This window comes from Shewanella sp. 8A, assembly GCF_023475945.1.
Lineage (GTDB): Bacteria > Pseudomonadota > Gammaproteobacteria > Enterobacterales > Shewanellaceae > Shewanella > Shewanella xiamenensis.
The window spans coordinates 1-53047 of sequence record NZ_JAMDJP010000029.1 but is presented as its reverse complement, the minus strand read 5'-3'; the positions used below and the strand labels follow the sequence as shown (position 1 = coordinate 53047).

The following is a 53047-nucleotide window of genomic DNA, read 5'->3' as shown; positions in this document are numbered from 1 at the left end:
GACCTCAGTTATGAGGAAAAACATAAGTCCTTGTGTCCCCTTCGTCTAGAGGCCTAGGACACCGCCCTTTCACGGCGGTAACAGGGGTTCGAATCCCCTAGGGGATACCACCTTAACTAAGGTTAATCGCTAACGTTAGTTGAAGACAATAAACCATCGAAAGATGGTTTTTTTGTATCTATTATTTTATCGTGCCACAAGCCACAAGCCACAAGCCACAAGCCACAAGCCACAAGCCACAAGCCACAAGCCACAACGTTTATTGGTTCCTCTGTTTCTATTGGGTTTAGACTTGCTTGCTGCATATTGGGATAAAGTCTTGGAACGATGTCTCGCTGTTAGTATGTAAACCAATCACATTAAATATTTAATCAGTTCAGAGCCTCACAGGCATTTCAATCCAAGGCGCATTGACGCAGAAATGGTCATTCCCTTTTAAGTCAATACAACATCGGAGTGGGATGCCTGGGTGGCTCCCAAAGGGCGGCTGATGTTCACTGTATGGCAACGCGCTTTATACTGCGTTTAAGGCTTTCGACAGAGCACCACTATGCCTTCAAGCCTTCGCCTTGTCTAAAGCGCGTTGAATTCCCGCTGAATGAACAGATATTCAATACAATTGGTTTAAGGTGTCAACGCTATTAAGGACGGGGCAGAACAAAATAAAAAGGCGACTTAATGTCGCCTTTAAAATCAGTTCATTAAGTTACAACTCGACACTATTCAACCCCTAAAAATCCGCCAGTTTGGTGAGCCCATAACTGGGCATAGATACCGCCAGCAGCAATCAGCTCTTGATGGGTTCCTTGTTCAACAATCCGACCTTGATCGAGCACGATTAATCTATCCATTGCGGCAATAGTCGATAATCGATGGGCGATTGCAATTACGGTTTTGCCCTGCATCAATTCGTACAAGCTTTCTTGAATCGCAGCTTCAACTTCAGAGTCCAAGGCAGAAGTGGCCTCATCGAGCAGTAAAATAGGGGCATTTTTTAATAGCACCCTAGCAATCGCGATACGTTGTCTTTGTCCGCCAGAGAGTTTCACGCCGCGTTCACCGACTTGTGCATCTAAACCATGATTGCCATTAGGGTCGGTTAGTTCATTAATAAAATCATGGGCCTGAGCTTGTTTAATCGCATGTTCGAGTTGGATTTCGCTCGCCCCTGGATTGCCGTACAGAATATTTTCACGAATCGTGCGGTGCAGTAGGGATGTGTCTTGGGTGACCATACCAATCTGTGAACGTAGCGAATCCTGTTTGACGGACTTAATGTCTTGTCCATCGATACAAATTTGGCCTTTCTCAACATCGTAAAAGCGCATTAACAGATTGACTAAGGTAGACTTACCCGCGCCCGAGCGGCCAACTAGACCGACTTTTTCGCCCGCTTTGATCGTGAGGTTGAGTTTGTCGATTACGCCAGTATTTTCACCATAATGAAAGCTCACCTGATTAAAATCGATCCGACCTTGTTCCACTACTAAGGTGTTTGCATCTGGCGAGTCTTGAATGAGTGTCGTCTTGGAAAGGGTGTTCATCCCATCGGTGACTGTACCAATATTTTCAAATAATGAACTGATTTCCCACATGATCCACTGCGACATCCCATTGAGGCGCAGCGCTAAACTCACTGCAATTGCAATTGCACCCACCGAGATAGCATTGTCACTCCAGAGCGTGATTGATACGGCGGCAATGCTGAACGCGAGTAAGTAGTTAATGATTTGTACGCTGACGCTGATCCCCGTGACAAGGCGCATTTGGCGATAAACGGTATCGAGGAAACTGCGCATACTCGCTTTAGCGTAATCGGCTTCTTTATCCGTATGGGCAAACAGTTTTACCGTGGTGATATTGGTGTAACTGTCGACAATTCGGCCCGTCATTGTCGAGCGGGCATCGGCCTGTTCGGTTGAGACCGTTTTAAGCCGCGGCACAAAGTACCATTGCAGACCAATATAGAGCGCTAGCCAAATCAGCATCGGGACCACTAGGCGCACATCGGCACTGGCCACCATCACCAGCATGGAGGTGAAGTACACTAAAATGTATACCAGTACATCGAGCAACTTCATTACGGTTTCACGCACCGCAAGGGAGGTTTGCATCACCTTAGTGGCAATACGGCCAGCAAAGTCATTCTGATAGAAGGAGACGCTTTGTTTGAGCAGATAGCGGTGCGCAAGCCAGCGGATCGACATGGGATAATTGCCCAGCAAGGTTTGATGCATGATTAGTGCATGAAATAGCACTAACAATGGCATCACCACTAGGACCATTAAACCCATTAATATCAGCGTTGAACCTTCATCCTGATAGAGCGTCTCTGGGCTTTTTTTCACTAACCAATCGACTAATTGTCCCATAAAGCCAAAGAGTGAAACTTCGAGCATGGCGATGAAGGCTGTCAGCACTGACATTAATATCAGCGGTAATTCATAACCCTTAGTGTAGTGACGGCAAAACGCATACACCCCCGTGGGAGGCTTGGTTGGTTCGCCATCCGGTAGGGCTTCCACCCAAGATTCAAATCGTTTAAACATGAATTGACTCTATTTTATTGAGAAAAGTAAATGGGGAAAACGTCGAGGTGTCTAGCATATAGGATCTTGCACTTTAAAAGCACGCGATGATCCAGTTCCGTTTTCCGCGAGTGTGCTAGCATAGGGTGACGTACAGTAACCGACAAGTACAAAATTGTGAATAAGATTGTCGGATAGCCAAATGAAGCTGATAGCAGTGAGTCCAAAACCAACCACTAAACCACTAGTCGTGCCTGTAGTAAACGATTTGCAAGAGTGCTACTTATCCGCGACGATTTGCCGCGAGGCTCGCATCAGCCGTGATCCACGTTTTGACGGTAAGTTCTTTGTGGGCGTGTTAAGTACGGGCATTTACTGCCGAACGGTGTGCCCTGCCGTTGCACCTAAAGAAGAAAACGTACGTTATTTCGACTCGGCCATTAAAGCCGCACAGGCGGGGCTGAGGCCTTGCCTACGTTGCCGCCCAGACAGTGCACCAGGCTCTAATCCGTGGAAAGGTACAGGCACAACCCTAGACAGAGCTATAGGTTTGATTGAAGCTGGCGCCTTATCGGGTGAGCATGGATTAACGGTCGAGGCCTTGGCGGACAAACTGGGGATCAGCAGCCGTTATCTAAATAAGTTATTTACCTCTGGATTTGGCACTTCGCCTAAGCAATTTGCACTCTATCGTCAGTTAATGTTCGCAAAACAGTTGTTGCATCAGACGCAGCTGCCCATCACTCAGGTTGCGCTTGCCGCAGGCTTTAACAGTATTCGCCGTTTCAACGAGGCATTTCAACAGACTCTGCAATTAACGCCCACACAGTTAAGAAAATCCAGTCTGAAGTCGACTGCCAAGTTAGAGGAAGGGGAGAGAACTAATAAGGCTAGTCCGCAGCAGATGCCAGCGCACAGTTTGAGTTTATATCAGTATTACAGACCGCCGCTCGATTGGCCGGCGCAGTTAGCTTTTTATCGCCTGCGCGCCGTGGCGGGAATGGAGTGGTTTTGTGAGGGGGCAAATCATGACTCCAACGACATGATGCCCCAAGATACACTTGAGTATGGTCGCACCCTGCAACTTGAGGATATCCGCGCAGTGGTGCGTATCGCCCATGAGGCACATTTGCATCGCTTTAAAATCACGCTGACATTAACACCCGACTCGCCCTTGGCGGGCCTACAAAAACTCATCACCCAAGTGCGGCGCATTTTAGATCTCGATGCCGATATGCAGCTGATTGAGCACAACCTACAGCGTTTGACCGATCTTAAGTTAATCCCTAAATCAGGTCTTAGGATCCCGGGAGCAGGATCTTTATTTGAGGCGGGTTGCCGAGCCGTTTTAGGTCAGCAGGTGAGCGTAGTGCAGGCCACTAAGTTACTCAATTTATTGGTCGAAGCCTATGGCGAACGTTTTAGCTTAAACGGGCAAGAGTATCGCTTGTTCCCTACACCGCAGTTGATCCGTCATGCCTGCCTCGATGAGCTTAAAATGCCTGGTGCGCGCAAACTGGCGCTCAATGCGCTTGCGGCGTTTATCTGTGAGCACCCAGAAGCCACAGCCGATGAGTGGATTGGGGTAAAAGGCATTGGCCCCTGGACCATTGCCTATGCCAAATTACGTGGGCTTGGCGATCCAAATATCTTCCTGCACACGGATTTAATTGTGAAAAAGCAATTACTGGCGACGATGGGTGAGCAGACAGGGTTAGATAATGAAGCGCAAAAACAACTGGATTATTCAGCGATTGTTGAGCGGATCAGTGCGGATATCGCCCCTTGGGGGAGTTATTTGACCTTCCTGCTGTGGTCCAATGCATAGGGCATTTCAGGCCATGTAGTTATTGATTCAGTACCGAGGCTCTATATGAGAGCCACTATTTGAAACACAGTACTAAAACACTGTACTAAAGCCGTTGACGAGAACCACTATGAGCCCGAATTTATCGCAACTGATTAGCGCCCCAACGGCCAAAGATTATCAGCCCTGCGCTGTCGATATCTTAAGTACTCCTGTGGGCGTACTACAACTTGATGCCAATGCCTACGGATTGAGCCATTTAACTGTTGTGGGGTCGAGTCGAACCGAGCTCCCCCTAAAGGTCGCAAGTGATGACGAACTCGCGCGGGCTAAAAGTCATATTGATCAGGCAAAGGCGCAGCTTCTGGATTATTTTCGCGGTGAGCTAACCCAGTTCCACTTAAGCTTAGCGCCTAAGGGCACCGAATTTCAGCAGCAGGTGTGGCAGGCCTTGGTGCAGGTCGGTTATGGCCAGAGTTGCAGTTATGGCGAGATCGCCCAGCGTATCGACAGGCCAAAAGCTGTCAGGGCGGTCGGTGCGGCTAATGGTGCCAACCCCATCGCGATTATTGTCCCCTGTCACCGTATCATTGGTAAAAATGGCCAATTAACGGGTTATGCCTATGGACTTACGATGAAACAGCAACTGTTAATGCTGGAATCGACAAGCAAGGGCGCGCATTTTACGTTAGAATAGCGGTCATATTTGTTATTGATGAGCCATGTAATTTTTTATGACCCAAGCTTCTTCCGCCGTTGCCAGCTTTGCCGAACTTGGCATTATTGCCCCCTTATGTAATCGACTCTCTGAGCTGGGTTATGTTTTTCCCACTCCGATACAAGCGGCTACCATTCCTGCCGTACTCAGTGGACAGGACGTGTTAGCAGGGGCGAATACCGGTTCTGGAAAAACTGCTGCTTTTGCAGTGCCGTTATTGCAGCGATTGAGTGAAGCGAAAAGTGCTGATAAGTCGACAGGCCAAGTGCGGTGTTTGGTGCTCGTACCTACCCGCGAATTGGCGCAGCAAGTCGCCGACAGCTTTTTATCCTATGCATCCCATTTTAATGGTCAGCTTAAGATTGTCGCGGCCTTTGGTGGTGTGTCTGTCAATCTGCAAATGCAAAGCTTACGCGCTGGCGCCGATGTGTTGGTCGCAACTCCTGGGCGTTTACTGGATTTATTAGCCAGCAATGCGCTTAAGTTAAATCGCGTCTCGGCCTTAGTGCTGGATGAAGCGGACCGCATGTTAAGCCTTGGGTTTACTGATGAATTAAATCAAGTGCTTGAGGCGCTCCCTGCCAAAAAACAAACCTTACTGTTTTCGGCGACATTCCCCGAAGAAGTGCGCGCGCTAACGACCCAATTACTCCATCAACCGCTTGAGTTTCATCTGCAAAGTGAGCAAGAAAGCACCATTGTTCAGCGTGTGATAACCGTTAACCGCGCGCAAAAAACAGCGTTATTGGCCCATTTGATTAAACAGCATCAATGGTCACAGGCGTTAATTTTTGTCAGTGCTAAAAATACCTGTAACCACCTCGCGCAAAAGTTGTCAAAACGGGGAATTAGCGCCGAAGTCTTCCATGGCGATAAAGCTCAAGGTGCGCGGACTCGCGTCCTTGATGGGTTTAAAAATGGTGACATTAGTGTGCTAATTGCGACTGATATCGCAGCCCGTGGTATTGATATTGATAAACTCCCCGTCGTGATTAACTTTGATTTACCAAGAAGTCCAGCCGATTATATGCACCGTATTGGTCGTAGCGGTCGTGCGGGCGAGGCGGGCCTCGCGGTGACTTTAATTTCCCATGAGGAATATCACCACTTTGGTGTGATTGAAAAGAAAAACAAAATCAAACTGGTGCGTGAACAAATCCCCGGATTTGAAGCCAATGCTGAAATACCGCTGGATGTGTTAGCGCAGGAAAAACCTCAGGCCAAGCCCGAAGGCTCTGGCAAGAAAAAGCGTAAACAGTTACCCGTGGCGAATGTTGAGTTTTGGGGTAAAAAGTCTTAATTCCTCAGGTGTGAGTTATGCTTAGCATATCTTCAGGTTGTTTCGAATTGGTTTGGTAGAGGCAGTATGCAGCATTTATTTTGGTTAGTTGAAGGTAAAATCGCGGGCCGCAGTGGCCCTAATAAGGACCCTTGGGATTTAGCAGAGCTTAAAGCATCGGGGATCCGCGCCGTGTTATCCGTTAATGGCGGAGAAGGCTGCTAGCCCGGTAGTTTTCAGCACCATGGTTTGCGTTATGAATGTATCCCGTTTTCCAGAAACGTGCCGCCACAGGAAGGGGATATCGCCATTTGTGTCGCCCAATTACCTAGAGCGCTAGCCTTTATTCAACAATGTGAAGCCGATGATTTACCCGTGTTAATCCATTGCCGTTCGGGAAAAGATCGTACCGGGCTCATTATGGCTTATTACCTCATGGTTAATGGTGCTGCGCCGTTGCATGCCGTTAGCCAAGTGCGCAGCATTCGCGACATTGCTTTTAGCGCTGAGGGGTGGGATCAGTTTGCCTTCGATGTGCTCTATGCTTTGCAGGATTAGTCCTTGAGAAGGGAAGATTGTTCCAAAGATAAAGTAATTGGCTGATTTGATCACATTTGACCTTAGTCATCACTTTTAAGGCATGTTAAGGTTAATATACTGGCAGTTTAATTTGAGTGAGCGCTTAGTTTTATCATGAAAAGTAAGGCAAATCAGTCACAAGGGCTACTCCTTTTTCGGTTATCTCAACATCAGGTATTTGCCTTAGGCACGCTCAAAATTCGTGAATTAGTGCCTTACACGCCGCTGAGTAAGATCCCTAAATCTCATCCGACAATCATGGGTGCCGCGACCATTCGTGGTCATACCATCCCTGTGGTGGATATGGCGGCTGCCATTGGTTATCGGCCAATCAGTGATGAAGAACGTAAACATTGCTATATCATCATTACTGATTGCCAGCGCATGATTATCGGCTTTTTAGTGCGCGCCATTGATAAGATTATTGAGTGCAATTGGCGTGACATTGAAGCGCCATCGGCAAATTTAGGGAGAAATGCCTTTTTAACTGGGGTGACGCGCTACGATAATCAGTTAGTGCAGTTACTTGACGTGGAGCTGTTACTGTCGAAGGTGTTCCCCGATGCACCCGAGGCCAATCGAGCAATCCTAACGGATGTGCAGCGGGAGAAGTTAAAACCCATGCGGATTCTGTTGGTCGATGATTCTAAGGTGGCCCGTAAGCAACTTTCCGATGCGCTCGATAGTATTAATATTCCCTATTTCGTGACCCCTGATGGAAGAGAAGCGCTCTCTATTATGGAGCAGGCGGCTGCCGAGCGTCACCCGATTGATATTTTAGTTAGTGACATCGAAATGCCGGGGCTCGATGGCTATGAGCTGGCATTTGAAGTCCGAGATAATCCACTGTTGGCTAATGCTTATATTATTCTCCATACCTCGTTGTCGAGCGAAATCAGCGTCAGCCAAGCCCATCAAGTTGGGGCAAATGAGGCGCTGACTAAGTTTGATGCCCATGAGCTTGTGGAAGCTATGCTACGGGGGGCTGATTTAGCGGCTAAGCGGTGAAATTAGAGCGTGTTGGATTTTTGTAAGGGTTTTGCAGGGACTGGGTAATTTAATTCGCTTATTTCCCTGCAAAGCTAGACAAGTTCCATCACATCCTATAAAACCTTATTGGCCTCAATTTTGAAGGTGTGGGATGGGGAAACTCAGCCGAAATATAATAACGATAGGTTAAGTAATGAAACAAGAATCATCTTTTTTAGCCAAGTTGGCTAATAGCAGTTTGGTGCTGCAAATTCTCGTCGGGATTATCGCTGGTGTCGCTTTAGCCAGTTTTTCACATGAATGGGCCAAGCAAGTCGCTTTTTTAGGTAGTTTATTTGTTGGTGCATTAAAAGCGATAGCGCCTATTCTAGTCTTTATTCTCGTGGCATCCTCCATTGCGAATCAAAAGAAAAATACTCAAACGAATATGCGCCCAATCGTGGTGTTGTACTTATTGGGTACCTTTGCTGCGGCATTAACCGCAGTGATTTTAAGTATGATGTTCCCGACTAATCTGGTGTTAGTTGCGGGTGTTGAAGGCACCAGTCCGCCACAGGGAATTGGCGAGGTGATTAACACCCTGTTGTTTAAACTGGTTGATAATCCCGTGAATGCCCTGATGACGGGGAACTATATTGGTATTTTGGCTTGGGGCGTGGGTCTTGGCTTAGCCTTACATCATTCGAGTGATTCAACCAAACAAGTGTTTGCGGATGTGAGCCATGGTATTTCGCAAATGGTGCATTTTATCATTCGGTTAGCGCCTATTGGTATTTTCGGTCTAGTTGCTGCCACATTTGCTGAAACCGGTTTTGCGGCAATTGCGGGCTACGCTCAGTTATTAGCTGTATTGCTCGGTGCAATGGCTATTATCGCCTTAATTATTAACCCGCTGATTGTTTACGTTAAAATCAAACGTAATCCCTATCCACTTGTGATCCGCTGTCTGCGTGAGAGTGGTGTGACGGCATTTTTCACCCGCTCAAGTGCGGCCAATATTCCAGTGAATATGGCATTGTGTGAAAAGTTAAATCTGCACGAAGATACTTATTCAGTCTCTATTCCGTTAGGGGCAACCATCAATATGGGCGGCGCTGCGATTACGATTACCGTACTGACTTTAGCTGCGGCACATACTTTGGGGATTCAAGTTGATCTGCTGACTGCCTTGCTGCTTAGCGTGGTAGCTGCGATTTCTGCCTGTGGTGCATCTGGTGTGGCGGGTGGTTCGTTATTGCTTATTCCGCTTGCTTGTAGCTTGTTTGGCATTTCTAACGATGTGGCGATGCAAGTGGTTGCTGTTGGTTTTATTATCGGCGTGATCCAAGATGCAGCCGAAACGGCACTGAATAGCTCTACGGACGTGATTTTTACCGCTGCTGCTTGTGAAGCCGCTGAAAACAAAGCTAAACTTGGATAAAGTGTGCTGTTGTTAGTGTAGAAGAAAGTATCATAGGAGCAGTCACTTCGGTGGCTGCTTTTTTTATGGGAGTAGTTATGATTCTTTTCGATTTTAAAGAGTTAAATGCCGCAAAGTCTTGGTATGGCGTTAATGATACTGTGATGGGCGGTTTGTCACGCAGTAAGCTCACCATCTCTCCGTTAGGCTATGGGATGTTTAGCGGCCATGTGTCACTCGCCAATGGTGGCGGGTTTGCCTCGGTGCGCTGTGAGTTTGAACCCAAAAATGTGAGTGAATTCACTGGGATTTATCTCGAACTCGACCGTGATAGAAGTAAGCACTACAAAGTGAATCTCAAAGATGCCGACACGCCGCAGAGTACGGTTTATCAAGCACCGATGCCCGATGCTAAGCATCAGTCTTTTGGCGTTAATGGTGGCAGTATTATTCACTGGCAACGTATTGAAATCCCCTTTACGGCGTTTCATCCCCAGTGCCGTGGCAAGCCGATTGAGCGTGCTGAGATTGATTTGAGCCGTCTCACAAGTATTGGGCTAGTGATTGGTGCGCAGCAAAGTGGTGATTTTGCATTAAAAATTAAATCAATAGGCTGTTATTGAGTCATAAGGGGATAAGCTAATGCTTGTCCCCTTAATCTACTGCGAAATGTTCAACTCAGCGCGATTTAGGCTCCCACTATCCCTAGGGGCTTAGCATGTTCCCATGCGCCGCGGGTAAAGTCGGGGAAGTTTACTGAGTTACTGCGGTTATTGAGTGATTGCTCACTTAAAATATTGACCACAGACCAAGCCGCACCATCATAGACATCCTGATCGAGTGCCTCGCCGTTACGTAGGCAATAGATCATTCGCCAAAGCATCACAAAATCCATGCCGCCGTGACCGCCGTTGATTTCGGCTTCTTTACCAATACGTTGCCACAGTGGGTGATCGTATTTGTCATACCACTTTTGCATGTCCATATCCCACTCGTGGTAACTCTGACCAAAACCCCCATTTTCGATTGCGATACGATTAGGGAAGCCAGCAAACACACCGTTAGTGCCTTGAATTAGATTATGGCGACTGTAGGGTCTTGGGGTGGTGGTATCGTGTTGAACCATAATGGTTCTGCCTTTCACGGTTTTAATCAGGCTAGTGCTCATATCGCCATTAATGTATTTGAGCTGATTACGTTCATGATCGGCGGGAAATTCTCGCTTAGCATATAAAGCACGACCTAAAGCAGGCGAACTCATGGAGGTCAGGTAATCGAATCTGTCACCACGGTTGATATTCATATACTGGGAAATAGGCCCTAAACCGTGAGTGGGATATAAATTACCATTGCGTTTAGTATGCCAATAAGTGCGCCATGAGCCGGTTTTATGGTCAATTTCTTTCATTTGCCAGCGCAGTTCATGGATATAAGCGGCTTCGCCGTGGAGTAATTCGCCAAATAAGCCTTGGCGCACCATGTTAAGCACCATCAGTTCTTCACGGCCGTAATTGACGTTTTCCATCATCATGCAGTTTTTCTGGGTACGCTCGGCGGTATCGATGATTTGCCAGCACTCTTCGACTGTGAGGGCGAGTGGTACTTCAACAAAGGCGTGTTTACCACTTTCCATAGTGTCGATAGCCATTGGAGCATGCCATTCCCACGGAGTGGAAATAATCACAATATCAATGTCATCACGGTTTAATAGCTCGCGATAGCTCAGATCATTGCCGGTATAGATCGCAGGTTTTGGCCGTTTTTGTTTAACGATATGCTCAACCGCTCTATCAATAACCGCTTGGTGTGTATCGCAAATGGCTTTTAGCTCCACGCCGTCTAAGTGACAAAACTGTTCGACATGGCTAAATCCACGCTCTCCCACACCGATAAAACCAACTCTAACCACCTCCATTTTAGGGGCAATGAGTCCAATAACTGATTTCCCACGACTGGGTTTCGGGGCAACGTTACTGGCGGTAGCGTCGAGGGCAATATTGGCCGTAACAAGGCCGGCAGTGACGGCGCCTGCGGCTTTCAGAAAATGGCGGCGATGAATATTGTGCATAGGCTTCCTGCTTTATTGTTGTTTATTTGTAGGGCGATTTTAATCCATCTTGTTATATCAGAATCTCACTGTAAGTGGACATTAAAAGATGTAACAAGCTCAGTCATACGTAATTAAATAAACCGTATTACAACAGGTTATTTATCTTTACTTTAGCGATAGGTAAATAGTGATAAAGATCGCGTTTTTATTTTCTAATTAAGCTACACTGCCCATTAATTAATCAAGCTAAATTATCTTTTAGTTTTTAAATGTTTAGCAAATTAAATTTAACCAAAAAATTACATTTTTTGATGAGTTTGACGTAATTTGCGACTCGGGGGAGTAAAGCGGTAAATGGGTTCTATGCTTAATGTACTACCACAACTGACGTTCACTTTAGGTGATTGGGTATTGCATAAGGATATCAGGATGTCTGGGATTGAAAAACGCCGTCGCCTACATTGGCGGGAGACAGATATGCAAAATCGTGAAATTATTGGTCGTTGGTTAGATGAGCGTCCACTGCTAGGTGACAAAATTACCCTCTATAAAGAAGCAGATAAATATTATTTAGAAACTTGGTTCAGTGATGGCTGCCATAGCTTAGATGAAGTCAATTTAACTGATACGCCACAGGGCAAAAAAGTAGAAGATGTGGGCGGTAATTTCTTCGGTGAGTATTTTATGGTAACGCCTAATATGCAACTGCAATTTTGCAACGAACAGGGTAGTTATTTTCAAGTAGATAAATTAGTTGTGGATATTGATTTTAATCAGCGCGTTGCTTAAAACGGTTGTGATTTTTTAATGGCAACTGAGTTGGGCGAATAATATTCCCTCTCAAGCTTATCCCTGTGTAGCGGGATGGTCAGGTTTGGTTAAAACAGAGGTCGCTTAACGCGACCTCTTGTATTTTTGCCGATTATTCATTGAAAGAATGCTGACTGTAAAAATGCATCCTTTTACCCGAATACGGATGGGTAAAGCTCAAGCTTTGGGCATGGAGACACAGTCTCGGTCTGGCCTTGATCACCTCAGCATTACCATAAAATTCATCCCCTAAAATGGGATGCCCAAGGGCGAGCATATGTACCCTAAGCTGGTGGGTTCGGCCCGTTTCTGGGGTTAATTCCACTAAGGTGCTGTTTTCGCGTCTTTCGAGCACTCGGTAATGGGTAAGAGCACTTTTCGCGTCAGCCGTCCCCGCCACTTGCGTCTTTTGATAGGGTGGGTGCTCGGGATCGGGGGCGATAGCGAAATCAATCATACCTGCATCCAGCTCGACCAGTCCCATGACCTCGGCAATATACACTTTCTCACTTTGTCGATCTTGAAACTGGGTTTTTAAGTGGGATTCGGCTTTTTTATTGCGCGCAAAAACCATAATTCCTGAGGTGGCGCAGTCGAGTCTGTGCACCAGAATCGTTTCAGGATAAAGACGTTGCAGCCGAGTGAGGGCACAATCGAAGGTATGTGCGGCTCTGCCGGGGTTGGACAATAAGCCCGAAGGTTTATTAATAACGATCACATCTCTATCTTGATAGCGAAGATCTAACCAAGGGACTGAAGGGGGCTGGTAATCAAATATCTGCATCTTATCCTCATCTTTTGCGCGGCCATACTAGCAAAATATCAGTTACTAAGCAGTATATTCTCAACAATGTCATGGGGCATTAAAACTGCGCTAACCATAATCTAAACTTCATCCCCCAGGTAGACGTTACTCCTGAGGTAACGTAACGAATATTTCCTTGCGTATCGATAACATAAATGGCCGGAAATGCCATCGCGCCCCAGAGAGCACTTTGCGTTCCACTATCATCATTAAGTACCGGAAAGTGATATTGATGTTCATCCATAAAGGTTTGAATCTCGCTATCACTACCTGAAGCAACGGCGACTGAAATCACCCGATGATTTTGGCTGATGGTCTCAACCATCGGCGATGTTACGCGGCATACTGGGCACCAGGTTCCCCAGAAATAGACTAATGTTGGCTCAGTTTGGGCTGTATTAAGTGCAAACTTGCCGCCATCAATGGTAATACCGCTTAATACTGGCGCTTGGCCTGTGACCATATCCCGTTGTAAATAGAGGCTTACCCCATAGAGTAGTAGCGCCATAATGGCGACGTCCCTAAGTTGCTTTAGCCAAAATCTAGGGCTTTGCAGTTTTTGTTTCCATCCCTTTGGATGAGGTGATTGCTCCCTTGAGCTTGCTCTTATCACTGAGATGGTCTCCTCGGGATTATTCGGGTAAATAGTCACTCGGAGTTTTACGGCTCCAAATACGGGTATAGGCCATCAACTGGGGGTAGAAGGTGCGAAAGGCGGTTTCTGTCTCAATCTGCATTTGGGCTAAAATTTTATCCGCGCCGTTAAATAAGGCACTGTGGGGATGACCTTTGGCCCTTTGGGTTAATGCCTGTTGAATGCCCTTAGGTGTGGCGTAGCCGTTTAACCAATCTTGACGGCGCATATCGGCGATAATGTCTAGGCATGGCTGAGGGTGATACACATCGCTTTGCGCGGCAAATTCTGCCAATTCGCTATAGGCTTTTTGGCTAAAATCAGGCAGTGACAGATGATGATATTCTTCCCAATAGAAGGCTAAATAATAATCGAAACTGATGAACATCAAATCTGCTGCTATACTTGTTAACTTTTTAGGAAACAATGCGATGAGTTCTTGAGTCAACTCATGGGTCGCGCAGAGCTGATTGATTTCATGGTTTAACCACAGTCCTTGGCGTAGTGCTTGTGGGGCATGGTCTATCGACGCGGTAATAAAATTGCCTGCTAGATTGGCACCAAGGTGGGTTTTACTGATATCAGCCAGATGTAAGTGTGTAAGAATGTTCATTTTTTGTGCTTGGTTAATCGCGTTGGTTCACGTTATCATGGGCAGGCGCGCTGAGGAAAGTGCAAATAGGCAAAAATCGTGTGCTTTTGTAAGGTAGTGCTAGATTCAGCATTTCTAACAGGAGTGTAAATGCTGATGCTAAAGACAGAAAATGCGCTAATCAACTAACCTGTTAAGGATCATGGACGATGTGGAACTGGTTCATCAAAATGCTTGGTAAAGACGAGCGTCCCAAACGTAAAAAAATGCTGGTTGATATTCCCTATGAGCAACATAGTTTCAGCATCGATCATTTTGCCCGCACTCGGGCTAAATATGATGTAGATGACGCATTGAGCTCAAATACGCTCAATGAGCAGGATGCAGTGACCGATATGGATATCGTGAACAAGTAATCTTGATCTTATTGGCCTCTAACCATAGACTAGCCGCCGTTCTAAGCTATCTAGAGGCCTTTGCATGCGCGTAACAGACTTTTCTTTCGATCTTCCCGACGAACTTATCGCTCGTTATCCCATGGCGCAACGTACGGCGTCACGTCTGTTAACCTTAGATGGCAATACTGGCACGCTCGCCGATAAACAGTTTACCGATCTGCTGGAGATGATTAATCCCGGCGATTTAATGGTATTTAACAATACCCGGGTGATCCCTGCACGTTTATTTGGCCAAAAGGCCAGTGGTGGCAAACTCGAGATTTTAGTTGAGCGTATGCTCGATGATAAACGTATCCTCGCCCATGTGCGCAGCTCTAAATCCCCGAAAGTAGATAGCATTATTCATCTCGACGGCGGTTATGAGATGAAGATGGCTGCTCGCCATGACGCCTTATTTGAACTCGAACTCTTATCCGATCTCACAATTTTAGAAGTGCTCGAAGCAGTAGGGCATATGCCATTGCCACCTTATATTGACCGTCCCGATGAGGATGCCGATAAAGAGCGCTATCAAACCGTGTATAACCAGAACCCCGGTGCGGTTGCCGCGCCTACGGCGGGTCTACACTTTGATGATGTCATGCTTGAGGCATTAAAAGCCAAGGGCGTAAATATCGCCTTTGTGACTCTGCATGTCGGTGCCGGCACCTTCCAACCTGTGCGCGTCGATAATGTGCTCGAGCACAAAATGCATTCCGAGTGGGCCAATGTGCCGCAGGATGTGGTGGATTTAATTGCCCAAACGAAAGCGGCAGGCAAGCGTGTGGTTGCTGTGGGCACGACGTCTGTACGTTCACTGGAGAGTGCGGCCCGTGCAAGTGAAGGTGAGTTAACCGCTTTTAGCGGCGATACCGATATCTTTATCTACCCTGGGTATCAGTTCCAAATCGTCGATGCCATGATCACTAACTTTCACCTGCCGGAATCGACGCTCATCATGTTGGTTAGTGCCTTTGCCGGTTTTGATCATGTTATGGCGGCGTATCAACACGCAATCACGCAAAAATATCGCTTCTTTAGCTATGGCGATGCCATGTTTGTGACGAAAAAAGCTCACTAGACCAAGATTTTGTTTTAAAATAGCCGCCCACATTGAGTTTGGGCGGGTATTTTTTTCAGCCAAAGGTTGAACCTTTTTGAACTGTCCCTATCTCTATTGTTAATCAAAATGGCGCTTGCCATTAAAAATGTAGTCAGACTGTTTATCTGGCGAGGTGAATGATGAAATTTGAACTTGACACTACCGACGGCCGTGCGCGCCGTGGTCGCTTGATTTTTGAACGTGGTACAGTGGAAACCCCAGCATTTATGCCTGTAGGGACTTACGGTACGGTAAAAGGGATGACGCCAGAAGAAGTGCGTGCTACTGGCGCCGATATTCTGCTCGGTAACACTTTCCACCTGTGGTTACGCCCTGGCGAAGAAATCATGCGTAAGCATGGTGACCTTCACGATTTTATGAATTGGCAGCGTCCTATTCTGACCGATTCGGGCGGTTTCCAAGTGTTCAGTTTGGGTGACATTCGTAAGATTACTGAAGAAGGTGTGCATTTCCGCTCGCCAATTAACGGCGAGAAAATCTTCTTAGATCCTGAAAAGTCAATGCAAATTCAACATGCATTGGGCAGTGATGTGGTAATGATTTTTGACGAATGTACTCCGTATCCAGCAACCGAAGATGAAGCGCGCAAGTCAATGCAGATGTCACTGCGTTGGGCTAAGCGTTCACGCGACGAGTTTGACCGCCTGGAAAACCCCAATTCATTATTTGGGATTATCCAAGGCAGTGTTTATGAAGATTTACGCGACGAGAGCTTAAAAGGCTTAGTCGAAATTGGTTTCGACGGTTATGCCGTCGGTGGTTTGGCCGTAGGTGAGCCTAAGGAAGACATGCACCGCATTCTTGAGCATGTCTGTCCACAAATTCCTGCTGACAAGCCGCGCTATCTGATGGGGGTCGGTAAGCCAGAGGATTTAGTTGAAGGTGTGCGTCGTGGTATCGACATGTTTGACTGTGTGATGCCAACCCGTAACGCCCGCAACGGCCATCTGTTTACCAGTGAAGGTGTCATCAAGATCCGCAACGCGCGTCATCGTGATGACACTTCACCGCTCGATCCTAAGTGTGATTGTTATACCTGTAAAAACTATTCACGGGCATACCTTTACCATTTAGATCGTTGTAATGAGATTCTGGGTGCGCGTTTAAACACCATTCACAACTTGAGATACTATCAAATGTTAATGGAAGGTTTGCGCGGTGCGATTGAGACGGGTACATTAGACGCCTTTGTGAAGGACTTCTATACCAGTCAAGGTCGCGAAGTACCAGAGTTAGTCGATTGATTTTTTGCTAATAAGAAGAGAAAACTATGTTCATTTCAAATGCATATGCAAATGCTGCTGGCACTCCACAGAGTGGTGGCACTATGGAATTGATTTTCATGCTGGTGATTTTCGGCCTGATTTTCTATTTCATGATTTTCCGTCCGCAATCTAAGCGTGTTAAAGAGCACAAAAACCTGATGTCATCACTTGGAAAAGGTGATGAAGTGCTGACCAGCGGCGGCATTTTAGGCAAGATTGCAAAGATCAGCGATGACAATGACTACGTGTTACTGAGCTTGAACGACACGACTCAAATTACAATTAAAAAAGATTACATTGCAGCTGTATTGCCTAAGGGCTCTATCCAGTCGTTGTAAGCCAAGAGGGCTCAGGCGTGTTAAATAAATACCCAATGTGGAAGAACATTATGGTGGTGCTTATCATCGCCATAGGTTGTTTCTATGCCGTACCTAACCTGTTCGGTGAAGATCATGCGGTGCAAGTAGTGGCGACTCGAGGTGCTGAAGTCACGGCATCTACCCAAGCCAGAGTGAACGAGCTGTTAGCCAGTAAGGGCATTGCGGTAAAGCGTTCTGAGCTTGAAAAAGGCCAATTGTTGGTTCGCGTACAAAACGCGGATCAACAGTTGTTGACCAAGGAAACTATCGCCGAAGACTTAGGTGATAAGTTTACCGTAGCACTTAACCTTGCCCCTGCAACACCTAAATGGCTCGAGTCTATGGGTGGTAGCCCAATGAAACTCGGTTTGGACCTTCGTGGTGGTGTGCACTTCCTGATGGAAGTGGACATGGGCGAAGCCATTCGTAAGATGGAAGAAGCCAAAGTGGCTGATTTCCGTTCACAATTACGTGAAGAAAAAATCCGTTACGCGGGCATTCGCAATAATGCTCAAGGTATCGAGATTAAATTCCGTGATGCTGAAAGTTTAGCCAGTGCAGAACGTTTCCTAAAATCTCGTAGTAACGATATGGTGTTCACCGATGTGAGCAAGGGTGAAGATTTTGCCCTGCAAGCCGTGATGAGCGAAACCTATCTCAAGCAGATTAAAGAAGAAGCGTTGCAGCAAAACATTACCACTATCCGTAACCGTGTGAACGAGTTAGGGGTAGCTGAACCTGTGGTACAACGCCAAGGTGCTGAGCGTATTATCGTTGAGTTACCTGGTGTACAAGATACCGCTCGCGCCAAGGAAATTTTAGGTGCAACCGCATCGATTGAATTCCATATGGTGGACGATAAGGCTGACCCTAATGCGGCGCAATCTGGCCGTATACCCGCGGGTTCTGAGGTGTATCAACGCCGTGAAGGCGGTCAAGTGGTGCTGAAGAAGGAAGTGATGCTAACGGGTGATCATATCACTGGCGCACAACCCAGCTTTGACCAATATAGCCGTCCACAGGTAAGCATTAACCTCGACGCTAAAGGCGGTACCGTTTTTTCTAACGTGACTAAGGACAATATCGGTAAACCGATGGCGACCTTATTCATTGAATATAAAGACAGTGGTGAACGTAACGCCGATGGCAGCGTCAAAATGCTGAAAATCCAAGAAGTGATTTCAGTAGCGACGATTCAAGCACGTTTAGGCCGCAACTTTGTGATCACTGGGTTAAGCCACGGTGAAGCACAAAACCTCGCGTTATTGCTACGTGCGGGTGCTTTGATCGCGCCAGTATCGATTGTGGAAGAGCGTACCATTGGTCCAAGCCTAGGTGCGGAAAACATCGAAAGCGGTGTGCAAGCCATGATCTGGGGTATGGCAGTCGTGCTTATCTTCATGTTGGTTTACTACCGCAGTTTTGGCTTTATCGCCAACTTGGCCCTAACGGCCAACTTAGTGATGGTGGTTGGGGTGATGTCTATGATCCCTGGCGCCGTGTTAACCCTGCCAGGTATTGCGGGTATGGTGTTAACTGTGGGTATGGCGGTTGATGGTAACGTACTGATTTACGAGCGTATCCGTGAAGAGTTACGTGCTGGTCGCAGCGTGCAGCAGGCCATTCACGAAGGTTACGGCAACGCATTCTCTACTATCGCCGACGCTAACATTACTACCTTCTTAACAGCATTGATCCTGTTCGCCGTAGGTACGGGCGCGATCAAAGGCTTCGCAGTGACCCTGATGATCGGTATTGCGACATCAATGTTTACCGCTATCGTGGGAACCCGCGCAATCGTTAACGCGATTTGGGGCGGTAAGCGCGTGAAGACGCTGTCTATCTAAGGGGAAGCGATAATGTTAGAAATTTTATCTTTAAAACGTACGGTTAACTTCCTCCGTCATGCGCTGCCTATCAGTATTATGTCGGCCATTTTGGTATTGGGTTCGCTTGTTTCTCTGGCGACTAAGGGTATCAACTGGGGCTTAGACTTTACTGGCGGTACTGTGGTTGAGATGGAGTTCACTAAACCTGTTGATTTGAACGTGTTGCGTACAAAACTGTCATCGCCTGAATTAGATGGCGCGATTGTGCAAAACTTTGGTTCAAGTCGCGACGTGTTAGTTCGTCTGTCGGTGAAAGAAGGCGTGAGCAGTGATGCTCAGGTTAAATCTGTGATGACAGCTGCTCAGCAAGTGGATGCAGGCGTTCAACAAAAACGGGTTGAATTCGTCGGTCCTCAGGTGGGTAAAGAACTGGCTGAGCAGGGCGGTTTAGCCGTGTTAGTTGCACTAATCTGTATCATGATCTATGTGTCGTTTCGTTTCGAATGGCGTTTAGCTGCGGGTTCAGTCGCGGCATTGGCCCATGACGTGATTGTGACCTTAGGGGTGTTTTCAGTATTTCAACTGGAGTTTGACCTAACAGTATTAGCTGGTGTGTTAACCGTTGTGGGTTACTCACTGAATGATACCATCGTGGTATTTGACCGTATCCGTGAAAACTTCCTCAAGATGCGTAAGAGCGATCCTGAAGAAGTCGTGAACGTTTCAATTACCCAAACCATGAGCCGTACCATTATCACGACGGGTACGACGCTGGTGACAGTTGTTGCGCTGTTCCTTAAGGGCGGCACCATGATCCATGGCTTTGCGACCGCACTGTTACTGGGTATTTTCGTTGGTACTTACTCTTCTATCTATGTGGCGAGTTTCTTAGCGATCAAACTCGGCATTTGCCGTGAGCATATGATGCCAGTTGAGATAGAGAAAGAAGGTGCAGATCAACCACCGATGATGCCGTAAATTGGTCTCAAATTAATCTATTTTAGATACCAATATTGTTGATAAAAATGCCACTTTTAAAGTGGCATTTTTTTCGCCGTGATTACTCGCTTTCGATAATCTGCTATCAAACTCACAACTTTATAGTGACTAATGCTGTAAAACGTAAATGTTAAATTGATTAACAACTGGCGTAAAAAACAGCACTCGACAGGCTCAGTTATTTCACTGTAGCATGTCGGCTGCCGCTATTTTTAAAAGATAAATGCAGTAGGAAGTCGCATGGAAGAACGTAAAACATTAATTGCTGGTGGAAACCTATTACAGGCCCATACATGGAAGGGATTATTAGAAGCCTGTGGTATTCATGTGGAGTTACGTGGAGAGGCCTTGTTGGGTGGCGTCGGTGAGTTACCTGCCAATCTTCACAATGTTGAGCTTTGGGTTCGAGAGTCGCAGGTGGCTAACGCACAAGCGCAATTAAGCGGCTTGGATGTGGTTAGTCCCCAATGGCAATGTGTACAGTGCCATGAGATGAATGAGGGCAGCTTCGAATTGTGTTGGCATTGTAGTGCTGAGCGTAGCGAGAGCCATAATTAATTTACTCATCAATCCATCTATCGTCGGGATCCATATTCCCGACCATCATTGCATATTTTTATTTAGATAAAAATTTTCTAACTTATTCATATTATTAAGTATTTATTGTTGAGTATCGTGTTAATCTACGCTGACTTATCATTTAGTTAGTACGATAAGATATGCCTGCATTATTCTGTCAGATAATGCGCTTATTCATAATGTTGAGTTAACGCTGTTTATAATCAGAGCCTTGATTTTTATATAGACCAAAACAGATGTTAACCCTGTGCATGAAAATAATTGAAGTTTGTTTTTACTCAATATTTATTAGGCTTATACGATGCAATATTTCCCGTTATTTATTGATACCGTTAATCTGAATGTGCTGCTTGTTGGGGCAGGGGATGTAGCGAGTCGTAAACTTGCCTTGCTAACGCGTACCGAAGCGAATATCCATGTTATTGCGCCAGAGGTAAATTCTGAGGTGCAAGCCTATGCTGATAAGGGACGGATATTATTGTCACAACGATCAGTCGTGCAGGCTGATATTCAAAATTACGATCTTATTTATCTCGCAACGGCCAACGATAAACTCAATAGTGAATTAGCGACCTTAGCCACTGAGCGTGGCATTTGGGTTAATGCCGTGGACAATCCCGCTTTTTGCCGTTTTATTACGCCGTCCATCGTGGATAGAGGGCGCCTTGTTGTGGCGATCAGTACCGCAGGGGCCGCGCCTGTATTTGCCCGTACCATCCGAGCGAGATTAGAAACCAGTCTACCGCAATCCTTGAAACCGCTATTTGACTTTGTGGCCGACAAACGTCTCGAAGTACAACAACGCCTCACCAAAACCGCGACACGTCGATTATTTTGGGAACGTTTTTTCGATACCAATGGTGATAGGTTTGATGCACGTACGCTAGAGCATTATCAAAATGCCTTTAACCATATCGTCAGCCGCGGGGAAATCCTGCTATTGGACGAGGCCACGCCTGTCGAGTTATTGCCGCTGGCGGCCATGCCGTTACTGCAACGCCTTGACTGGATTTATAGCCAAGAGACCTTAACAGATGAATTATCAGAATTCGTTCGCCGTGATGCTAACCGCGGCGGATTACTCGCTCTGAGCGAAATAACTCACGAATATGAGCAGGGCACAAGAATGCTGATTGTTGCCGATACTCAGAAAATTAATCAGCTAAAGGCCCACTTTCCTGTCGCGAAGCATTTACGCCCCGGTGCGATTTAGTCTTCTTTATCGCAGTTTGTTTGAGCTGACGGCGAGTCTTAGGTAGACTCGCCGTTATTTTTTATCATTAAGCTTAGGATGTACTATGGCGCTTAAAGCGACCGTGTTTAAGGTCAATCTTCAGATCGCTGATATGGACCGGGGATATTATCAAGATCATCAACTGACGTTAGCTCAGCATCCTTCGGAAACCGATGGTCGCATGATGGTGCGTTTGCTGGCTTTTATCCTCAATGCTTCCGAGACCTTAAGCTTTACTAAGGGATTGTGTGTGGATGACGAACCCGAACTGTGGGATAAGAGTCTCTCAGGGGAAGTAAACCTGTGGATTGAGTTTGGCCAAGCCGATGAGAAGTGGCTGCGTAAGGCGAGCGGCCGCGCGAAAGCGGTGCAGCTGTTTACCTACGGCGGACGTAGTGTTCCTATTTGGTGGAAACAGAATCAAGCAGCATTAGAGCGCTATAAAAATTTAAAAGTATGGAATATTGCCGAAGAGTCAGTGACGGCGATGGAGGCGTTAGTGAGCCGCACTATGTCGCTGCAAGCGTCTATCAGTGAAGGGCAAGTCTGGCTATCTGACAATGAGCATAGTCTGCTTATCGAACCAGAGATGCTTAAGGATTATCAATAATAAAAGAGCCTGCGATTGCAGGCTCTTGTGTTAATTCGCTGTGATTATTGGAATTTCAATTCCCAGCTATCGATATAGCCTACGTCACCACGGCCGCTATCTACTGCTTTAAGTTTCCACACACCGCTTGACTCAACGCCAGTCATATCCACTGTGTAGCTCTTGTTGATATTGTCAGTGCCAGAACCTGTTCTATTGTGCAATGTTGAAGTTTGACCACTTGGGCTGATCAATTGCACTTTTAAGTCACCAATATAAGGGTGAACAATATTCACCACGGCAGTCACAGTGCCTGAGTTACCCGTGCGAGTAACTGTGATTGGGCTCGTGATACCAGTGGTCTTGTTATCAGGAATATTGTAGTTATCGGTGTTGGTGTAGCTTGCTGGCGTGGTAGGAGTACCACCATCGCTTTGGGCTGTGTAGCTTGCGGTTAACGATACACCGCTAAAGGCTGAATAGCCTTTTACCATCGCGTAGTAAGTACCAGATTGAACGTTGCTGATTGGGCAAGATTCACTGTTACCACCTTTGTATGGACGGCAATCGTAGTTTGAGGTCGTTGGCGCTGCGCCGTACTGTACGTACAGATCCGCATCACCCGTGCCACCGTTCATCACAAAGCCTAAGTTAGTTGCACCCTGTGGTACTTCAAAAGAGAAATGCAGTTCTTCACTGGCGGCGCCGCTTAGACCTGTTTTTGGCACACCGTTCACTAACACGCTGTCAGTTGGTGTAGGGTCAACCGGATCCGTAGGACCATTACAGGACGCATCTAAGAAGGTTTTCGCTGCAACGGCATTGACCAGACCATAACCATAGTAATCATCACGGCCAGCTGTGCCTAAGTCTTCAGCCGTTTGCTTGAGTGCATTACGCACCTGAGCAGCGCTACATTCTGGGTGATAGCTCCACACTAAGGTTGCCACGCCTGAAACATGTGGAGTCGCCATCGATGTACCGTTGTAGTACTCGTAGTCTTTATTACCTTGGTTGCTTACGGTAACGGTTGCGCCTAACTGGTTACGCAGTGCTAGACCGGTTGCACGGTCAACAGATACTGACACCATGTTGATTTCGCTGTTAGCATCGACCAAGAAGGGGTTTTGTAGTCCAGGTAAGGCGGTGTTACTGTACACGATAACAGCGCTAGCGCCCGCATTCTTACAGGCTTTTACCGCATTGATTTCTGGATAAGAAGTGCCTTGGTTACCCACACGCTCAACTAGACAGACTTTGTTGGTCATATTGCCGCAGTTGAAGGTTGAGCCGCTAACCGTACATTCGGCTAAGGTTGCGGTTGCCGTGCCATTGTATGGATTGGGCGCATAGTTAGTGCCTGATGGCGTAAAGCGATTGTGTGGCACAACGCCGGAGTTAAAGTATGACTGACCACCGATAGTAATATCGGCTAAACGTCCTTCACCGCGTGTAACGGTAGAGAGAATGGCTTCACCAGGACCCGAGATCTCGACTTGGTTGGTGTATTGCGAGAAGGCTGAGTGGTCTTTGTGATTATCAACAGACGCTACTGACATTACCGCATCGTACGAAGCGGGGTAGCTATGGGTATTGTTACCATCGTTACCCGCGGCTGCAATCAAGAGTACGCCGTTATTGTAGTGGGCGGCTAAGGCATTGCGCTCGGTTGTGCTTGAGCCTGCGCCACCTAAACTCATGGTGACCACATTGGCGCCATTATTAACACAGGTATCGACCGCGGATACGAGTGAAGATGAGTAACCCCAGCCAGCTTCATTAAATACTTTAATCACATGGATATTGGCATTTTGATTTGGCATCACGCCAATCACGCCGTCGTTGTTGGCGATCGCCGCGATAGTACCAGCAACGTGGGTACCATGGGCATTGTTATTGCCAGGTTCAAACCAATTACCTGTGCCGGAGTTATTGGTGCCTGTGACATTGTTACCGCTTAAGTCGCTGTGACCACGGTCATAACCTGAGTCGATAATACAGATGGTGCGGTTACCCGCTTGGCTATCGCTTAATTGGGTCGCACCCACAAAGGTTTGTCCCCAAGGCGTTGTTTCACTTAAAAAGCGGCGTGGCATGTCTTCTTCCACATATTCCACATCGGCGCGGGCTCTTAATGCCTTAATGCCATTGTTATCTAGCTTGACCGAGTAGCTGTTACTGCGGCCGATACGCTTCATTTCTTTGGCTTGCGCCTTGTTCAGCACACTGTGCTGGGCGCTAATTTCAGCCACTTGAGGCTGGTAGTTCATGGTGGTGGGTAATTGGTCGCTGACTTGAGCGCTATCGACAGACATCAGAGCGGGGGCATCGGCATTTTTAAATTTAACGATATAGCGCTTAGGCAAAGGAGAGGTCTGTGCTTGCATCGCTGCGTTGAAACCCGGTGCGTCGGGGGCAGCATGAACACTTGCTGAAATTGCAATAGCTAAGCTGGATAAACTCAGGGCTATTTTAGTGGTTCGGTTGATTGTCATGTTTTTCTTCCATGTTAAATTTAGAGTTAATCATTATTATTTTGTGCTTTTAAAGAATAACTACGACTCAGATGCTACTCGGTTAGTGAATTTATCTTTCGTGTAAGTATTTGTAAATTAAATGTTGATGGTATGGCGGTTGGTAAAATTGCCTGAGGTAATAAGCGAATTTATTGAATAAATAATCAATTGTTACAACTTGTAACGAATGTATCGGCACTATTTATGTTTATTTATGTGGAAAAGGTGAATAAGTAAAAGTGAATTTTAGCGGCTTTAACAGTGAACAATGGGTTAGTGTAATTGTATATATTGTTGAAATTTAAAGTTATAATTTTTTGGAATTAAAAAATGAGAAATCTATAGTATTTTTAAGCGTTTGATGTTGAGTTTAATTCAAGTGATTGATTATGCAATTTTATTGAGTTAATGTGTCGGTGGTTTGGCATTTGCCAATTTATTGGCTTTTATGCATGAGCGCAACAGGATAATCGACTAGTGAGTGGTGGGTGAGATACATGAATCTCGGCAGAAATATAAAAAAGCGCCAACAGGCGCTTTTCCATCGTGAATCGAAACAGCAAGTTACTCTGTTTTAGGCTGAGCGTCGGCTAAGGTCTGATAACCGCCACCGTTATAGGTTTGAGTGTAACCCGCGGCGACTAAGGCTTCGGTCGCGATACTGCTGCGTCGACCGCTGCGGCAATACAACACCACTGGCGCATCTTTGGCGATACCGCGTTTAGCGAATTCTGCGGCGACTTGCTCAAAGGGAATATTAACCGCATTGGCTAAATGGCCCGCGGCAAATTCCTCAGGGGTGCGAACATCAAGCACCATGGCCCCAGCAGCGATTTTCTCCCATGCTACTTGAGGCTGTTGATCTGCCGCATTTGCTGCATGAGGTACTATGGAGAGTGACAAAAGACTCAATAGGGCTACTCCAAGTAATTTTTTACTGCCAAACAGTAACTTGTTAAACACTGACTTTCTCCTTTGCAAATCTGCATTAACGTTGTTTAGCGATTTCAGCTTCGGATTTGATGCCGAGTTTGCGTAATACCATTGCCGCTGGGCAAAAACCCGTGAAAGCGCTTTGGAATAGGTTAGCGCCTACGAAGGCGGTTAACCACAAAAAGTTATGGTGAACAAAAGCGGTTAATACCAAAGACAGTAACACCATAAATCCGGCAAAGGCCATAATGCTGCGTTCGAGTGACATAGCTTGCTCCTAGAGGCAGCACGATGGCTGCTTATTGTGGGTTAATCAGCTGTTTGAGTTAAGTTTATGCGATTTTTCATCGCCGCGTAGTAAAGCACAGGGATCACGATTAGGGTCAGTAAGGTCGAGATAAAGATCCCGAAAATCAGACTGATCGCAAGCCCATTGAAAATCGGATCATCCAAAATAAACAGGGCGCCAATCATGGCCGCCAAAGCGGTCAGCATAATCGGTTTGGCTCGCACCGCACCCGAGTGGATCACTGCGCGCTCAAAGGGCACACCTGAGGCGGTTTCCTGATTGATAAAATCCACTAATAATATCGAGTTACGGACAATAATCCCCGCTAAGGCAATCATGCCAATCATCGAGGTAGCGGTAAATTGTGCACCAAGCAGGGCATGGCCCGGCATCACTCCAATCACCGTCAGTGGGATGGGCGCCATAATGATAAGCGGCACGAGATAGGATCTAAATTGGGCGACGACCAATAAGTAAATTGCAATCATGCCCACGGCATAGGCGATACCCATATCTCTAAAAGTTTCATAGGTGATCTTCCATTCCCCGTCCCAAAGTACGGCCACTGAGTCTAAGCCTGTTGGTTGGTGGATATAATGCTGATCGAAACCTAAGCCACCGTCGCCGTTGATTTTGCCTGCCATGTCAAACATGCCATAGAGCGGACTGTCAAGCGGGCCTGCCATATCGGCAACCACCATCACCATAGGGATCATATTCTTATGGATAATAGGGGCATCGATTTTACCGCGCTTGATGGTCACCAGCTCAGACACGGGCACGGATTGCCCAGTTTGGCTTTGTAACTTCATGTTTAGCACTTGTTCTAAATCGATTTTCGCCCCTTCTTGCAGTTGCAGGCGGATAGGCACGGGGTGTTTTTGCTGAGCAATATGCAAGTAGCTTACATCCTTACCGCCCACTGAGGTCGCAATTAAATCAACGATATTGCTATAGGGCACCGCCATCAGGCTAGCTTTAGAGCGGTCGATCATCACCTGCCATTTTTGCTGTGCTGCGGGTAAGAAGATATCAATATCGACCACATCTTGAGTCTCACGGAACAGTGACTGCAGATCATAAGCTGCTTGTTCACGAATCGCAGGGCTTGGGCCATAGACTTCGGCCACAATCGGCGACCAGACTGGTGGGCCTGGTGGTACTTCAACCACTTTTATATTGGCTTGATATGGCGCACCTATTTGCTGTAGTTCCTCTCTCACTGAGAGTGCAATGCTATGGCTATCGCGTTTGCGATGCTTTTTATCGACTAAATTGACCTGAATATCGCCTAGTTCTTGGCTATTACGCAGGAAATAGTGACGCACTAAGCCGTTAAAGTTCATTGGCGCATTGGTGCCAGCATACAGCTGCAAATGTTCCACCTCAGGCACAGTGGCAAGGTAACGACTTAAATCCTGAAGTACCCGCTGGGTTTGTTCCACTGGTGTGCCTTCTGGCATGTCCACCATCACTTGGAACTCTGACTTATTATCGAAGGGCAGCATCTTTAACACCACGAGCTGACCTATGGGCAAGGCCACGGCGATACCGATCAATACAAATACACCCGCAGCGAGTCCAATCCGTGCTTTACGGGCGCCTTTACCTAATAGGAAGGGGCCAATTAGACGGGTAAACAGGCGCACCATTTTACTTTCATTTATCACGGCATCGTCGCTGTGGACAGTTTCGATCGCTGGGCCACTATGGTGTTTGAGCAGCTTACGGCTTAGCCAGGGCGTGACCACAAAGGCAACCACAAGGGAGATCAGCATGCCCATACTGGCGTTGATGGGAATCGGGCTCATGTATGGGCCCATTAGTCCTGACACAAATGCCATGGGCAGCAGAGCGGCGATAACCGTAAAGGTGGCGAGAATCGTCGGGCCGCCGACTTCATCCACCGCAACGGGGATGAGTTCACTAAAGGATTTTTTACCCAGCGCCATATGCCTGTGAATGTTTTCCACTACCACAATGGCATCGTCGACTAAGATCCCGATGGAGAAAATCAGCGCGAAGAGTGACACTCGGTTGAGGGTAAATCCCCACGCCCATGAGGCGAATAGAGTGATCGCCAAGGTGATAATAATGGCGACACCGACCACTAAGGACTCGCGTGCGCCCATGGTTAAAAATACCAATACGACAACGGCGCTGGTGGCAAAAATCAGCTTAAGAATAAGGGTGTTAGATTTATCCGCCGCTGTCTCACCATAGTTGCGCGAAACAGTCACTTCGACATTGCTGGGGATCAACACATTCTTGACCTTAGCAATGCGATCAATCGTTGCATCGGCGATATCGACAGCGTTTTGCCCCGGTTGCTTACCTATGGCAATCGTCACCGCAGGGTAAATATCTGTCTTGTCACTGTGCCAAACGCTTTGAGTGGGAATATCACTCTTTAAACTGATGTCGGCGATATCGGCCAAATAAACAGGGGTAGGCCTGCCGTTTTTATCCTGCGAAATACTCACAACGAGCTGTTTTACATCGTCTATTGTTTGTAAAAATTGCCCAGCCTGAACCTTAATCTCTTGATTACCTTGTACTAAAGACGCAGGCATCGAGATGTGATTATTGTCATTTAGGCTTTGTCTCAACTTGTCGTAGGTGAGATTAAAGCTATTCATTTTGGCGGGATCGATGCGTACATTGGCCACTATTTCATGTTGGCCGACGGTGTATATCTCCCGCGTGCCCGGGATACGCTTGATTTCGGTTTCTAACCCTTGCGCAACATGGGTCAATTGTTCGGCAGATACCTGTTTATCCTTGGACCATAAGGTCAGGCTAACAATAGGCACATCATCGATACCGCGTGGTTTAATCAATGGTTCACCCACTCCCGCCCCTTGCGGCAGTTTATCCATATTGGAATAAATCTGGTTGTAGAGACTCACTATGGCATCATTGCGGGTTACGCCGACTTTAAAGATCACAATGATCATGGCGCCATCGGGTTGGGAGAAAGAATAGAGCGTGTCTATCCCTTTGATTTCAGAGATCACTTGCTCGGCGGGCAGGGTGACTAAGTTTTCAACTTCGACCGGAGTGGCGCCAGGAAAGGGGATAAAGACATCGGCAAAGGTAACGTCAATCTGTGGTTCTTCTTCCTTTGGGGTCACTAAAATAGCAAATAAGCCGAGCAATAAGCCTAAAAGTGCCAGCAGCGGTGTGATGGCACTGTTTTGGAAGGCGGCCGCAATCCGACCCGAAATACCAAGTGTCATCGGAGATTCATTAGCGTGTTTCATTCAACAACCTCATCAAATTGATATCGCTAGGGAATTTATTGCTTTTGTTCAAGCAACACTTGGTAAGCATCCATGGCGACAATATCTCCGGATTTAAGTCCTGCGAGTATTTCCACTTCACCATTGACAGGTTCTGATACTCGTACCTGAGTGAGCACAAATTGCTCGCCTTTTTTCAGGTAAACGCTACTGAGTTCATTCATAGTGATTAGCGCAGAGGTCGGTAGCTGGATTTTTTCTCGCTCACCATTTTTAAACAGCGCCTTGGCCCAAGTTCCGGGTTGCAGGTTAGGTTCATCCTTTGGCAGGTTAATCCGCACTTGATAGCTATGGCTCACGGGATCGGCAAAGCTAAAGATGGTGAGGTCCTTAGAGAGGATTTCACGACCATCATTTAAGCGTACTAAAAATTCTGGGGCGCTTTTTAGCTGTTGAATATAGCGTTGTGGCACTTGGGTGATGGCGCGCATTTGGCTTGGTGAAAATCCAGAGAGTAGCGGCTGACCGACAATCACGGTTTCACCTAATTCGACTAAACGCTCGGTAACAATCCCGCTAAATGGGGCCGATACCACAGTATATTTGAGTGACTCAGTCGCCTTGATAACCCGCGCCTTAGCCGCACTCACGGCTTGTTCGGCAGCTTTAGCATTGGCGGTTGCTTCATCCATAGCGCCTTTTGAAATCGCGCCTTGGGGAAAGAGTTCTTTGTAGCGTTTATATTGTGCCTGCGCCTCCACATTTAGTGCGGTAGCTTTGGCGAGATCGGCTTCATAGCTTGCGAGTTCAGCGCCTTGTTCTTTACTAGTTATCTCGAGTAAGGCTGCGCCTTCTGGTACCACATCATTGACATCGTAGTTGAGTTTGACGATACGCCCTGAGGTTTGCGCTGACACCGTGGCAGCTTTTACCGCCTCAATATTGGCATCTAAAGTCACCCAATTCGCGTAGGGTTTGCTCATCACTTCCAGGGTTTCTAAAGAAGATGCCTGCGTCGTGAAGGTAGAAAATGCTAATAATGTGAACAGAGTTCGTGATATTGCTGCCATAACAAATCATCCCAAGAGTAATTCATGAGTAAATTCTAATGGAGTTGGTTTCAATAGGCAATCAATATTTATTAGAAAAATTTAATGTAATCGATTTCACTAATATAGGGGAAAGGCGAATGTGTTTTCCCTTACATCAATCGCCATCGTCATCATTTTTAAGCCGCAATCAGAGCTGCTTAAATATCAGTCGTTTAAATAGTAGGTCAGCGTAGAAACAATGCGAATTTGTTTTATGTAAGGCGTGCTGCTGTCACGATCGGAAATCGTGAACTGGCCTTGGCTGGCACTCTTAATCTTACCCAGACGTGATTGTGAGTCCTTAGCAAACTTTTCGGCCACTTCCCGCGCATTTTGCGTCGCTTCCTGCACCATGGTCGGTTTGACATCATTGAGCGCCGTAAATAAAAACTCAGTGCGATTTTCATAGTCTTGGCTGGCGATAGCAATGCCTTCTTTAACTAAGTTTATCATTTGCTTACGGGTGCTTAGCATGAGATCAATTTGTGAGGTATAGACAGAGAGATTAATCTTAGCCGAGTAACGATACCTGACATTGGGGTCGACATAGCCTTGGGCCTGACGGTCTTCGATGGATGGCAATGACACCGTAATCTCACTGTCGCTAAATCCACTTTCTTTAAGGAAGGCGACGACTCTGTCGGTTTTTTGCTGAACGGTCTCATAAAGCTTAGGGAGGTTGTTGTCGACCTCAGTAAAGTTAATCGGCCAGATAGCGATGTTGGCTTTGACTTCTTTTTCTGCAAGACCTTTTACGGTGACTGTGCGTTCTAGTGCTTTCATTTCTAGTAGCGCTGAGCTGGCGCTTTGTCCAACATAAACCATGCCTGCACATAAAAAACCACCGAGCACGATGGCGGGAAGTAGGTAATTGCGTTGCATAACAGACTCTCTTGATAGAATTCCTTCAGATACCTTACTTCAATTAGCTAGCTTTGTGCATAGGCAAATGCCTAACACATTCAACTTTATACTAAATGCTCAGGTGTTATTCAGGATTCGCGTCATGCAGTCGCAAAGTGGCTTGTAAGTTAACCTGTTAGCTCATGGGTGGGATTGCGCTAGGTTGCCACAATTCGACTTTATTACCATCGGGGTCAATAAACCAGCCGAAACGGCCGAATTCAGAGTCTTCAATATCGCCGATTTGCTCGCCACCACCCAGCGTGACTTGAAGTAGGGCTTGCTCAAGATCGTCCACGATAAAGTTCACCATAAAGCTTTTATTAGTGGGGGCAAAATAGGTCGTGTTATCGTCAAACGGTGTCCATACATGGTAACTCGGGATGGATTTATCACTATGATAGAACGCCGCGCCTCCCCAGTTTTCAATAGGGATCTCAAGGTGAGTTTTATACCAGGTTGCTAAGGCAACGGGATCGGTACTTTTGAAGAAAATACCACCAAGTCCAATGACTTTTGCCATAAGGGTTATAGAGTGAGAGGAATATGGATTAACTTTAGGCAATAAATACGCAAGATACAAAAAAGCCGCAAAAATGCGGCTTTTTTGTGTTCGAAACAGCTTAGAACTGGTAGCTGTACTGTACTGAGTAGTACATACCGCTTGATTCAGTTACCGCGTTCACAGGGCCTGTGATTGCGCTGTTTTCAATCAGGTGAACTTCTTCACCCTTAATAAAGGCAATACCAAAGTCAAGGGTGTTTTGTGGATTGATGTGGTAGCTCATACCTGCTGTGTACCAGTTACGGTCAGAGTCTGGGAATGAAATCGAACTAATCTCGTCTACAACGCCTTGGTCATGCATATAACCCGCACGAACGGTGAATTGTTCGTTGATGGTGTAAGTACCACCTAAGCTGAATAACCATGAATCTTTCCATTGGTATTCTTTAAGGGCGATATCACCTACGCTTTTAGTGGCCCCTACAGCTGCAATTGTTGCTGTACCGTCTTTAGCTGTGATTTGATCAAAGTTGCCCCACTTACTGTATTGCGCGGTATAGTGCAACGCAAATTTAGGCGTAATTTGATGGAAGCCCGCAACTTGGAAAATATCTGCTAGCGGTACATCTAAACTATCAAAACTGGTCGTAACAGGAACCGTACCCACACCAGGTATTGTTGTTGAGGTGATGGTGTTGATATCCCCTTCAACATTGACTGTTGGGCTGAAACGGTAGCTGATACCGAAACGGTTATCTTTATCTAACTCAACTGTGGCACCCACAATACCACCAAATGCCCAGCCGTCTGCGTCTACGTCAACCAGCGGCGTGGTGCCCATATTACGGGTTAAACGACCTTCACCATAGACGGCATCTACACCCGCACCGATGCTGAACATATCGTTGATGCGGTAAGACACGCTGGCGTTAAAGTTGACCGTTGTTACTTCTGTTTCACCAAGTAGGTCATAAGGTGCTGGTGAGCCTGCTGGCAAACTCTTCGAAAGTGAGCTGGCATCGGTACCTGTGCCGAAGTTAGAGAATGCCGCAAAACCTACGGCTAACTTATCGTCGATTGGGTGGATGTAGAAAATGTTTGGGATAACTTTAGAGCTACCCGCATCATCGATGCTGCCTAAGTCATAGGCGCCACCGGCAAAGTTAACGTCTTTAACGTCAACAGTAATATCGGCATAGGTTAAGCCGAAAGAGATCGCATCTTTATCAAATAATGCCATTGCTGCGGGGTTACGCGATAACACGGAAGCGTTGTCAGCAATCACTGCGTCACCAGCAAAAGCACGACCCATACCAGTGGCCGATTGACTGTTTAATTGGAAACCCGAAGCGAAAGTCTGTGAGCTCGCCAATGCAACAGCAACAGCAAGCAACGTCTTGTTGAATGATTTCATTATTATTCTCTCATTATTTTGATATTGGATTTTGTTCGGTCCTAGTTACCAGAACAACGCGCAAATCCTTTTATAGTCTTCGGCATGTTAGGGATTGTGTGTAATCTCAACAAGTCCGACCAGATTTGAAATTTGTTAAATTTCAGTTAATTAAAACTAGGTTGTACTTTAGCTTGAACGAATGGTCTGGCCAGATGCTTGGTATCTATGGCTTTTAATTGGTGGGGTGGTTTTAATTGAGGTTAATACTTTGTAATGAGGCGAAGGTTAATAAAATTATACAAATTGTAAAAAGCGTACACTTGTACGCTTTTTACAAGAAGAAGCGATATTTGGCGGTTATAACGCTGACTTAAATTGCTCAAATTCGGCGGTGATTTCATCGCTTGGTCGAGTGAATTTACTCACAATCACACCGGCGATAATGGCAAACATAAATCCGGGCAAAATTTCATATAAGTCAAAAATACCGCCAGAAAGTTGCTTCCAAAACACCACGGTTAACGCCCCGACGATAATCGTTGCGATAGCGCCATTACGGCTATAGTGCTTCCAAAACAGCGACAAAAGCACAACTGGGCCGAAGGCCGCACCAAATCCCGCCCACGCATAACTCACCAGGTTTAATACACTACTTTCAGGATTCAAGGCGATAACACCGGCAATCACTGCAATAGCAAGTACGCCCATGCGACCAACCATCATAAGTTCACGGTCATCTGCTTTAGGGCGTAACCATTTGCGGTAAAAGTCTTCGGTAATCACACTCGAGCACACCAATAATTGAGAATCAATGGTACTCATAATGGCCGATAAAATGGCCGCAATCAGTAAACCTCCTATCCAAGGATTAAATGCCGCCTGAGCTAAGTGAATGAAGACAGTTTCGGCATTTGCGAGTGGTTCATTGGCAAAATACAATGATCCCGCCAAGCCTGTCGCTAGTGCACCGAGCAGGGATAAAATCATCCAGCTCATAGCAATACGGCGTGACACAGGCAGCGCATCGGCACTACCGATCGCCATAAAGCGCGACAAAATATGTGGCTGACCAAAATAACCTAGTCCCCAAGCCAAGAGTGATAACAAACCAATCACGGTAGTTTTATCGCTGATTAATGCCAGCATGGCAGGATCGATAGATTCAATGCCTGCATGACTCTCGGGATGAGAAAATACCGCAAACGGGATGATCAGCAGGGCAATTAACATCAAACAGCCCTGAAAGAAGTCGGTCCAACTCACGGCAAAAAAACCGCCAATAAAGGTATAACCTACGATAATGGCTGAGCCTATTACCAAGGCTACGTTGTAATCTAAGCCAAAGACCTTTTCAAATAGAATGGCACCGCCCACCATGCCTGAGGATGCGTAAAAGGTAAAAAACACTAGAATAGTGATCGCGGAAACCAGCTTTAGATACCCCTGTTTATCGTGAAACCGTTTCTCGAAAAAGTCGGGTAGGGTGAGAGCGTTATCTGCTAATTGGGTATAAATGCGTAAGCGTTTTGCTACAAATAACCAGTTCAGCCAAGCACCTATCACTAAGCCAATACCAATCCACGCTTCACCTAAACCACCTAAATATACCGCGCCGGGTAAGCCTAACAGTAACCAACCTGACATATCGGAGGCGCCAACGCTGAGTGCGGTTACGGCGGGGCCCATTTTGCGGCCACCTAAAATATAATCATCCACAGTATCGGTAGCACGGTAAGCCCAAAATCCGATGCCCATCATCAATACTAAATAGCCAACAAATGTGATTAAAATTGGGGTTTCAATCGTCATATTGTTTTTATCCCATCTTGTTATTATTAAAAGTGGCAAGCATGCTACCAGATGTTTGAGCAAGAGCCCATTAGTAGATGGAGATGTGATCGAAATCCGACCTCCGATCGTGAAAAAATCTCGGAGGTGGATTTAAGAAAGGTTTATATATTAGTTGGTTAGATAAAGGTATTGTTGATTTCGTCTTTTACAAAGCTAAGGTCTGCTTGATCCTCACCCACAAGCAAAATATAAGCATCGCGGGTTTCAAATCCCATTCCTTTATATTTGCCATCGGCAAAGGTGTTATCCAGTACCATACGTTTTTCAATCAGCACAATAAACAGTGTGACTTTGCCTTTTTCTGCTTGTAAAACTAAATGCAGACTCTTAACACCTTGAAAATCACAGTAAGAGGTGTAGTAAACTTTGCCTGGTTGTTCGATAAATTTTGCATTTTGAAGGTTTTTCATCGAGGCAAGCTGCGCATTCACTTGGCTGAAATTGACATTCTGATCAACCTGCAACGCCACTCCTTCATGGTAGACATGGGCTAATGCATGCTCAGCTAAATCCACTGGACCTAAACGTAGCAGGCTAAAACTGATGCCCACGATAAAGGCGATGGAGGCAGCCATCGCCACTAAAAAGCCCGTTTGACGTCGCTGTTTGTGGTGTTGTTGTAGTTGTTGGCGTAGGATGAGTTTATCGGCTAAGTCTTCCGGTACTTCCACTTTTAAGGCTTGGTTGAGTTTTGCATCGAAGCGTTTAAGCTCAGAAACCAGGGCCTGATGCTCAGGTTTGGCACGCATTTGCTCAAGAAACTCTGGGTCTTGATTATGAGGATCTTCATAAGCTTGACGTCTAAATTTAAGCTCATCCATTGGATTGACCTCTTACCTCTGTTTTCTCAAGTAATTCTTTCAATTGGTTCCTCGCCCGAAATAAGCGCGTCATTACTGTGTTACGATTCAGTTCCAACAGTTCGGCGATTTCATCCCCACTAAAACCACCAATCAATTGCAGTAGTAATGGCTCTCGATATTCGATATCCAACTTAGCGATTTGCCTTCTCAACCAGTACTGCTCGGTTTGCTCTTCAGTGCTGGAGGCTATGTGATCTTCTAAGCTGTCTTGCTCGACATCGGCGTAATCAAATTGTTTGCGCTCGAAACGACGGGCATTTTCACGTCTTAAAATCGTGATCAGCCAAGCCTTCGCCGCTTTATCATCCTGAAGGGAATCTAAAGAGCGCCACGCCCGCAAGAAGGTTTCTTGGGTTATATCTTCAGCAACCGGCTTATCACCGCACAACCAAAAGGCATAACGGAAAATATCGGCGTGCAGCGCCTTGACTAGGCTGTTATATCGTCGTTGTTTACTCAGCATGTCAGAAGAGACCGCAGGCTCAACGGATTTCTTTCGCCAGTTAGTAAACATTTTTTTGATTTTTTCTTTTTATTTTACGATTCAAAATATTACACCTTATTCATTCGAGTAAGCCGTCGCGCTGTTTAGGATTAGCCGTTTGGATTTAGCGGCCGTAATGGCGTAGATGGCTGCACCATGGTTTTTAGATTGCCGCTTTTTACCGCGCTTAACAATGCTTTTACCGCGTCAGCCAGTTGTGTACCGCTATTGGCTTTTCCGCCGTAGGCCAATGCTTGTAATTGGCGAATAGCCTCTGCTAATTCATTCGATTGCGCGGCAATTTTATCGAGCGTCATAGGGCGAGCGGCCTGCTCACTAAAGTATTGCTGTAATTGCTGCAAAATATCGCTGACATAACCTCTAGCGCAGGCCTGCTCCAAGCCTTTAAGACCATTGCCAAGGACGAGTGGTTGAGGTTGAACCTGAGTGTTAACAGGCGTTTGGCGCTTAAGTGCACGGCGCCAAGCAACCAAGGTCACGCCCCATGCAATCAATGTTACTAGCCATAGCAGGGCAAACAGATTGGCGCTCCAACTACCTTCATTGCGGGTGCTGGTATTTGCTTGCCAGTTGGGTTCGACGGGCGTATCGATAATGGCGCCACCTTTTACTTCAATAGTGCGAGCGGGCAGGGTCGCGATTTCTTGGCGTTTAAGATGTGGATTCCACCAAGGTACTTTCACTTCCGGTAAGGTAAAAGTGCCTGCTTTACTGGGCACAATCGCTGAGGTAATACTGTATTGGGACACTATCTGCGCGTCACGCACAAAGCTCTGGCGCTGGGGTTTTTCGGGATAGGATTTGAGCTCTGGCGGCAGCCCTTGCACAATATCCGGTAGACTATTTTCATCGGCATTGGATGCCAACAAGGTGATTGTGCGGGTAATGGGACTACCAACAGTAAACTCTTTTACATCCTCAGGAAAACTCTCTTTTAATACTACCAAGTCGGCTACAAGCCATTGCCCAAGGAAGCTTGCTGGGGCCGGATTTACTTGAATGCTTAAGGATGGCGCACCTGCTTGCATAGGACGGCTTTCATTAAAGCCAAACATGCCGCCGCGGCGTTGTGATTCTACTAATACATCACCAGAAAAGGTGGCGCCTTTAATGTTCACTTGGCCGGGCAAATCGGGAATGATGCCATAGGTGCGCTCAATGACGCGGTAACGACGGCCATCGATGATCTCCGAGCCGTCTTTATCTTCGCCAATTTGCTTAATCTGCGCGCCTTCGATAACGGGAGCATTAAGCACACCGCGTTGCAGTTCGACCGCAAGGTAGAGCTTCACTTTATAGGTGATAAGCTGGCCGACGTAGGCCTCATCACTCGATACCTTAGCATCGATAAACAGATTCTTAGCCTGCTCAGGTTGCGCACCGGCTTCGACTACTTTGAGGGGAATTTCGGCGGAGCTGACGCCATCAATACTAAAGGATGGAATGGTCAGTTGACCCTTTTGCTTTGGCGCTAGCAGCACTTGCCAGCGGGTTTCTTTAACCGCGTCAAAGTTCATGATCTGAGTGCTGCGGCTCACGCTGGTGCGACCCACAATAAAATCCTTTAGCAGGATGGAGGTGTCGAGTTTACCTGTGTCGACCTCATCGTCGGCACTGACATTGAGCACAAAGTACTCTCCCTCCATTACTGGATTGCGATCGACCGACGCCTCGAGTTTGCTCAGGGCAAAGGCGGGATTGATAACCGCGATGCAAAGAATGAGGAGGATAAAAAATTGTCTGATTACCACTGTTCGTTATCCCTTGATATTTGGCCATTTTGACGGCGTTTTTGATATTCGAGTTGCATCTTGTTTCGCAGCAACACCTGCGGATCTTCACTCACGCCTCGCAGTGCTCGCTGCATCTCCGCGGGCAAAGGTTCACTGTTACTGGGCGGGGCTTCTAGTGTTTCACTGATGGCGGTTTCAGTGTCTTTATCTGCCTGCGACTGTTTCTCTTTATCCGCTTTTTGCGCTAGGGCTTGTTGCTGTTCTTGCTCAGTGTTGGACTTATCATCCGCAACCTTTGCCTGCATTTGGGCTTCGTTGCTGGCTTGCTCTTCTGCATTATCTTCAGCATTGTTATCGGCGCCATTTTGCTGATTGGCTTCTTGCTGTGCCTGCTGTTGTTCATTTTTAGCTTCTTGCTGATCTCGTTGTGCTTTATCAGCATCTTGCTGTTTATCCTGCGCGCCTGGCTCAGCATTATCCTGCTGCTCGGATGAGGTGTCTTGATCCTGCGACGGTTTTTCGTCCGCTTGGTCGGCATTATTTTGCTGTTGGGACTGTTGCTCTTGAGACTGCTCTTGAGCTTGGTCGTTTTGCGAGGATTGCTGATCTTGCTGCTGGTTTTGTCCTTGCTGCTGATCGTTTTGGTTCTGTCCTTGTTGGTTTTGGTCGCCCTGAGACTGCTGATCTTGGTTGTCAGCATTTTGCTGGGATTGTTGCTGATCCAGCAGTTTTTCCGCTAACTCAAGGTTGGCCTTGGCCTGTGGGAAATCGGGTTGCTTGTCGAGCGCTGCTTGGTACCGTTCTTTAGCTTTATCGGGTTTGCCCATTTGCATCAGCGCGTTGCCTTGGTTGTAAAGCCCATTGGCTGAATTATCTTGCTCAAAGGTTTTTAGCGCTTGTTCGAAATTGCCTGCCTTATATTGTGCAGCGCCTTGCCATTGGGGCGTCTCGAATTTTTGAGCGGCATTGGCATAGTCCTCGGCTTGGTAAGCCTGCATCGCTTGCTGCTCTTGAGTGTGCCAGAGCGAGTCCCAGGCGCTGGCGTGGGCGTTTTGCGGCAATGCGCCGAATAATAAACCAGTTAATCCCATCAACAGCCAGTTGGCGAGCATACCTTGCTTAAAGCTCAACAGGGCAGGAATGAGTAAGAATAAGGCGAGGTAAGGACCGAGATCCTGCCAAGTTTCACCATCGAGATCCGTGGCTTTGGCATCACCACTATCGCTTAACCAATGTTGAAGTTGGACAAGATCCTCACCATCGGCGCGATTGGGGATCATAGTGCCATTATGGTTATCGGCTAATTTTTGCAGCAAGCCAAAGTCGGTTTTCGCGACGACAACCTCATTACTGCTATCTCGTTGTAGTTGACCATCGGGTAAGCGAATTGGTGCGCCTTGGGGGCTACCAAATCCCATAATCGCGAGGCGATATTGGCTGCCTGATAAGGCTGAGTTGGCCTCATCGAATTGTTTAGGCGTGATGCCATCCGTCATCACAATAATATCGCCACGAAGATGTCCACCCTGTGCCAGCAGGTTTTTGGCTTGGGTTAATGCGGCGGCTAAGTTTGACCCTAGCAAGGGCATTATCTCAGGGCTTAAGGTGGGTAATAAATTGAGTAGTGTGCCCGTATCGCGGGTTAAGGGGCTTATGGTAAAGGCATCGCCGGCGAAGGCGATGAGCCCGGTTTCCCCTTCTTTTAGGCCGCGTAATAAATCCGTCGCCCTAAACTTGGCTTGGGTTAAACGGTTAGGTGCCAAATCGGTGGCAAACATGGAGACGGACATATCCATCACCAGCACTCGGCCTTGCTCCGCGGCGAAGACGGGCAAAGATTGTTTATTGAGGGCGGGTCCCGCTAACGCTAACACGGCGATAAACCAAGAAAAGGCCAAGATATACAGCGGCCTGCGGGACTTTTGTGAACCTTCTGTGACTAATATTTTTGCCAAATGTGGCGCAATATAACGATTCCACGCACTGTTAGTTGCATGCTGGCGCCAAAGCGCCCATAAAATAATCCCTAACGGCAATAGGGCGAGTAACCATTCAGGACGAATAAAATGCAGGCTCATTAACGGACATTCCCCCGCGGTGTGGCTGATAAAACAAGGGTTTTAGCGCGAGTAAAAAACGGTAACTGCGCTAGTGCAATCCAGAGACTGGTGAGAAGTGCTAATGCGAGCGGCCAGTAAAATAGCTCCGCTTGAGGGCGATAACTGAGTTGATCGCGGCTAACGGGTTCAAGTTTATCGATTTCTTGATAAATCTGTTCTAACTCCTGACTATTGCGGGCGCGGAAATAGCGGCCGTGGGTGACATCGGCAATCTGCTGCAGTTGGTTTTCATCCAAATCCATTGACGGATTGACGCGCTCACGACCAAAGAGTGTGCGTCTTTCCATGACATCGGCACCCACGCCAACGGTATAAATCGTCACTTTACGATTGGCGGCAATTTGGGCCGCTTGCTCAGGATCGATATTGCCGGCGTTGTTTGAACCGTCAGTCAATAAAATCAATACTCTGTTACTCTCATCCATTTTATCGAAACGTTTTACCGCGAGTGCAATCGATTCGCCTATCGCCGTTTGTTTACCAACGAGGCCGATTTGGGCCTCTTTTAAGAACTGGGCAACGGAACGTCTATCTTGAGTCAGTGGTGCCTGTAAATAGGCGTGATCGGCAAATAAAATCAAACCGATGCGATCGCCTTTGCGGCGTTCAATAAACTCACTGACCACGTGTTGGATGAGGGTAAAACGGTCGACCACTTTGCCGTCGATCACCATATCTTCAATCTGCATACTGCCGGATAAATCCACCGCCAGCATGAGATCGCGACCTTGGCTAGGGAGCTCAATTGGATCGCCAAGCCATTGTGGACGGGCGATAGCAAGCACTAACAAGCACCACATTAACCAATAGCGTTTACGGCTTTGACGGTTGTGGCTAGTGATATTGGCCTTGCCCGTTTGACTAATACCGGGCAGTTGCAGGCGCGCACCTTCGGCATGTACTGATTGCCGACGCCAAAAAATAAAAGGTAAAGGCAGTAAAATCAATGCAAAAGGCCAGGCTAAAGTTAACATTGCTCCTCCGCAGGCTTTGCTGGAGCCGGTGTTAATGCTGCTGACGTAGCCGGGTTTGGGTTTGTAGCCGCGTGCATTATCGGTGCGCTTAATTTGGCTTTTGAGGCAAACCAGCTGCGGGCGAGGGCCTGTAACTCACGGGCCTCGTCAGCGCTTAGTGGTTTAGCCTGATGACGCTTTCCCAATAAGGGCCCAATGCGGCCACGCTGTTTTGCGGGCAAATGGCTATCTAACCAAGTTGCCCAAGCGGGGCCATCGAGTTTCGCTATTTCTTCCCTTGGTAAGTAACTCAGTGCAGTTCGTTTTAATAGCTGATTGACTTCCGAGGCGTACTGGCTTGAATTGGGGTCAAGTACTGCAAACAAACCTTGGGCGGCTTTTTTCGGCGCTAAGTAAGCGGCGCGTTTTTTAAGCCAAAGGATCGCGCTGATGATTAGCACCAGCAGGATAGCAAGTACTAACCAATAGCCTACGGCCCATGGCCAAGCACCAATAGGATCGGGGAGAATAATATCCTGCAAATCCGCCAACATGGGATTTGGCGTTACAGCCTTATCCGAGGCTGGCGGTAAAGTTTGTGGGTTCACGCTTTGGACTCACTTATTCTTTCTGTTCATTGTCAACTGAATTGCTTCTCTGCCATGTGGTTACTGCAGCAATGCTAATTGCTCTGCAAGCGGTAAGCCTGCATCGATAAATTGGGTGTGTACCCTAAGCTTTTGCATCATGGTAATAAAGTCATTCTGTTGCTGGTGTTGCAGCGCAAGCCACGCCTGATAGCTATGGCGAGTCAACACTAAGTCTTGCTCCCCATCTCGGACGGGTAAACTGAACTGTTTAGGCAAATTCAGGTTACCTTGCCTCAAAGGGTCTGTTATCAAATACGCGCCAATATCACAGTGGCGTTTGAGTTCTGTCAGCGGCGCGATACATTGCGGCGTAAAATGGCTGCCATCGGTGATGATCCAAATTAATGAGCCCGGTTTAGCGATGCGTTGCAACCGCTGGCAGGCGCGCAGGATATGATCAGGATCGCGCGGATGACTGCCGAGCTGATTGAGTTGCTGCTCGTGCACTCGGCGCAGGCCTGAAATGAGCTGCAATATCCCTTGGCGGCGACTGCGGGGTTTTAATTCAAGGTGCTCCGATTCGCAGGCGATTAAGGCGCCGAGTCGGTCGCCGTGGTTAATTGCGTTCCAGCCAAGCGTGGTAGCCAGATGCCCCGCTTGAACCGACTGTAACAGCAAACTCGAGCCAAAATACAGACTCTGGCTTAAATCGAGCAGCAGCAGAATAGGGCGCTCGCGCTCTTCGATAAAGAGTTTGGTGTGGGTTTGCCCAGTGCGGGCGGTGACGCGCCAATCTATGGTGCGGACATCATCACCTTGCTGATAATGGCGCACTTCGGCAAATTCCATCCCGCGGCCTTTGATTAGACTGCTGCGATGACCCGCCAGATTGGCGCGTGCCCGGCTGTGACGCTCTGGGATCGCCCGAGCTATGGTCTGGCAGGCGAGCAGTTCCTTCTCGGTTAAATGCAACCCGTCGGCAAACAAGGGCAAACCATTAAGAGGTAAGCCATGTTGTGCAACATCATTGTGTAGGGATGCGTTTAGCGCACTGTTATTCATTCAAAGTCACTCATTTAAAGCCATTTATTTAACTTAACGTTAGTTTGTTCGCCACCTGAACACATAGCTATGGGACTGTTTTATGGCGTTCAGGTCTAAGGCACGGCGACTTGAGTCAAAATATGGTTAATCACTTGGTCGCGGCTGACCCCTTCGGCCTGCGCTTGATAGCTCAGCAGCAGTCTGTGCCTTAATACATTGGGCGCAACAGCTTGAATATCCTCAGGAGAGACAAAATCGCGCTCGTGTAACCAGGCTCTGGCGCGGGCGCAGCGTTCAAGCGAAATCGTCGCACGAGGACTCACACCGTACTCTAACCATTTGGTCAGTTCGTCGCTGTAACGCGCGGGTTGACGGGTTGCCATAATAATTTCGACTATGTATTTCTCTAGCGGCTCAGCTAGATAGATTTCCATTGCTTCATCACGGGCGGCAAAAATATCCGCTTGAGCAATCGGCTCAGTGGTTGGCAACTCGTGGGTGAGTGCTTCCTTACGGGATTGACGCAAGATTTCGATCTCGGTGTCGCCACTTGGGTAATCCAAATTCAGGTGCATTAAAAAACGGTCGAGCTGAGCTTCGGGCAGCGGATAAGTGCCTTCGTTTTCCAAGGGGTTTTGCGTTGCCATCACTAAAAATAACGGTGGCAATTGATAACTATTTTTTCCCACGGTCACTTGACCTTCCGCCATGGCCTCTAATAACGCCGACTGCACTTTAGCGGGGGCGCGGTTGATTTCATCGGCGAGGATCAGGTTATGGAAAATTGGACCAGCTTCAAATTCAAAGGTACCGGTTTGGGAGCGATAGATATCCGTTCCTGTTAAGTCGGCAGGCAGCAAGTCAGGGGTAAATTGGATCCGGTGAAAATCGCCTTCAACTCCGTCGCAAAGGGCTTTAACCGCGCGGGTTTTGGCAAGTCCTGGTGGACCTTCTACTAATAAATGGCCATTGGCGATGAGGGCAATGAGCAGATTTTCGGTCAGTACTGGCTGCCCTAAAACAACCTTATTTAGGTAAGTGCGTAATGCATGGAAGCGACTCAAAGGCATGATGCTACTCGTTTTTAGGTTGAAAATATCAATTGAAAATACGTGTGTGGGCTTAAGACAACGAATATGGTAAAGAATTCCCTAAGGGTTTGGCTAGTGTTAAAAAAACAAACAGGTGTTTAAAACTTGCTGACAAGAAGTTAGAATCAGATCACACTTTAATGGTCAGACCTGTTATTAGGCTTTTTTGGTGCCAAACAGCAGGGCAAACATGGAAATCGATAGCGCCGCCTGAAATCTCTCAGCGATAGCGCACATAAAGAGGGTGACAAATGAGTGATAGACAACAGGTAACTAATGCAAAGGGTGAGCGTATCGCTATTGTGGCGGGCTTAAGAACGCCATTTGCGAAACAGGCGACCGCATTCCACGGAGTATCGGCGCTCGATATGGGTAAAATGGTGGTTAACGAACTGCTTGTTCGTAGCGAACTGGATCCTAAATTGATTGAGCAACTCGTGTATGGTCAGGTGGTACAAATGCCTGCGGCACCGAATATTGCCCGTGAAATCGTATTAGGAACGGGTATGGATGTGTCTACCGATGCCTATAGCGTGACCCGTGCCTGTGCGACCAGTTTTCAATCTGCGGTGAATGTGGCTGAGTCAATCATGACCGGCAATATCGACATCGGGATTGCCGGCGGTGCCGACTCTTCTTCTGTATTACCTATTGGTGTGTCTAAAAAGCTCGCCCATGCCTTAGTTGATCTAAATAAAGCCCGCAGTTTTGGCCAAAAACTACAGATTTTCCGCCGTTTAGGCATTAAAGATTTATTGCCTGTGCCGCCCGCTGTGGCCGAGTATTCAACTGGATTGTCCATGGGACAAACCGCCGAGCAAATGGCCAAGACCTATAATATTAGCCGCGCCGATCAAGATGCGCTGGCGCACCGCTCCCACACGCTGGCGAGTGAAACTTGGGCTTCAGGCCATCTGCGTGATGAAGTGATGGTGGCCCATGTCCCACCCTACAAACAGTTTATCGAGCGCGATAACAATATTCGTGAAAACTCCGTTTTAGCCTCTTACGCCAAACTGCGTCCCGCTTTCGATAAAAAGCATGGCAGTGTGACAGCCGCTAACAGTACGCCGCTCACCGATGGTGCCTCGGCGATCATTTTGATGAGCGAAGGTCGTGCTAAAGCCTTAGGTTATCAACCTATTGGTTACATTAAGAGCTACGCATTTACCGCGATTGATGTCTGGCAAGATATGCTAATGGGCCCATCTTATGCGACGCCATTGGCATTAAAGCGCGCTGGCATGGAATTAGAGGATTTAACCCTCATCGAAATGCATGAAGCTTTTGCAGCGCAAACCCTAGCGAATATGCAGATGTTTGCCTCCAAAAAATTTGCCGAAGAAAAACTTGGCCGCAACCGCGCCATTGGCGACATCGATATGAGCAAATTTAACGTGCTCGGTGGTTCTTTAGCCTATGGCCATCCATTTGCGGCTACAGGTACGCGTTTAATCACTCAGGTTTGTCGTGAACTTAAACGTCGTGGCGGCGGAACGGGTCTGGCAACTGCCTGTGCTGCGGGTGGTCTTGGTGCTGCAATGATTGTGGAAGTGGAGTAATGGCGATGGAAAAGACATTTAATTTAACCCGCCGTGAAGACGGTATCGCCATTCTAACGATGGACGTACCCGGCGAAACCATGAATACCCTCAAGGCAGAGTTTGGCCCTGAGATCAGTGAGATCCTGTCTGAGATTAAACGCGATTCGAGTATCCGTGGCCTAGTGCTGATTTCGGGCAAAAAAGATTCATTTGTTGCCGGTGCCGATATCTCTATGCTTGATGCTTGCCAAACGGCGGGCGATGCTAAAGCCTTATCCCTGCAAGGGCATGTGGTGTTTAACGAGTTAGAAGCCTTAAATATCCCTGTGGTTGCAGCTATTCATGGCGCCTGTTTAGGAGGCGGTTTAGAGCTCGCGCTCGCATGCCATCAACGTGTGTGCAGTGATGATGGCAAGACCATGCTGGGCGTACCCGAAGTGCAACTCGGTTTATTACCCGGTGGTGGTGGTACTCAGCGTTTGCCTCGTTTAGTGGGCATTACCACTGCGCTGGATATGATGTTGACAGGTAAACAAATTCGTCCAAAACAAGCGTTAAAGATGGGTTTAGTTAACGATGTGGTGCCACAGACTATTTTACTGCAAACCGCAGTGGAGATGGCGCTCGCGGGTAAAAAAACAGCTAAGCCAGTTAAAAAATCACTAGTAAACCAATTGCTTGAAGGTACTGGCTTTGGTCGCAACATTATTTTTGATCAAGCCGCTAAGCAAGTCGCTAAGAAAACCCAAGGTAACTATCCTGCGCCTGCAAAGATTATTGATTGTGTGCGCCAAGGTATGGCCAAAGGTATGCAGAAGGGACTGGAAGTCGAAGCCAGCCATTTTGCTGAATTGGTAGTATCGAAAGAATCTGAAGCGCTGCGCAGTATTTTCTTTGCAACCACAGAGATGAAGAAAGAAACCGGCGCCGAAGGGGCTACGCCACGTAAAGTCAAAAAAGCCGTGATCTTAGGGGGCGGTTTGATGGGCGGTGGTATTGCTTCGGTAACGACGACTAAGGCTAAAATCCCTGCGCGGGTAAAAGACATTAACGAAAAGGGCTTAAGCAACGCGCTTTCCTACGCCTATAAGTTATTGGATAAAGGCGTTAAACGTCGTCATATGACGCCAGCTGCACGCGACAATTTAATGGCGCTGATGACTACAACCACTGAGTATAAAGGCGTTAAAGATGCCGACATCGTTGTGGAAGCGGTATTTGAGGATTTAGCGCTCAAACATCAAATGGTAAAAGACATTGAGCGTGAATGCGGTGAGCACACGATTTTTGCGTCTAACACCTCATCGTTACCCATTGGTCAAATTGCACAAGCGGCTAGCCGTCCTGAAAATGTGATTGGCTTACATTACTTCTCGCCAGTAGAAAAAATGCCGCTGGTGGAAGTGATTGCCCACGCCAAAACCTCCCCAGAAACCATTGCCACCACGGTTGCCTTTGCCCGTAAACAGGGTAAAACACCAATCGTAGTACAAGATGGTGCGGGGTTTTATGTTAACCGCATCCTCGCGCTTTATATGAACGAAGCCGCACAATTGCTGCTAGAAGGGCAAAGTGTTGAACATCTCGATAAAGCGTTAGTGAAGTTTGGTTTCCCCGTTGGCCCTATCACTTTGCTTGATGAAGTCGGTATTGATGTGGGCGCTAAGATCTCTCCCATTCTTGAAAAAGAGCTTGGCGAACGTTTTAAAGCCCCAGCGGCTTTCGACAAGCTGTTAAGCGACGATAGAAAGGGTCGTAAAAACGGCAAAGGTTTTTATCAGTATGGTGTTGCCAGCAAGAAAAAAGCCGTCGATGAAAGTGTGTATGGCGTATTAGGCATCAAGCCTGGTGTCGATAAAGAAATGAGCGCGGTAGCGGAACGCTGTGTAGTGCAAATGCTCAATGAAGCTGTGCGCTGCTTAGATGAAGGCATTATTGCCTCACCGCGCGATGGTGATATCGGCGCTATCTTTGGCATCGGTTTCCCACCATTCTTGGGTGGCCCATTCCATTATATCGATACTTTAGGCGCGGATAACTTAGTTAAAATACTTGAACGTTATCAAACGCAATATGGCGATCGATTTGAGCCTTGCCCACGCCTTAAGGCGATGGCGGCAGAAAAAGCTCGCTTCTTCTAACACTTAGAAGTTTTGGTCAAAAAAGCGGCAATTTTATGCCGCTTTTTTATTGCCTCAAGGCTAAGTTTTGCCTAAAAAACGTTCACATTTATTGGGGGGATCTTGTATTATGGCGTCCTATTACGGCAGTTGTGCTGTTATACCGTATGTGCATATCTGATGTTGATTAATGCTTATAAGTAGCCTCGCTCGGAGTCCATTTGTATAGCAAACTGCTATTTTTTGATTTGCACATAATGACTTAGTCGATTAAAGAGGTTGCTGTGGGATTGATGTTTTATATAGTTGCTGCCTTGTCGGTGAGTTGTTCGTGGTGTTTTGGGATTGCGGCTTTTAGAGCTGGGTTAACGGTAAGCTATTGGGCTGTAATGGGATTTATACTAGGACCCTTAGCATTTCCACTCTTTTCCTCCCATAAGCGTATTGCACTAAGAAGAGTGTGTCAGAGTTCTGACGGAAGTCTAACCGCTTAATATAGATATGATTTGTCGTAAATGTGACCAATAAAAAAGGAGCTTGATGCTCCTTTTTTATTGGTCTAGGCCGCGCGCTAGCTGAGTAGCTCTAGACTATCTAAACGATAATGTTTCCACATTTAGATGGAATTAATTCCACCAACCCTTTGCTGGGATCACTTCAAGGTGGTTTAAGCCTTCTGGTAATTTTACTTTTTTACGAACAGGCTTTGCGAAACCAAGTGCTTTTTTGATTGAATTTAACATATCTCTCTCCTTAGTTCAGAAGATTAGGCAAGATCAATATTTATGAATTTGACATTTGGAGCACCTGCAAGCTGAACAGGCTTGAATTTGACATTTGGGGCACCTGCAAGCTCAACAGGCTTGAATTTCACATTGGGGGCACCAGCGAGTTCAACAGGCTTGAATTTCACATTGGGGGCACCAGCGAGTTCAATAGGCTTGAATTTCACATTGGGGGCACCAGCAAGTTCAATAGGCTTGAATTTCACATTTGGAGCTCCAGTGAGTTCAACAGGCTTGAATTTCACATTGGGGGCACCTGCAAGTTCAACAGGCTTGAATTTCACATTGGGGGCACCAGCGAGTTCAACAGGCTTGAATTTCACATTTGGGGCACCAGCAAGTTCAATAGGCTTGAACTTCACATTTGGAGCTCCAGTGAGTTCAACAGGCTTGAATTTCACATTGAGGGCACCATCAAGTTCAATAGGTTTGAACTTCACATTTGGAGCTCCAGCGAGTTCAACAGATTTAAACTTCACATTTGGAGCACCTTCCAGTGCATTAGCATTTGCAACCAAGCCAATAGTAGATAGCAATGCTGCAGTTAGAATTCCTTTCATCGTTTTATCTCTCAGGGTAGTTGATAATATTTTATTTTTTGACACTGGGCATCTAATTGCAGATGTTGTGCCAATGTTTCAAACTACCGACAGAGAGATAATTAGATGATCAAATAATGTTGTGGTGGGGCATGAATTTACTCCGGTCATCTTGCAGCAATTGAGTAAACTCGGTCTCATTAATCGCTTTGCTAAAGATATAACCTTGTATTTCTTCACAGTTTAGGGCGCGTAGGATATTTAGCTGTGCTGCTTGTTCAACACCTTCTCCAACCACTGATAGTCCCATATTATGAGCAATGGTGATAATAGAATCGACCATCTTCAAATCACGATCTGACTTATCAATATCATCGACAAAGGCTTTATCGATTTTTAGCGTATGGATAGGGAATCGTTTTAAGTAAGAAAGTGACGAATAACCCGTACCAAAGTCATCTAATGCTAGATTGACACCCATTTTCGTCAGTTGCTGCATAACGGTAATGGCCATTTCCGGTTGTTTAATCACCGTCCCTTCGGTGATTTCGAGTTCAAGATGTGCTGCTGGCAATTGTGTTAATCGTAAAATAGATTCAATTCGTTGTTGCAGATCGGGCAGTGCAAACTGACGTGACGATAAATTGACAGCGACTCTCCCTTTAAACAGACCCAGTTCACGCCATTTTTGGGCGGCAAAACAGGCTTTTCTGAGTACAATTTCACCAATTTCAATAATGAGGCCATTTTCTTCTGCAAGAGGAATAAAATCATTCGGTGGAATAAGTCCTAAGATTGGATGATTTAATCTCACTAAGGCTTCCATTCCGGTAACATGACCATGCTTTAGATCAACTTTAGGCTGGTAATACACCTCAAATAAATCATCTTTTAAACCTTCTCTGATAAGATTTTCAATTTCTAACTGCTTAATCGCATGTTGGTTAAGGGATTCTGAGTAGAATTGGTAACAATTACCGCCAGCCGATTTTGCATGGTACATGGCAATATCCGCCTTTCTCAGTAATGCTTGTTCACTCTGCTCATCCTCTGGATAAAGTACAATCCCGATACTTGCACCCAAAACAAGTTGCTCATTGCCTATTTCATATACAGCTTTAAAAGCTTCAATAATTCGTCCCGCAATTGCCGCGCAGGCACTTATATCAGAGGTTTTATCGAGCACAATGGCAAATTCATCTCCACCTAAACGATAGATGCTCGTGTTTTTCGGTACGGAGGATTTTATTCTGACAGATACCAGTTTAAGTAATTGATCGCCAATTTGGTGACCTAATGAGTCATTAATACGCTTAAAATTATCTAAATCGAGTACCATTAATGCATGATTAATTTCTTTATTGACTAAGTTCCCTAATGTGACTTGTAAGTTTGAGCGGTTTGGCAGGCCAGTCAGTAAATCATTGTTGGTGAGTTTTCGAAGCTCTTCTTCCTGCTGTTTACGTCTTGATATGTCGGAGAAAACACCTACATAGTGTGATAGTTCGCCCGACTCGTCGTAAATCGCGTCTATGGTGAGCTCCATATGGAAATGGCTTTTATCACCACGACTAGCTTCGACTTCACTCGCCCATCGACCTTGCTGCTTCAGCATACTGCGGATCTGATTTGAGAAGGACTCTGGATATAACTCAAAGGTAAGCAAGTTACCAATAAAATCAGTTCGATTTCGCTGTGAAATTCTACAACATGCTTCGTTGACCTCGACAAAATGATACTCGCTGTCGAGAATAAACATGCCTTCTGAGATATTTTCGATGGCTTTTTCGAACAGTTTTAATTGTTCTTCTTTTTGTTTAAATTGACTGATATTTTTAATAGTGCCAGTCATTCGAAGGGCATTATCTTTATCATCCCTTTCTACAATTTTGGCCCTATCTAAAATCCAGATCCAGCTATCATCTTTGCCCTTAACTCTATATGCCGCTTCAAAGTGATCTGTCTCACCATAGAAATGTTTATTCAGCGCTTCTCTGACGCGCTCCTGATCCATGGGATGAATGTTGCTTTCTTCATCAGTATTACCAGAACGGTGGCCATCCCTTGGGAACTCTAATGCACCCCAAATATTCGAGCGGAAAATATTACCCGTTTCTATATCCCAGTCCCACATTTCATCGCCACTTCCCCAGAGAGAAAGCTTTAGGCGCTCCTCACTTAAAGCTATTTGTCGCTGGACTTCTCGTTTGCGCAATATAGATTTTGTTACACCCCATATAATAAAAATAAAAAGAATAGCATAAACAGATTTTGCCTGTATTGATAACCACCACGGGGGTGTTATTAGTATGTTGATGCTTTTTATCTTTCCTGGTGTTTTTGTAATAGGACTTATGCCGTAGACATTAAAAATATATTTTCCTGGGGAAAGGTTAGTATAGGTTGCGGAGTTGTTTCCTTTGTCTGCAATCCAGTCATTAGATAATTCATCTAATTGATAGTAATAGTCAATGTTTGTACTGGCAGAACGAGGAGAGTTAAACTTTAATGTAAATGGATAATCAGAATACTTTAATTCAATTTCTTGTGATTTTGCTATTGCTTTGGTTAAACGACCATTGCCAACTTTTTGAACCTCATTAAAAACATAAAGTTCGCTTATGACAGTTTCAATATCGTCATTACGTAGATTTTTTTCTATTACATCGATATTAACTTGGCTTAACCCACTTATTCCACCAAAGTAGAAGAAATCGCCTATCGCAACAGCGCTTTGTGTATTGTACTCATCTTGAGCTCCAAAATCTGTGTCAAGGAAGTAAACACTATTGTCAGTTTTTATAATAATCTCTTTTATTGACGATGCTGCAATATCATTCGAAGCATTTACCGATATTGAGTAAACAGGATTTTTAGTCTCTATGCTTAAAGAAATATCTTCAGTTTGATGGTTGTAAGTATAGATTGCAGATTTTGTTCCAAAATAAGTGATATTGTTCTTATTCGCGATGCTGTAAACAATTTCATTTGGGAAAATTAACTTTTCTTGTCCATTTTTTATATCTATCAAACCGGCTTGTGTTGCTAATATGTGATGGTCGCTAGCTATAGACTTTATCTCAAAAATAGGCATTTTTTGAGAAAGACGAAGTGTATTGATTGTTTTTTTGCTTTTTATATCCAACTCTTTTAGTTCAAAGTTATTTGTTCCATATACTATCTTGTTGTTTTTAATATTGGAAATGGAGACAATTTCGTCATCTGATAATTTAACTGGTACTTTATCTTTTAGTTCGATATAAAATAAACCGTTTTTACCGCCAAAATAAATTTCATTATCACTAATTGAAACGCTGGTAATATTTTCTGTGTTTGTTCTTATTGTAGTTGTTTTTTTACTTAAAGTGTCTATTATACTAATAGTATTTGTATTCGTTGCTATAGCTAAATAACGTTCATTATCATATGAAATATTCCATACACTTTCATTGATACTATCAATATGTGAAATAGTGTTTTCTTTTATTCCAATGAACTGAATTCCTTGATTAACACTTGCTAGGAAAAGGTAGTTTTCTCCTTGATATAGTAAGTGAGGTGGTTGTAATAATGTTTGTGAAAGAATACCTATTAAATCTGACGTGAGAGAGGATAGATCTAGATGGTATATATTATTTTTTTGTAAATAGGTAATTTTTTCGTTGTTTATTGCTATGTTGTCAATATGGATGTTTGTTATTTTTTCAAGTGTTTTGCTGATTTCATTATATTTGTATATTTCATTTTTTGTAAAGATGTAAGGTGTTTTGTTGATGTTTGCGATGTCAATAACATTGCTAGATAATTTTGTTGTTGCGTTGTTAAATGA

The 53047-nt window shown here is 46.2% G+C and carries 42 protein-coding genes, 1 tRNA gene and 1 pseudogene; 20 read left to right on the top strand and 24 right to left on the bottom strand.

Annotated features, from left to right (window positions below; translation table 11 throughout):
* Positions 1 to 34: 34 nt before the first annotated feature.
* Positions 35 to 110 (top strand) — tRNA-Glu (locus tag M0413_RS18160).
* Between the two features lie 609 nt (positions 111 to 719).
* On the opposite strand, the gene M0413_RS18155 is transcribed toward M0413_RS18160, so the two are convergent.
* Positions 720 to 2549 (bottom strand): ABC transporter ATP-binding protein, encoded by a 1830-nt coding sequence (locus tag M0413_RS18155; RefSeq protein ID WP_249555153.1) that lies wholly within the window; start codon positions 2547 to 2549, stop codon positions 720 to 722.
* A gap of 181 nt (positions 2550 to 2730) precedes the next feature.
* On the opposite strand from M0413_RS18155, the gene M0413_RS18150 reads away from it, so the two are divergent.
* The 7 genes and pseudogenes from M0413_RS18150 to M0413_RS18120 all read left to right on the top strand — a co-directional run bounded on the left by M0413_RS18150 (position 2731) and on the right by M0413_RS18120 (position 9923).
* Positions 2731 to 4356, top strand: coding sequence for a DNA-3-methyladenine glycosylase 2 family protein (locus tag M0413_RS18150; RefSeq protein ID WP_249555151.1), 1626 nt, complete (start codon positions 2731 to 2733; stop codon positions 4354 to 4356).
* A 109-nt stretch (positions 4357 to 4465) separates the two neighbouring features.
* Positions 4466 to 5032, top strand: a complete 567-nt coding sequence (locus tag M0413_RS18145; protein ID WP_249555149.1) for a methylated-DNA--[protein]-cysteine S-methyltransferase — start codon at positions 4466 to 4468, stop codon at positions 5030 to 5032.
* 37 nt (positions 5033 to 5069) lie between these two features.
* Positions 5070 to 6353, top strand: coding sequence for a DEAD/DEAH box helicase (locus M0413_RS18140; protein WP_249555147.1), 1284 nt, complete (start codon positions 5070 to 5072; stop codon positions 6351 to 6353).
* A gap of 66 nt (positions 6354 to 6419) precedes the next feature.
* Positions 6420 to 6890, top strand: a pseudogene (locus tag M0413_RS18135) (phosphatase domain-containing protein).
* A 135-nt stretch (positions 6891 to 7025) separates the two neighbouring features.
* Positions 7026 to 7919 carry a chemotaxis protein CheV gene (locus M0413_RS18130; RefSeq protein ID WP_037420277.1) on the top strand — a complete coding sequence of 298 codons (894 nt, stop codon included), beginning with the start codon at positions 7026 to 7028 and terminating at the stop codon, positions 7917 to 7919.
* A 175-nt stretch (positions 7920 to 8094) separates the two neighbouring features.
* Entirely contained in the window at positions 8095 to 9321 is a 1227-nt protein-coding gene (gene sstT / locus M0413_RS18125; RefSeq protein ID WP_037420273.1) for a serine/threonine transporter SstT, read from the top strand.
* 77 nt (positions 9322 to 9398) lie between these two features.
* Positions 9399 to 9923: a CIA30 family protein gene (locus M0413_RS18120; protein WP_037428213.1), complete on the top strand. Its 525-nt coding sequence runs from the start codon at positions 9399 to 9401 to the stop codon at positions 9921 to 9923.
* Positions 9924 to 9988: 65 nt separating this feature from the next.
* Here M0413_RS18120 and M0413_RS18115 read toward each other — a convergent pair whose 3' ends face one another.
* Positions 9989 to 11368: a Gfo/Idh/MocA family oxidoreductase gene (locus tag M0413_RS18115; protein ID WP_047537287.1), complete on the bottom strand. Its 1380-nt coding sequence runs from the start codon at positions 11366 to 11368 to the stop codon at positions 9989 to 9991.
* A gap of 336 nt (positions 11369 to 11704) precedes the next feature.
* Between M0413_RS18115 and M0413_RS18110 the strand changes: the two genes are divergently transcribed.
* The gene (locus M0413_RS18110; protein WP_140906740.1) at positions 11705 to 12139 is read left to right on the top strand and encodes a hypothetical protein; all 435 of its coding nucleotides are present in this window, start codon (positions 11705 to 11707) and stop codon (positions 12137 to 12139) included.
* A gap of 133 nt (positions 12140 to 12272) precedes the next feature.
* Here M0413_RS18110 and M0413_RS18105 read toward each other — a convergent pair whose 3' ends face one another.
* From M0413_RS18105 to M0413_RS18095, 3 genes are all read right to left on the bottom strand, one after another.
* Complete coding sequence (locus tag M0413_RS18105) at positions 12273 to 12944, bottom strand: RluA family pseudouridine synthase (protein ID WP_249555145.1); 672 nt, start codon at positions 12942 to 12944, stop codon at positions 12273 to 12275.
* A 79-nt stretch (positions 12945 to 13023) separates the two neighbouring features.
* Positions 13024 to 13578 carry a protein disulfide oxidoreductase gene (locus M0413_RS18100; protein ID WP_413739508.1) on the bottom strand — a complete coding sequence of 185 codons (555 nt, stop codon included), beginning with the start codon at positions 13576 to 13578 and terminating at the stop codon, positions 13024 to 13026.
* Positions 13579 to 13597: 19 nt separating this feature from the next.
* Positions 13598 to 14212 carry an acyl carrier protein phosphodiesterase gene (locus tag M0413_RS18095; protein WP_249555144.1) on the bottom strand — a complete coding sequence of 205 codons (615 nt, stop codon included), beginning with the start codon at positions 14210 to 14212 and terminating at the stop codon, positions 13598 to 13600.
* 188 nt (positions 14213 to 14400) lie between these two features.
* Between M0413_RS18095 and M0413_RS18090 the strand changes: the two genes are divergently transcribed.
* The 9 genes from M0413_RS18090 to M0413_RS18050 all read left to right on the top strand — a co-directional run bounded on the left by M0413_RS18090 (position 14401) and on the right by M0413_RS18050 (position 22626).
* Positions 14401 to 14607, top strand: coding sequence for a hypothetical protein (locus tag M0413_RS18090; protein WP_037420254.1), 207 nt, complete (start codon positions 14401 to 14403; stop codon positions 14605 to 14607).
* Between the two features lie 64 nt (positions 14608 to 14671).
* On the top strand, positions 14672 to 15709 hold the full coding sequence (queA, locus tag M0413_RS18085; RefSeq protein WP_037420251.1) for a tRNA preQ1(34) S-adenosylmethionine ribosyltransferase-isomerase QueA: 1038 nt from the start codon (positions 14672 to 14674) through the stop codon (positions 15707 to 15709).
* 161 nt (positions 15710 to 15870) lie between these two features.
* On the top strand, positions 15871 to 16995 hold the full coding sequence (gene tgt, locus M0413_RS18080) for a tRNA guanosine(34) transglycosylase Tgt (RefSeq protein ID WP_011622165.1): 1125 nt from the start codon (positions 15871 to 15873) through the stop codon (positions 16993 to 16995).
* Positions 16996 to 17021: 26 nt separating this feature from the next.
* Complete coding sequence (gene yajC / locus M0413_RS18075; protein ID WP_037428220.1) at positions 17022 to 17354, top strand: preprotein translocase subunit YajC; 333 nt, start codon at positions 17022 to 17024, stop codon at positions 17352 to 17354.
* Positions 17355 to 17371: 17 nt separating this feature from the next.
* Positions 17372 to 19222: a protein translocase subunit SecD gene (secD, locus tag M0413_RS18070; RefSeq protein ID WP_249555141.1), complete on the top strand. Its 1851-nt coding sequence runs from the start codon at positions 17372 to 17374 to the stop codon at positions 19220 to 19222.
* A gap of 12 nt (positions 19223 to 19234) precedes the next feature.
* Positions 19235 to 20182: a protein translocase subunit SecF gene (gene secF / locus M0413_RS18065; RefSeq protein WP_249555139.1), complete on the top strand. Its 948-nt coding sequence runs from the start codon at positions 19235 to 19237 to the stop codon at positions 20180 to 20182.
* Positions 20183 to 20443: 261 nt separating this feature from the next.
* A complete protein-coding gene (locus M0413_RS18060) occupies positions 20444 to 20761 on the top strand; it encodes a putative signal transducing protein (protein ID WP_249555137.1) in 318 nt (105 codons plus the stop codon).
* A gap of 322 nt (positions 20762 to 21083) precedes the next feature.
* Entirely contained in the window at positions 21084 to 21995 is a 912-nt protein-coding gene (locus M0413_RS18055; protein WP_144345063.1) for a precorrin-2 dehydrogenase/sirohydrochlorin ferrochelatase family protein, read from the top strand.
* A gap of 85 nt (positions 21996 to 22080) precedes the next feature.
* Positions 22081 to 22626 carry a YaeQ family protein gene (locus tag M0413_RS18050; RefSeq protein ID WP_037420235.1) on the top strand — a complete coding sequence of 182 codons (546 nt, stop codon included), beginning with the start codon at positions 22081 to 22083 and terminating at the stop codon, positions 22624 to 22626.
* Between the two features lie 44 nt (positions 22627 to 22670).
* Here M0413_RS18050 and M0413_RS18045 read toward each other — a convergent pair whose 3' ends face one another.
* The 17 genes from M0413_RS18045 to M0413_RS17965 form a co-directional block, all read right to left on the bottom strand.
* Positions 22671 to 25100: a S8 family serine peptidase gene (locus M0413_RS18045; RefSeq protein ID WP_249555134.1), complete on the bottom strand. Its 2430-nt coding sequence runs from the start codon at positions 25098 to 25100 to the stop codon at positions 22671 to 22673.
* A 585-nt stretch (positions 25101 to 25685) separates the two neighbouring features.
* Positions 25686 to 26084, bottom strand: coding sequence for a rhodanese-like domain-containing protein (locus M0413_RS18040; protein ID WP_037428230.1), 399 nt, complete (start codon positions 26082 to 26084; stop codon positions 25686 to 25688).
* A gap of 25 nt (positions 26085 to 26109) precedes the next feature.
* Positions 26110 to 26322, bottom strand: a complete 213-nt coding sequence (locus M0413_RS18035; protein WP_037428231.1) for a YgaP family membrane protein — start codon at positions 26320 to 26322, stop codon at positions 26110 to 26112.
* Between the two features lie 41 nt (positions 26323 to 26363).
* A complete protein-coding gene (locus M0413_RS18030; RefSeq protein ID WP_249555132.1) occupies positions 26364 to 29606 on the bottom strand; it encodes an efflux RND transporter permease subunit in 3243 nt (1080 codons plus the stop codon).
* Between the two features lie 35 nt (positions 29607 to 29641).
* Positions 29642 to 30655 (bottom strand): efflux RND transporter periplasmic adaptor subunit, encoded by a 1014-nt coding sequence (locus tag M0413_RS18025; RefSeq protein ID WP_099458386.1) that lies wholly within the window; start codon positions 30653 to 30655, stop codon positions 29642 to 29644.
* 186 nt (positions 30656 to 30841) lie between these two features.
* Positions 30842 to 31558 carry an SIMPL domain-containing protein gene (locus tag M0413_RS18020; RefSeq protein WP_037420219.1) on the bottom strand — a complete coding sequence of 239 codons (717 nt, stop codon included), beginning with the start codon at positions 31556 to 31558 and terminating at the stop codon, positions 30842 to 30844.
* Positions 31559 to 31715: 157 nt separating this feature from the next.
* On the bottom strand, positions 31716 to 32102 hold the full coding sequence (locus M0413_RS18015) for a VOC family protein (RefSeq protein WP_055648745.1): 387 nt from the start codon (positions 32100 to 32102) through the stop codon (positions 31716 to 31718).
* 100 nt (positions 32103 to 32202) lie between these two features.
* Positions 32203 to 33498 (bottom strand): OmpP1/FadL family transporter, encoded by a 1296-nt coding sequence (locus M0413_RS18010; protein ID WP_037428236.1) that lies wholly within the window; start codon positions 33496 to 33498, stop codon positions 32203 to 32205.
* 339 nt (positions 33499 to 33837) lie between these two features.
* Complete coding sequence (gene putP, locus M0413_RS18005) at positions 33838 to 35289, bottom strand: sodium/proline symporter PutP (protein WP_249555130.1); 1452 nt, start codon at positions 35287 to 35289, stop codon at positions 33838 to 33840.
* 158 nt (positions 35290 to 35447) lie between these two features.
* Positions 35448 to 36152 carry a DUF3379 domain-containing protein gene (locus M0413_RS18000; protein WP_099458382.1) on the bottom strand — a complete coding sequence of 235 codons (705 nt, stop codon included), beginning with the start codon at positions 36150 to 36152 and terminating at the stop codon, positions 35448 to 35450.
* Complete coding sequence (locus M0413_RS17995; RefSeq protein WP_037420204.1) at positions 36145 to 36708, bottom strand: sigma-70 family RNA polymerase sigma factor; 564 nt, start codon at positions 36706 to 36708, stop codon at positions 36145 to 36147. The genes M0413_RS18000 and M0413_RS17995 overlap by 8 nt, the downstream gene beginning before the upstream one ends.
* 80 nt (positions 36709 to 36788) lie before the next feature.
* Positions 36789 to 38450: a BatD family protein gene (locus tag M0413_RS17990; RefSeq protein WP_099458381.1), complete on the bottom strand. Its 1662-nt coding sequence runs from the start codon at positions 38448 to 38450 to the stop codon at positions 36789 to 36791.
* Positions 38444 to 40510 (bottom strand): VWA domain-containing protein, encoded by a 2067-nt coding sequence (locus tag M0413_RS17985; protein ID WP_099458380.1) that lies wholly within the window; start codon positions 40508 to 40510, stop codon positions 38444 to 38446. The genes M0413_RS17990 and M0413_RS17985 overlap by 7 nt, the downstream gene beginning before the upstream one ends.
* Positions 40510 to 41526: a vWA domain-containing protein gene (locus M0413_RS17980; RefSeq protein ID WP_047535099.1), complete on the bottom strand. Its 1017-nt coding sequence runs from the start codon at positions 41524 to 41526 to the stop codon at positions 40510 to 40512. Before M0413_RS17980 ends, M0413_RS17985 begins: the two co-directional genes overlap by 1 nt.
* Positions 41520 to 42113: a DUF4381 domain-containing protein gene (locus M0413_RS17975; protein WP_099458379.1), complete on the bottom strand. Its 594-nt coding sequence runs from the start codon at positions 42111 to 42113 to the stop codon at positions 41520 to 41522. Before M0413_RS17975 ends, M0413_RS17980 begins: the two co-directional genes overlap by 7 nt.
* 60 nt (positions 42114 to 42173) lie before the next feature.
* Positions 42174 to 43157, bottom strand: a complete 984-nt coding sequence (locus M0413_RS17970) for a DUF58 domain-containing protein (protein ID WP_037420190.1) — start codon at positions 43155 to 43157, stop codon at positions 42174 to 42176.
* Positions 43158 to 43252: 95 nt separating this feature from the next.
* Positions 43253 to 44209 (bottom strand): AAA family ATPase, encoded by a 957-nt coding sequence (locus M0413_RS17965; RefSeq protein WP_099458378.1) that lies wholly within the window; start codon positions 44207 to 44209, stop codon positions 43253 to 43255.
* Between the two features lie 272 nt (positions 44210 to 44481).
* On the opposite strand from M0413_RS17965, the gene fadI reads away from it, so the two are divergent.
* Complete coding sequence (gene fadI / locus M0413_RS17960) at positions 44482 to 45792, top strand: acetyl-CoA C-acyltransferase FadI (RefSeq protein ID WP_249555128.1); 1311 nt, start codon at positions 44482 to 44484, stop codon at positions 45790 to 45792.
* 5 nt (positions 45793 to 45797) lie between these two features.
* Positions 45798 to 47915, top strand: a complete 2118-nt coding sequence (gene fadJ / locus M0413_RS17955) for a fatty acid oxidation complex subunit alpha FadJ (protein ID WP_249555126.1) — start codon at positions 45798 to 45800, stop codon at positions 47913 to 47915.
* A gap of 745 nt (positions 47916 to 48660) precedes the next feature.
* Here fadJ and M0413_RS17950 read toward each other — a convergent pair.
* Together M0413_RS17950 and M0413_RS17945 are read right to left on the bottom strand one after the other, a co-directional pair.
* On the bottom strand, positions 48661 to 49284 hold the full coding sequence (locus tag M0413_RS17950; RefSeq protein WP_249555124.1) for a hypothetical protein: 624 nt from the start codon (positions 49282 to 49284) through the stop codon (positions 48661 to 48663).
* A 64-nt stretch (positions 49285 to 49348) separates the two neighbouring features.
* The coding region (locus M0413_RS17945; protein ID WP_249555122.1) for an EAL domain-containing protein at positions 49349 to 53047 on the bottom strand (3699 nt) is incomplete at its 5' end.

What these genes read in the sequence shown, in the direction of transcription:
- M0413_RS18150 (WP_249555151.1), top strand. Translation starts at nt 2,731, where the DNA reads ATGAAGCTGATAGCAGTGAGTCCAAAACCAACCACTAAACCACTAGTC.
- M0413_RS18015 (WP_055648745.1), bottom strand. Translation starts at nt 32,102, where the DNA reads ATGGCAAAAGTCATTGGACTTGGTGGTATTTTCTTCAAAAGTACCGAT.
- M0413_RS17985 (WP_099458380.1), bottom strand. Translation starts at nt 40,510, where the DNA reads ATGAGCCTGCATTTTATTCGTCCTGAATGGTTACTCGCCCTATTGCCG.
- M0413_RS18140 (WP_249555147.1), top strand. Translation starts at nt 5,070, where the DNA reads ATGACCCAAGCTTCTTCCGCCGTTGCCAGCTTTGCCGAACTTGGCATT.
- queA (WP_037420251.1), top strand. Translation starts at nt 14,672, where the DNA reads ATGCGCGTAACAGACTTTTCTTTCGATCTTCCCGACGAACTTATCGCT.
- M0413_RS18145 (WP_249555149.1), top strand. Translation starts at nt 4,466, where the DNA reads ATGAGCCCGAATTTATCGCAACTGATTAGCGCCCCAACGGCCAAAGAT.
- M0413_RS17965 (WP_099458378.1), bottom strand. Translation starts at nt 44,209, where the DNA reads ATGCCTTTGAGTCGCTTCCATGCATTACGCACTTACCTAAATAAGGTT.
- M0413_RS17980 (WP_047535099.1), bottom strand. Translation starts at nt 41,526, where the DNA reads ATGTTAACTTTAGCCTGGCCTTTTGCATTGATTTTACTGCCTTTACCT.
- M0413_RS18090 (WP_037420254.1), top strand. Translation starts at nt 14,401, where the DNA reads ATGTGGAACTGGTTCATCAAAATGCTTGGTAAAGACGAGCGTCCCAAA.
- M0413_RS18120 (WP_037428213.1), top strand. Translation starts at nt 9,399, where the DNA reads ATGATTCTTTTCGATTTTAAAGAGTTAAATGCCGCAAAGTCTTGGTAT.
- M0413_RS18010 (WP_037428236.1), bottom strand. Translation starts at nt 33,498, where the DNA reads ATGAAATCATTCAACAAGACGTTGCTTGCTGTTGCTGTTGCATTGGCG.
- tgt (WP_011622165.1), top strand. Translation starts at nt 15,871, where the DNA reads ATGAAATTTGAACTTGACACTACCGACGGCCGTGCGCGCCGTGGTCGC.
- M0413_RS18155 (WP_249555153.1), bottom strand. Translation starts at nt 2,549, where the DNA reads ATGTTTAAACGATTTGAATCTTGGGTGGAAGCCCTACCGGATGGCGAA.
- M0413_RS18130 (WP_037420277.1), top strand. Translation starts at nt 7,026, where the DNA reads ATGAAAAGTAAGGCAAATCAGTCACAAGGGCTACTCCTTTTTCGGTTA.
- yajC (WP_037428220.1), top strand. Translation starts at nt 17,022, where the DNA reads ATGTTCATTTCAAATGCATATGCAAATGCTGCTGGCACTCCACAGAGT.
- M0413_RS18050 (WP_037420235.1), top strand. Translation starts at nt 22,081, where the DNA reads ATGGCGCTTAAAGCGACCGTGTTTAAGGTCAATCTTCAGATCGCTGAT.
- putP (WP_249555130.1), bottom strand. Translation starts at nt 35,289, where the DNA reads ATGACGATTGAAACCCCAATTTTAATCACATTTGTTGGCTATTTAGTA.
- M0413_RS18020 (WP_037420219.1), bottom strand. Translation starts at nt 31,558, where the DNA reads ATGCAACGCAATTACCTACTTCCCGCCATCGTGCTCGGTGGTTTTTTA.
- M0413_RS18045 (WP_249555134.1), bottom strand. Translation starts at nt 25,100, where the DNA reads ATGACAATCAACCGAACCACTAAAATAGCCCTGAGTTTATCCAGCTTA.
- M0413_RS18105 (WP_249555145.1), bottom strand. Translation starts at nt 12,944, where the DNA reads ATGCAGATATTTGATTACCAGCCCCCTTCAGTCCCTTGGTTAGATCTT.
- M0413_RS17970 (WP_037420190.1), bottom strand. Translation starts at nt 43,157, where the DNA reads ATGAATAACAGTGCGCTAAACGCATCCCTACACAATGATGTTGCACAA.
- M0413_RS18060 (WP_249555137.1), top strand. Translation starts at nt 20,444, where the DNA reads ATGGAAGAACGTAAAACATTAATTGCTGGTGGAAACCTATTACAGGCC.
- M0413_RS18115 (WP_047537287.1), bottom strand. Translation starts at nt 11,368, where the DNA reads ATGCACAATATTCATCGCCGCCATTTTCTGAAAGCCGCAGGCGCCGTC.
- M0413_RS18030 (WP_249555132.1), bottom strand. Translation starts at nt 29,606, where the DNA reads ATGAAACACGCTAATGAATCTCCGATGACACTTGGTATTTCGGGTCGG.
- fadI (WP_249555128.1), top strand. Translation starts at nt 44,482, where the DNA reads ATGAGTGATAGACAACAGGTAACTAATGCAAAGGGTGAGCGTATCGCT.
- secF (WP_249555139.1), top strand. Translation starts at nt 19,235, where the DNA reads ATGTTAGAAATTTTATCTTTAAAACGTACGGTTAACTTCCTCCGTCAT.
- fadJ (WP_249555126.1), top strand. Translation starts at nt 45,798, where the DNA reads ATGGAAAAGACATTTAATTTAACCCGCCGTGAAGACGGTATCGCCATT.
- M0413_RS18110 (WP_140906740.1), top strand. Translation starts at nt 11,705, where the DNA reads ATGGGTTCTATGCTTAATGTACTACCACAACTGACGTTCACTTTAGGT.
- M0413_RS17995 (WP_037420204.1), bottom strand. Translation starts at nt 36,708, where the DNA reads ATGTTTACTAACTGGCGAAAGAAATCCGTTGAGCCTGCGGTCTCTTCT.
- M0413_RS18025 (WP_099458386.1), bottom strand. Translation starts at nt 30,655, where the DNA reads ATGGCAGCAATATCACGAACTCTGTTCACATTATTAGCATTTTCTACC.
- sstT (WP_037420273.1), top strand. Translation starts at nt 8,095, where the DNA reads ATGAAACAAGAATCATCTTTTTTAGCCAAGTTGGCTAATAGCAGTTTG.
- M0413_RS18095 (WP_249555144.1), bottom strand. Translation starts at nt 14,212, where the DNA reads ATGAACATTCTTACACACTTACATCTGGCTGATATCAGTAAAACCCAC.
- M0413_RS18035 (WP_037428231.1), bottom strand. Translation starts at nt 26,322, where the DNA reads ATGTCACTCGAACGCAGCATTATGGCCTTTGCCGGATTTATGGTGTTA.
- M0413_RS18000 (WP_099458382.1), bottom strand. Translation starts at nt 36,152, where the DNA reads ATGGATGAGCTTAAATTTAGACGTCAAGCTTATGAAGATCCTCATAAT.
- M0413_RS18055 (WP_144345063.1), top strand. Translation starts at nt 21,084, where the DNA reads ATGCAATATTTCCCGTTATTTATTGATACCGTTAATCTGAATGTGCTG.